This is a genomic window from Phocaeicola sp. ICN-14070 (assembly GCF_037892625.1).
Taxonomy (GTDB): Bacteria; Bacteroidota; Bacteroidia; order Bacteroidales; family Bacteroidaceae; genus Phocaeicola; species Phocaeicola plebeius.
Genome location: NZ_JBBKBF010000005.1, coordinates 1 through 57671, shown reverse-complemented (window position 1 = coordinate 57671; position 57671 = coordinate 1). Strand labels below are relative to the sequence as shown.

52 protein-coding genes and 1 pseudogene (1 of these 53 running past the window's edge) are annotated in these 57671 nt (G+C 44.2%); 27 read left to right on the top strand and 26 right to left on the bottom strand.

Translation table 11 applies throughout. The annotated features are described in order from the left end of the window. Together WKT20_RS02705 and WKT20_RS02700 are read right to left on the bottom strand one after the other, a co-directional pair. On the bottom strand, window positions 1–653 hold the 5' end (the start) of the coding sequence (locus tag WKT20_RS02705) for an alpha-L-arabinofuranosidase C-terminal domain-containing protein (protein ID WP_340416788.1). It extends 1858 nt beyond the left edge of the window; only the first 653 of its 2511 coding nucleotides appear in the window; the start codon lies at window positions 651–653; its stop codon lies off the left edge, out of view. A 26-nt stretch (window positions 654–679) separates the two neighbouring features. Then, window positions 680–2602, bottom strand: coding sequence for a family 43 glycosylhydrolase (locus WKT20_RS02700; protein WP_340416787.1), 1923 nt, complete (start codon window positions 2600–2602; stop codon window positions 680–682). A 229-nt stretch (window positions 2603–2831) separates the two neighbouring features. Here WKT20_RS02700 and WKT20_RS02695 point away from each other — a divergent pair, with 229 nt between their 5' ends. The 3 genes from WKT20_RS02695 to WKT20_RS02685 are packed head-to-tail and all read left to right on the top strand — an operon-like array spanning window position 2832 to window position 5157. Beyond that, on the top strand, window positions 2832–3779 hold the full coding sequence (locus tag WKT20_RS02695) for a lipocalin family protein (RefSeq protein WP_340416786.1): 948 nt from the start codon (window positions 2832–2834) through the stop codon (window positions 3777–3779). Between the two features lie 18 nt (window positions 3780–3797). Then, complete coding sequence (locus WKT20_RS02690) at window positions 3798–4757, top strand: calcium/sodium antiporter (RefSeq protein WP_181976360.1); 960 nt, start codon at window positions 3798–3800, stop codon at window positions 4755–4757. Between the two features lie 46 nt (window positions 4758–4803). Beyond that, window positions 4804–5157 (top strand): hypothetical protein, encoded by a 354-nt coding sequence (locus tag WKT20_RS02685; protein WP_131200972.1) that lies wholly within the window; start codon window positions 4804–4806, stop codon window positions 5155–5157. Between the two features lie 307 nt (window positions 5158–5464). Here WKT20_RS02685 and WKT20_RS02680 read toward each other — a convergent pair whose 3' ends face one another. The 4 genes from WKT20_RS02680 to WKT20_RS02665 all read right to left on the bottom strand — a co-directional run bounded on the left by WKT20_RS02680 (window position 5465) and on the right by WKT20_RS02665 (window position 10858). Then, complete coding sequence (locus tag WKT20_RS02680) at window positions 5465–6355, bottom strand: GIN domain-containing protein (RefSeq protein ID WP_340416785.1); 891 nt, start codon at window positions 6353–6355, stop codon at window positions 5465–5467. Between the two features lie 51 nt (window positions 6356–6406). Then, window positions 6407–8782, bottom strand: coding sequence for an ABC transporter permease (locus WKT20_RS02675; RefSeq protein WP_340416784.1), 2376 nt, complete (start codon window positions 8780–8782; stop codon window positions 6407–6409). 12 nt (window positions 8783–8794) lie between these two features. Beyond that, window positions 8795–9472: an ABC transporter ATP-binding protein gene (locus tag WKT20_RS02670; RefSeq protein WP_007564268.1), complete on the bottom strand. Its 678-nt coding sequence runs from the start codon at window positions 9470–9472 to the stop codon at window positions 8795–8797. Window positions 9473–9658: 186 nt separating this feature from the next. After that, window positions 9659–10858 (bottom strand): THUMP-like domain-containing protein, encoded by a 1200-nt coding sequence (locus WKT20_RS02665; protein ID WP_118164979.1) that lies wholly within the window; start codon window positions 10856–10858, stop codon window positions 9659–9661. A 404-nt stretch (window positions 10859–11262) separates the two neighbouring features. On the opposite strand from WKT20_RS02665, the gene WKT20_RS02660 reads away from it, so the two are divergent. Genes WKT20_RS02660 through WKT20_RS02635 form a run of 6 tightly spaced genes read left to right on the top strand, consistent with a single transcriptional unit; the run spans window position 11263 to window position 16250 of the window. After that, the gene (locus WKT20_RS02660) at window positions 11263–11913 is read left to right on the top strand and encodes a PASTA domain-containing protein (RefSeq protein ID WP_117702771.1); all 651 of its coding nucleotides are present in this window, start codon (window positions 11263–11265) and stop codon (window positions 11911–11913) included. A gap of 20 nt (window positions 11914–11933) precedes the next feature. After that, entirely contained in the window at window positions 11934–13004 is a 1071-nt protein-coding gene (locus tag WKT20_RS02655; RefSeq protein ID WP_007564257.1) for an RluA family pseudouridine synthase, read from the top strand. Window positions 13005–13009: 5 nt separating this feature from the next. Next, the gene (locus WKT20_RS02650; RefSeq protein WP_007564255.1) at window positions 13010–13987 is read left to right on the top strand and encodes a D-alanine--D-alanine ligase; all 978 of its coding nucleotides are present in this window, start codon (window positions 13010–13012) and stop codon (window positions 13985–13987) included. Window positions 13988–14024: 37 nt separating this feature from the next. Next, a complete protein-coding gene (locus WKT20_RS02645) occupies window positions 14025–15179 on the top strand; it encodes an acyltransferase (RefSeq protein WP_340416804.1) in 1155 nt (384 codons plus the stop codon). After that, a complete protein-coding gene (locus tag WKT20_RS02640; RefSeq protein ID WP_118211221.1) occupies window positions 15176–15841 on the top strand; it encodes a NigD1/NigD2 family lipoprotein in 666 nt (221 codons plus the stop codon). Before WKT20_RS02645 ends, WKT20_RS02640 begins: the two co-directional genes overlap by 4 nt. Before the next feature lie 10 nt (window positions 15842–15851). Then, the gene (locus WKT20_RS02635) at window positions 15852–16250 is read left to right on the top strand and encodes a rhodanese-like domain-containing protein (protein WP_117702775.1); all 399 of its coding nucleotides are present in this window, start codon (window positions 15852–15854) and stop codon (window positions 16248–16250) included. An 83-nt stretch (window positions 16251–16333) separates the two neighbouring features. Here the strand turns inward: WKT20_RS02635 and WKT20_RS02630 are convergent, their stop codons facing one another. Beyond that, window positions 16334–17296: an acetylornithine carbamoyltransferase gene (locus WKT20_RS02630; protein WP_007564249.1), complete on the bottom strand. Its 963-nt coding sequence runs from the start codon at window positions 17294–17296 to the stop codon at window positions 16334–16336. A gap of 72 nt (window positions 17297–17368) precedes the next feature. Continuing rightward, window positions 17369–18619, bottom strand: a complete 1251-nt coding sequence (locus WKT20_RS02625) for a glutamate-5-semialdehyde dehydrogenase (protein WP_340416783.1) — start codon at window positions 18617–18619, stop codon at window positions 17369–17371. A 200-nt stretch (window positions 18620–18819) separates the two neighbouring features. Here WKT20_RS02625 and WKT20_RS02620 point away from each other — a divergent pair, with 200 nt between their 5' ends. From WKT20_RS02620 to WKT20_RS02605, 4 genes are all read left to right on the top strand, one after another. After that, window positions 18820–19047: a DUF2007-related protein gene (locus tag WKT20_RS02620; protein WP_117702871.1), complete on the top strand. Its 228-nt coding sequence runs from the start codon at window positions 18820–18822 to the stop codon at window positions 19045–19047. Then, window positions 19044–19511 carry a hypothetical protein gene (locus WKT20_RS02615; RefSeq protein ID WP_007564246.1) on the top strand — a complete coding sequence of 156 codons (468 nt, stop codon included), beginning with the start codon at window positions 19044–19046 and terminating at the stop codon, window positions 19509–19511. Before WKT20_RS02620 ends, WKT20_RS02615 begins: the two co-directional genes overlap by 4 nt. Before the next feature lie 292 nt (window positions 19512–19803). Next, complete coding sequence (locus tag WKT20_RS02610) at window positions 19804–20778, top strand: lytic transglycosylase domain-containing protein (RefSeq protein ID WP_182423976.1); 975 nt, start codon at window positions 19804–19806, stop codon at window positions 20776–20778. Window positions 20779–20817: 39 nt separating this feature from the next. Then, window positions 20818–23931 (top strand): glycoside hydrolase family 2 TIM barrel-domain containing protein, encoded by a 3114-nt coding sequence (locus WKT20_RS02605; protein WP_118164968.1) that lies wholly within the window; start codon window positions 20818–20820, stop codon window positions 23929–23931. Between the two features lie 315 nt (window positions 23932–24246). On the opposite strand, the pseudogene WKT20_RS02600 reads toward WKT20_RS02605, so the two are convergent. The 4 genes and pseudogenes from WKT20_RS02600 to WKT20_RS02585 form a co-directional block, all read right to left on the bottom strand. Then, window positions 24247–25208: pseudogene (locus WKT20_RS02600) on the bottom strand (hypothetical protein). A 144-nt stretch (window positions 25209–25352) separates the two neighbouring features. Next, on the bottom strand, window positions 25353–26531 hold the full coding sequence (gene uxuA, locus WKT20_RS02595) for a mannonate dehydratase (RefSeq protein WP_117702874.1): 1179 nt from the start codon (window positions 26529–26531) through the stop codon (window positions 25353–25355). 30 nt (window positions 26532–26561) lie between these two features. Continuing rightward, the gene (locus tag WKT20_RS02590; protein WP_007564241.1) at window positions 26562–27377 is read right to left on the bottom strand and encodes an SDR family oxidoreductase; all 816 of its coding nucleotides are present in this window, start codon (window positions 27375–27377) and stop codon (window positions 26562–26564) included. Window positions 27378–27382: 5 nt separating this feature from the next. Continuing rightward, complete coding sequence (locus WKT20_RS02585) at window positions 27383–28468, bottom strand: LacI family DNA-binding transcriptional regulator (protein WP_117748151.1); 1086 nt, start codon at window positions 28466–28468, stop codon at window positions 27383–27385. A 212-nt stretch (window positions 28469–28680) separates the two neighbouring features. On the opposite strand from WKT20_RS02585, the gene WKT20_RS02580 reads away from it, so the two are divergent. After that, window positions 28681–30477, top strand: a complete 1797-nt coding sequence (locus WKT20_RS02580; RefSeq protein WP_340416782.1) for a MutS family DNA mismatch repair protein — start codon at window positions 28681–28683, stop codon at window positions 30475–30477. 71 nt (window positions 30478–30548) lie between these two features. Here the strand turns inward: WKT20_RS02580 and rd are convergent, their stop codons facing one another. Together rd and WKT20_RS02570 are read right to left on the bottom strand one after the other, a co-directional pair. Continuing rightward, a complete protein-coding gene (rd, locus tag WKT20_RS02575) occupies window positions 30549–30713 on the bottom strand; it encodes a rubredoxin (RefSeq protein ID WP_022054538.1) in 165 nt (54 codons plus the stop codon). Window positions 30714–30789: 76 nt separating this feature from the next. Then, entirely contained in the window at window positions 30790–31497 is a 708-nt protein-coding gene (locus WKT20_RS02570; protein WP_117673716.1) for an SIR2 family NAD-dependent protein deacylase, read from the bottom strand. 147 nt (window positions 31498–31644) lie between these two features. On the opposite strand from WKT20_RS02570, the gene WKT20_RS02565 reads away from it, so the two are divergent. From WKT20_RS02565 to WKT20_RS02555, 3 genes are all read left to right on the top strand, one after another. Continuing rightward, window positions 31645–32229 carry an FKBP-type peptidyl-prolyl cis-trans isomerase gene (locus WKT20_RS02565; protein ID WP_007564234.1) on the top strand — a complete coding sequence of 195 codons (585 nt, stop codon included), beginning with the start codon at window positions 31645–31647 and terminating at the stop codon, window positions 32227–32229. Between the two features lie 12 nt (window positions 32230–32241). Next, complete coding sequence (locus WKT20_RS02560) at window positions 32242–33096, top strand: FKBP-type peptidyl-prolyl cis-trans isomerase (RefSeq protein WP_117702877.1); 855 nt, start codon at window positions 32242–32244, stop codon at window positions 33094–33096. Window positions 33097–33271: 175 nt separating this feature from the next. Beyond that, complete coding sequence (locus WKT20_RS02555; protein WP_340416781.1) at window positions 33272–35050, top strand: alpha-1,3-galactosidase-related protein; 1779 nt, start codon at window positions 33272–33274, stop codon at window positions 35048–35050. A gap of 112 nt (window positions 35051–35162) precedes the next feature. Here WKT20_RS02555 and WKT20_RS02550 read toward each other — a convergent pair whose 3' ends face one another. Beyond that, entirely contained in the window at window positions 35163–36857 is a 1695-nt protein-coding gene (locus tag WKT20_RS02550) for a Na/Pi cotransporter family protein (protein WP_278454637.1), read from the bottom strand. An 81-nt stretch (window positions 36858–36938) separates the two neighbouring features. On the opposite strand from WKT20_RS02550, the gene WKT20_RS02545 reads away from it, so the two are divergent. From WKT20_RS02545 to WKT20_RS02520, 6 genes are all read left to right on the top strand, one after another. Continuing rightward, window positions 36939–38612 carry a nucleoside kinase gene (locus WKT20_RS02545; RefSeq protein WP_278454942.1) on the top strand — a complete coding sequence of 558 codons (1674 nt, stop codon included), beginning with the start codon at window positions 36939–36941 and terminating at the stop codon, window positions 38610–38612. 74 nt (window positions 38613–38686) lie between these two features. Further along, the gene (rpoN, locus tag WKT20_RS02540; RefSeq protein WP_340416780.1) at window positions 38687–40168 is read left to right on the top strand and encodes an RNA polymerase factor sigma-54; all 1482 of its coding nucleotides are present in this window, start codon (window positions 38687–38689) and stop codon (window positions 40166–40168) included. A 93-nt stretch (window positions 40169–40261) separates the two neighbouring features. Beyond that, on the top strand, window positions 40262–40858 hold the full coding sequence (locus WKT20_RS02535) for a hypothetical protein (RefSeq protein WP_050792127.1): 597 nt from the start codon (window positions 40262–40264) through the stop codon (window positions 40856–40858). Window positions 40859–40892: 34 nt separating this feature from the next. After that, window positions 40893–41273 carry a glycine cleavage system protein GcvH gene (gcvH, locus tag WKT20_RS02530; protein ID WP_007564194.1) on the top strand — a complete coding sequence of 127 codons (381 nt, stop codon included), beginning with the start codon at window positions 40893–40895 and terminating at the stop codon, window positions 41271–41273. An 18-nt stretch (window positions 41274–41291) separates the two neighbouring features. Then, a complete protein-coding gene (purE, locus tag WKT20_RS02525; protein ID WP_117673708.1) occupies window positions 41292–41801 on the top strand; it encodes a 5-(carboxyamino)imidazole ribonucleotide mutase in 510 nt (169 codons plus the stop codon). Between the two features lie 4 nt (window positions 41802–41805). After that, window positions 41806–43647, top strand: a complete 1842-nt coding sequence (locus WKT20_RS02520) for a 4-hydroxy-3-methylbut-2-en-1-yl diphosphate synthase (RefSeq protein WP_340416779.1) — start codon at window positions 41806–41808, stop codon at window positions 43645–43647. 123 nt (window positions 43648–43770) lie between these two features. Here WKT20_RS02520 and WKT20_RS02515 read toward each other — a convergent pair whose 3' ends face one another. Further along, the gene (locus WKT20_RS02515; RefSeq protein ID WP_340416778.1) at window positions 43771–46590 is read right to left on the bottom strand and encodes a M16 family metallopeptidase; all 2820 of its coding nucleotides are present in this window, start codon (window positions 46588–46590) and stop codon (window positions 43771–43773) included. Window positions 46591–47345: 755 nt separating this feature from the next. Between WKT20_RS02515 and WKT20_RS02510 the strand changes: the two genes are divergently transcribed. Continuing rightward, window positions 47346–48068: a sensor histidine kinase gene (locus tag WKT20_RS02510; protein ID WP_340416777.1), complete on the top strand. Its 723-nt coding sequence runs from the start codon at window positions 47346–47348 to the stop codon at window positions 48066–48068. Window positions 48069–48198: 130 nt separating this feature from the next. Here the strand turns inward: WKT20_RS02510 and WKT20_RS02505 are convergent, their stop codons facing one another. Both WKT20_RS02505 and WKT20_RS02500 read right to left on the bottom strand, forming a co-directional pair. After that, window positions 48199–48519, bottom strand: coding sequence for a hypothetical protein (locus WKT20_RS02505; RefSeq protein ID WP_072541499.1), 321 nt, complete (start codon window positions 48517–48519; stop codon window positions 48199–48201). Window positions 48520–48589: 70 nt separating this feature from the next. Further along, window positions 48590–48850 (bottom strand): DUF3836 domain-containing protein, encoded by a 261-nt coding sequence (locus WKT20_RS02500; protein ID WP_072541498.1) that lies wholly within the window; start codon window positions 48848–48850, stop codon window positions 48590–48592. A gap of 135 nt (window positions 48851–48985) precedes the next feature. Here WKT20_RS02500 and WKT20_RS02495 point away from each other — a divergent pair, with 135 nt between their 5' ends. Continuing rightward, a complete protein-coding gene (locus WKT20_RS02495; protein WP_340416776.1) occupies window positions 48986–50326 on the top strand; it encodes a sensor histidine kinase in 1341 nt (446 codons plus the stop codon). Here the strand turns inward: WKT20_RS02495 and WKT20_RS02490 are convergent. From WKT20_RS02490 to WKT20_RS02480, 3 genes are all read right to left on the bottom strand, one after another. Further along, on the bottom strand, window positions 50284–50637 hold the full coding sequence (locus WKT20_RS02490) for a hypothetical protein (RefSeq protein ID WP_340416775.1): 354 nt from the start codon (window positions 50635–50637) through the stop codon (window positions 50284–50286). The two genes, WKT20_RS02495 and WKT20_RS02490, sit on opposite strands and share 43 nt — an antisense overlap. Before the next feature lie 197 nt (window positions 50638–50834). Then, complete coding sequence (locus WKT20_RS02485; protein ID WP_262639805.1) at window positions 50835–51053, bottom strand: helix-turn-helix domain-containing protein; 219 nt, start codon at window positions 51051–51053, stop codon at window positions 50835–50837. 108 nt (window positions 51054–51161) lie between these two features. Beyond that, window positions 51162–52415 (bottom strand): hypothetical protein, encoded by a 1254-nt coding sequence (locus WKT20_RS02480; RefSeq protein WP_340416774.1) that lies wholly within the window; start codon window positions 52413–52415, stop codon window positions 51162–51164. Between the two features lie 758 nt (window positions 52416–53173). Here WKT20_RS02480 and WKT20_RS02475 point away from each other — a divergent pair. Continuing rightward, window positions 53174–53896, top strand: coding sequence for a sensor histidine kinase (locus tag WKT20_RS02475; protein WP_340416773.1), 723 nt, complete (start codon window positions 53174–53176; stop codon window positions 53894–53896). Here the strand turns inward: WKT20_RS02475 and WKT20_RS02470 are convergent. Genes WKT20_RS02470 through WKT20_RS02450 form a run of 5 tightly spaced genes read right to left on the bottom strand, consistent with a single transcriptional unit; the run spans window position 53854 to window position 56492 of the window. Next, window positions 53854–54207 carry a hypothetical protein gene (locus WKT20_RS02470; protein WP_340416772.1) on the bottom strand — a complete coding sequence of 118 codons (354 nt, stop codon included), beginning with the start codon at window positions 54205–54207 and terminating at the stop codon, window positions 53854–53856. The two genes, WKT20_RS02475 and WKT20_RS02470, sit on opposite strands and share 43 nt — an antisense overlap. 42 nt (window positions 54208–54249) lie before the next feature. Then, entirely contained in the window at window positions 54250–55074 is an 825-nt protein-coding gene (locus WKT20_RS02465) for a S41 family peptidase (protein ID WP_340416771.1), read from the bottom strand. After that, window positions 55035–55658, bottom strand: a complete 624-nt coding sequence (locus WKT20_RS02460; protein ID WP_340416770.1) for a hypothetical protein — start codon at window positions 55656–55658, stop codon at window positions 55035–55037. Before WKT20_RS02460 ends, WKT20_RS02465 begins: the two co-directional genes overlap by 40 nt. 14 nt (window positions 55659–55672) lie before the next feature. After that, complete coding sequence (locus WKT20_RS02455; protein ID WP_340416769.1) at window positions 55673–55858, bottom strand: hypothetical protein; 186 nt, start codon at window positions 55856–55858, stop codon at window positions 55673–55675. A gap of 34 nt (window positions 55859–55892) precedes the next feature. Continuing rightward, complete coding sequence (locus WKT20_RS02450; protein ID WP_340416768.1) at window positions 55893–56492, bottom strand: hypothetical protein; 600 nt, start codon at window positions 56490–56492, stop codon at window positions 55893–55895. Between the two features lie 219 nt (window positions 56493–56711). On the opposite strand from WKT20_RS02450, the gene WKT20_RS02445 reads away from it, so the two are divergent. Continuing rightward, complete coding sequence (locus WKT20_RS02445; RefSeq protein ID WP_340416767.1) at window positions 56712–57413, top strand: response regulator transcription factor; 702 nt, start codon at window positions 56712–56714, stop codon at window positions 57411–57413. Window positions 57414–57671 lie beyond the last annotated feature (258 nt).

Here is a 57671-nt window from a genome sequence, read left to right as displayed (position 1 = left end):
TCGCTGATAGGCTTAGCCTCTTCCGGACGCACCGTCAATTGTAAGGAAACAGGAGCCAGCCCGGCAAAACGCTGAGCATCCTGCTCCGTACGTTCATTGTGCAACTGGTCTCTGCAAGCCCGGTAGTCCGCAAATTTCAACAGACGATCTACGTCCTCCCAGGCCACTTTCTGCATATATCCTTGTTCCAACACACCTTCCACCACCGCTTTCTTGCGCGTCTCACTTCCTCGTTTAACGGCCGGTACCTGTTCACCTTCCCGAGCCGGCTGCATATAGTAAGTCTGCGGATTCCACTTCATCAAATCCGGCGAAGTGGCATGCCCCCATTCTTTTCCGCTCTCGTTCAGCTGCCAGAAGCAGTGCCATACTCCTTTTTCATCCCGCACCAGATGAGGATTAAACATGCGTTTCTCGGCTCCCCAGGCGCCGTAATCACATTTCACATATCCATATCCGTTGCCGATGCTGAACCAGCGCGCCTCATCTGTACTCCAAGCCAGCTTCAGCCCACTACGGCCCGCATCGTTCACAGTGGCATACGAAAACAGATATACCGAATCCGGTTCATTCATCACTTCCTGTACATGAGCCGATACAGGAAAACTGGTAAGGCAAGCACATAAGGCAGCCAAATGTGTCAGGTGTTTCATAGGTAAGAAGATTGTGTTTAGGATTATTATTTGGAAACTTTTACACGCTGAATCGTACCGTCCGCATTGAATTCCATCCGGTCGATACAAACTTCGCGGTGTACACCGGGGCCTTTATCTTTGTCCAGGTAATTTTTATTGATACGATGGTACACGATATACCACTCATCCGTACCCGGTTTACGAACTACGGAATTATGTGCCGTACCATAAATTTCTTTCGACGGATCTTGTATCATCACAATCGGGTCCTTAGCTACCTTAATCGAACCTAGAGGAGAATCCGATGTGCCGTATGCCACATGATAGTTCGCTGAACCCGTATCATCTACCGACCACAGGAAGTAATATAATCCCTGACGATAGAACACGTATGGCGCTTCACGATACGCATAATCTTTCAATGTACCTCCTTTCGGAGTCATCACCTTCAATGTTTCCTTCTTGATAGACACCATGTCATCGTTCAGTTCAGCTCCGGCCATATAGCCATTACCCCAATACAAATAAGACTTACCGGAAACCGGATCGGTAAACACATCCACGTCAATCTGCTGTCCGTGTCCCACCGGAGAATCTGTAATGATAGGTTTGCCCATATCTTTGAAAGGCCCTACAGGAGAGTCAGCTACAGCCACTCCGATTTTCTTGCCTGAATCATCGTTCGGATTGCCACTGTAATAGAAGAAATATTTATATTTCCCATCAATCAGTTTTTCTTCAATAGCCGGTGCCCAGGCATTTCCATTCGCCCAAGGTACCTGCGGAGAACGCAAATCCAGCATCACACCTTCGTAAGTCCAGTCCTTCATGTCAGCCGAAGAGAATACGGTAAAATACCATCCTCCCCATCCCGGCTGTCCGTCTGTAGTAGAATAAATATAATAACGTTGAGTTTGCTGTGAATAAAGCACTTCAGGGTCTGCATGGAATCCTGGCAATACCGGATTTACCGGCAGTTCACCCAGTTCAGCTGGTTTACCCCATTTGTCTGTAATTCGTTTCAGTTCTGCACGGGTAATAGGAATGATGGTACCATGACGAGGATGGAAATTCATCTTTACTGCATGATCTATCACCTTGAAGTTTTTCAAGTCGGTTGTTTCCGTGAACTGATAAGCTCCCTTCATATACACATCATACATCAAGATGTACTTGTCCTGTCCAATCAGCTTGAACGTACCGGCTCCTTCCACCGCTTCCTTTGTCTGCTGTTTGTAATCCGGTTGTTCCTCCCATTCTCCGGAAGTCAGCAAACGAGTGGTTGCCACTTTAATACCGTTACCGTGTCCTTCCGTTTTATAGAAAAGATGATATACCCCATCTTTATACACGATATCACCGTCTATACAAGATTTCTTGTCCTTCGGAATAAAAAGAGGTTTCGGTTCCCCTTCCAGGTCCGTAAAATCTTCATTGGCATACGCATAATAAATCACGTCTACCCCACCGGCATACTGCATGGACCAGTATACCATATACTTTCCTACTTCCTTATTATAAATAGTCTGAGGAGCCCATACACGTTTCAGTTTTTCCTGTCCCGGATAACGTTTCTGCATATTAATGACAGAATGCGACCAGTTTACCAAGTCTGTAGATTTCAGCAGTACCATCGCACGGTTAGAATCCCAACCATTGTCCGACACCATATCGGTCACTACCATATAAAAAGTCTGACCGTCTTCTCCTCTCAGGATATGAGGGTCGCGCACGCCACCGGTAGAACTGATTACTTTTGAATCGAGCACCGGTTTGTTATTATTCAGGGCATAATAGGTATATCCATCCATACTGACCCCATAACATACAGCTTCTTCACTGATATGATTCCCCGTAAAATAAGTAAACAAATAAGCTACATAATCTTTTTCTTCCACCAATGCGGCAGACACTGATTCCGAAATAAACGGAAGTAAGAATAACAAAGACAGGATTCTGTTTCTCATATACTTTATATGTTAACGTTTGATGCAAAGATAGGGAATTAGTGTATCACATACAACTATTAATCATGCAAAAAAGGAGGAGAATCGTGCATTTTTATAACCTATAAACCGTTATTACCTTGGAAACTTAAAGTAATTTGTATATTTGCACTTATTGTAACCATAAAAAGAGTTGTGATACATGCAGTATAAGCCTATATCACTGCATTATAAACAAAAACATATCACCATGAAAAAACAAATGAAACAAATCGCCTTACCTCTCTTTCTGGGAGGTTTGATAGCATGCAGTCCGAAAACTGCTGTAAATGAAACAGACTTGTTGGGTAACTGGACAGAAATACTTCCTCCTTCATCCAACTTCGTACAAGGAATGACACTGGCCAAGGAAGGAAAAGCCTCCTCCATCGGTATGGCCACTCTGCAATATGAAAGCTGGCAGCTTCTGTCGGACGGACAGCTTGTACTGAGCGGAAAAAGTATCGGTAACGGACAGACAATCTCATTCTCAGATACACTGGCCATTCTGTCTTTGCAACAAGACACTCTCACCCTCCGCAAAGGAGCCGATTATCAAATAAAGTATGTACGCCAGCCGGAATCAGCGCCTTTAGTCGGAACAGACAAGGCTTCTACAGGATACACCTGGTCGGACGTATTACAAAAAGACATCCGGATTTTTGAGACAGGACAAAAAGTACTCTCTTCCACCGACAGCCAGGCAACCCAAGCCGGCTTCTTAGTGTTTGCAACTGATTCTTCAAAGGTAGAAGTGTTCTTACCTGATACCAAAGTCATACTCGACCGCCGTGTACGCCCTGACGGCATTGCAGTCTGGAACGTAGAAGACGACGACACCTATCAGGTGCAAACCTGTGCAGACTCCTGGATTGTATCCAAAAGAGGACGTCTGCTTTATAGCACGTACGGAACCGATAAAAAAATAGAAACCTCCTTCCTCACCGAGGAAAAGACAGAAATCCCTGTGACATTCTATCCGCATGAAGCCCTCGCTGAAGTCTGTCTGGACGGACAATACATGTTGCTCTCTCAGTACCGCACAGCCTCAGGTTACGGTTACAAGAATACCATTCTCGATTTGCGTGGCAAAGGAAAAGAAGCTACACTGACACGTAGTACAGACGGAAAAACGTTCCAGCTAACAGAAAAAAACTAAAAACAGTATCGTATGTGGATGAATCTACTTTTATTAATCGGCGGATTAGCTTTAATTTTAATAGGAGCCAACGGACTGACCGACGGAGCAGCCTCTGTAGCCAAACGTTTTCGTATCTCCGACCTGGTTATCGGATTAACCATCGTAGCCTTCGGGACCTCTGCTCCTGAATTGGTTATCAGTGTACTCTCCTCGTTACAGGGAAGTGCTGAAATGGCTATCGGTAACGTGGTGGGAAGTAATATCTTCAATGTATTGATGATTATCGGATGCACCGCTCTGGTTCTCCCCATACAAGTGGGACAGGGCACTATGAGCAAGGAAATTCCGCTGGTCATTCTTTCTGCGCTGGTACTCACCTGCTTTGCCAACGACTGCATACTCGACGGAGGAAGCCGGGACATCATCAGCCGGATAGACGGACTGGTTCTATTAGGTTTCTTCCTTATTTTTATGCGTTATACTTTTGCCATCGCCCGCAACGGGAACGAAGAAGGTGGCGAAGAACAGAAGGTGAAGGAACTGCCGGCATGGAAATCAGCCCTATATATTATAGGAGGACTGGCCGGATTAATTTTTGGCGGACAGTTTTTCGTGGACGGTGCCAGCGGTATTGCCCGTGCATTAGGTGTCAGCGACTCCATCATCGGACTTACACTGGTGGCCGGAGGTACCTCCTTGCCAGAACTGGCAACTTCCGTCACGGCGGCCTTGAAAAAGAATCCGGGCATTGCCATTGGAAATGTCATCGGCAGCAACCTGTTCAATGTATTCTTTGTACTAGGATGTAGTGCAAGCCTGTCTCCTCTCCCTATGGGAAATATCAACAACATCGACATGGCTGTTCTGGTAGGCTCTTCCATTCTGTTCTGGCTGGTGGGCTGGTTCTTTAAGAAACGGACCATCACCCGTATAGAAGGAGGGCTGTTAGTAGCATGTTACATTGCTTATACTGCCTTCCTTATTTCACAACAATAAAGAACCTTGTTATAAATATTAACCATGAAAAAAAATCCTTATTCCCTTGACTGGTCTTTGCCTATTGACAGCCTGCAACCCGTCTTCTAACCAACAGACTGAAAAATCCGTTACACAAACAGTAAATACCGACTCCATTCAGGTACTCCACGGACAACTTATCATGGGACACGAAGCCTACAGCTTCACTCCCGACACAGACACTACAGCCTATTGGGTTGTTGACAAGTCGGATGAACTGAAGAAACGCTATGAAACAGCTCTTCCTTCCGATGCAAAACCCTATACAGCCATACCAGCCAAACTGAAAGTCCGTATCCAGGGCCCTTCTTCCGAGGGTTTTGCAGCTGAGTATGCAGGCGTAATGGAAGTAATGGGAATTGAGGAAGTGGGAGAATAAATCATCTTCTGAACAAAAGTCAAGAACGTGCCTACAAAGAGAGTTACATATACTTTTCTTTTTTATGTTTCCCTTACGTGAAACGTATGTTTCTCTCGGCAGAACCGTACGTTTCGCGTAAGGGAAACATACGGTTCTGCAAGGAGAAACCTAAAACATACAAAAACGTTTTTCAGTTCCTCCCCTTGTGTTTTTTCAAATAAAGCCTACACATGTATAAATCAGGTAAATCATTCTGATTTACCTTACACAAAAAGGGTGAAAAGACTTCACAGCCTTTTCACCCTGCCTATTAAAAAGAGAGATTTTATTTTTTATAGATGTGTTTTCCTTCGGTTACTACCTGAGAGGGGCTACCGGTATAGCTAATACTTCCGCTGCCATACGTTTTCGCCGTAATGGAACGAGAGGCACGGCAAGACAAATCGCCCGAACCATATACAGCCGCATCGACTTTAACGGCTTTCAGGTTATCTGCCGACAAATCACCGGAGGCATTGTCACGAAGTACGGCTTCCTGGCAGCTGCCTTTTATAACCATATCGCCACTGGCATTGACCGTAGCCTTCATGATGTCCTGACATTGCAGATTAGGCATCACCAAATCACCGGATGCATTGATGGTCAAAGACGCATGCTGGCACACAGCTTTGTGAACTGTCATATCTCCGCTGGCATTGATACTGGCCTGTAACTTCTGACAGTTGACCTGCTGTACATCAATGTCGCCACTGGCATTGATTTCAGCCTGAAAGCTACTGCACTGCACCGTAGGGCATTCAATATCACCGCTGGCATTCGTCTGGAAACGTATGTCTCCCTGTGTTTTCAATCCTTTGGGAATAGATATATCACCGGAAGCCATCGTGGTAAAGCGACTGACAGAGGGCGCATATACATCTACCCGGCAACGGTTCTCACCCTGGATGCTGGTACCGTCCTGATAATAAACCCTCAGTTCACCTTTTGACTCTTTCAGTACCACATAGGGCATGACATTGTCTGAAGCATAGATTTCTGCATACGGACTGCCGGAGGTCTGGTGATACACCACATCAATGGAAGAAAGTGTAGACACTTCCCGTATATCTCCCAGGAAACGTTTTTCCGTCTGGTAGTTTTTACTTGGCTGAATAGTATGAGCAGTTCCTATACAGCTGAAACAGGTCAAGGCACAAGCCAATGTGAGTATGTTCATTCTGGTTTTCATTATTCTATCTCCTTTATTTTTTATAGTTATACATTCTATTTATTCTGTTTTCAGATTTTCAGTCGGATTAGCCCGTGCTGCTTTCCATACCATCCCGAAGGCTACCAACCACACTACCAGACATACGATAAGGATACATCCGGCAAACAGGTACCACGTGAGGTCTATCTTGACAGCAAACAATTGCAAAAGCTGTTCACCTACCTTCCAGGCGCACAAAGCACCTATCACTACAGCCGGAAGAGCTATCTTCAGCAAATCAAGCAGGAAGATTTTCTGCACGTCGGCCATGGAAGCTCCGTGAATAAGGCGAATAGCAATTTCCGAACGGCGGCGTGAGACTTCATCGCGCACATATGCCACAAGTCCCGTCAGAGCAATAATCAGAATACACAAGCCCGCAAAAAGTACACTGTTACGCACGTGCAATACCCCATTGTACAAGTTTCCCATCTCCAGCGACAGGCTGTACACCTTCAACTGCTGAGAAGCAACCGTTCGGTCGATTACTTGCTGTACTTCTTTCATCGCTTCAGGCGACATCCGATTCAAGGCTACGTATAAATTGCTCGAAGGTTTACTCCTATAGAACATCACTGTAGGACGCTCGTCATGCTCTTCCATCACTTGAGAGCCTAAGTGAATATCTTCATACACCCCACGAACAATAGCAATGGTTCCGTAATCCGCGTGTTCGGTAATATATACCGTCTTCCCGATGGGAGAGCCTGTCCATCCGGCCAGTGTTTTCATACGCTCCACGAACCGACGACTCACCATCATCTGCTGCGACAAGGAATCTGTCAGCGTAGGGGTAAACACATTTCCTTCGATAACCGGAATCTGGAAAGCCTTGTGATAATCGGGACCTACATAATACATGTCGGCAATATTCATGTATTCTTCTCCAGTTTCGGGATTGTACACATTGTTTCCACTGCAATGATCCGACAGGAGCTGGTAACCCCAGGTAACCGCCTTTACCTCCGGCAGTTTTTTCAACTCCTGCACACAGCGTTCCCGCTCCACCATCTCGGTGCCCGACAAGTTAGTATACAACGTATTCCGGTATTCAAATCCGGGGTTGAAATTCATCAACGTATTATACTCCAAGCCTATGACCGTCAGCAGGCAGACAAAGAATGTGGTCAACGCAAACTGCAAGCACAGCAGTCCCAGCTTCCACCTCCGCTTGTTTTCCGTATAACGACGATACGCATAAGTCACCGGAATACGGGTGTAAAGATAACCCGGCATCACTCCGCAAAGCAGAATTACTCCGGCCGTCACTGCCAGACAAACCCATACAGTAGACAAGGGGAAAAGCGACTCCAGACTATGTCCTATCTGTTCCTGCAAGAAATCCTGCAAGCCGAAAATAATCAATACAGCAAGCGCCAGACTAATCAGTCCGTGCAACAAAGATTCCGAAAGAATCATCCGGTAAATGTCGCCACTTCCTGCCCCATAGCAACGGTAAGTGGCAATTCCCTTGGCACGGCTCACCATGGACGAAACAACCAGCAGGATATAGTTCAACACAGCCACCAGCAACATGATAATCGCAAAACTCAGAAAGACGATGTTCATGATGCGGTTATAATCAGACGAGGTAAATATTTCGGCTACCGGACGGAGAGAGAGTTCAAAACCCGTACCAGACTGAGCCATCTCTTCCGTCACATGATTCACTTCCAGCATACGCTCCATGCCTTCCTTCAAGTCATCCGGAGTACTTCCTTTCCGCAGGCGGACATAGGTCTTGTAGCGGTCATTTCCGAACCAGTTGTTCGTTCCATCATAAGCCACCTGCCCGATGGTCGGCAGGGCAATGAGCACATCCATCTGTGGCAGATGGGTATTCTCGGGAAAAGCCTCAAACACCCCGACTACGGTCACATGAAACTCGGGATATTGTTTCCACGACAATGTTTTCCCGATAATCTGTTCGCCTGCCACCTCTAGCAGTTTGGAAGAGATATAGGCATTGTTGGCCTTTTCCAACCCCGTATAAGGCTCCTCGCCCATCAGCAATTTCCGCGGAAAGATCCGAAAGAAAGTACTGTCGCAAAACCAAGCCTGCCCCTCCAGGTCTTTATGGTCTTCCGTGGTCAGTGTCATCGATCCAATTCCCGTGAAACGGGTGGCCACTTCCACCGCCGGACAATAGCGCTGTAACCCCGGTCCGATGGCACCGGGAGTCTGCGCATACTCCCTCCAGTCGGTTCCTTTCTGTTTGTAGCGTTCTTCCACCCGGTAAGTATCTTTCAATCCCGGCAAGAAGTTGTCATACGACCGTTCGAAAATGACTTCTGCCAGCATAACCAGGCCGATGGCCAGTCCCACGCTCAGACAGATAATCTTGACCACATTGGCCTCGCCTTTCCGAAATAATCCTTTCCATGCACGTTTCATAAGGTACTATTTTTACATTTCTGCAATAGAAGCCACAATCTGTCCGTCGAACAGGTTAATCACACGACTGGCAAAACCGGCATCACGCTGACTGTGTGTCACCATCACAATAGTTGTTCCTTCCTTGTTGAGTTCAGTCAGCAATTCCATCACTTCCTGTCCGTTCTTGGAATCCAGGTTACCAGTCGGCTCGTCGGCCAGAATAATCTTCGGTCCGGAAACCACGGCACGTGCAATGGCCACACGTTGCTGCTGACCACCCGACAACTGCTGCGGATAATGTTTTGCACGATGGCTGATATTCATTCGCTGCATAATTTCATTCACCCGACGCTTCCGTTCGTCTGCCGGAATCTTTAAATAAGTCAACGGGAGTTCAATGTTCTCAAACACGTTCAACTCGTCAATCAAGTTGAAACTTTGGAACACGAAACCGATGTTTCCCTTGCGCACATTCGTACGGTCTTTTTCTTTCAGACTGCCTACTTCCTTTCCATCCAGAAAGTAACTGCCGGAAGTCGGATTATCCAACAGCCCCATAATATTTAATAAGGTAGACTTTCCACAACCGGAAGGTCCCATAATTGCCACAAATTCCTTGTCTCTTACCTCCAAGCTTACTTTATTCAGTGCCAGTGTCTCTACTTCCGTGGTGCGAAAAGTTTTTGTCAGGTTTTCAATCTTAATCATAATCGTATTGTTTTATAGAGTTTGTATTTTACATTTCGGATTTTCATTTCCATCAATTTCTATACAAAGTCCATGCCAATACTTTAAACATCTGATTATCAATATAAATCAGATTTGCATAAAAAAGCAGGTGTCTAATTTTTAGACACCTGCTGTATGATTTTTTGACAATATTCCGATAAAAATCTATGCCTTGACACACTTTATCAGCACATGCCGGTCGCCTTCCAGTGTCGTGGCAAACAAATACACGTCTCCTCCTTCTTTCAGTTTCCACTTCTTTCGGAGTTCTGCCACCGAAGCCGGGAAGTTACGTACCGTGAGATTGGCCTTATCTACCCCCTGCAACAACTGTTTCAGTTCTTTCTTCCCGAAACCTGACACTTCCAGTACCCGGAAACGACGCCCCGGAAAATCAACTAATGCATCGGAAGTATAAAGATGACTGTTTGCATGTAATTTTTTGACACCGAATCGTGCACCCAACAACCGGTAAGGCCCCGCCTTCAGCAAGGAAGCGCCCGGTTCATAAAGATAATTTTCTACCTCGTCAGTCAACGGACATTGTGCTTCTTTCTCCTGTGAATAAGTGAAGACAAACGGTTCTGCCAAAAAGTTATTAACAGCCTGTTCACAACTTATCCACACCTCTCCAGAGCCTTCTGAAGGGGATTTCGTCTCTTTTTGTAGCACAACCAACAATTCTTTGCACTCGTTATTCACAGCTACTACATGAATCTGCCGGATGTATTTCAACTCCCGTAAGGAAGAAAAAATATCCAGCATGGGCGAAAGCTTCACCACTACCGTCCGGCCTTTTTCTACTAACAACGGCTCCAGTTTCTGCACATCGGGTTCGCAGTCGGCAATGGCCACCGTCTTTCCTCCCCGACTGTCGCGACGGGCCGGATCCAAGAACAGGCAATCCACCGGTTCCATCTTTTGCAGGTATTCCACTCCGTCGGCACAATGCACCGTTACCTGCGGCAAGCCAAGCAACGGGAAATTATGGCGGGCCAGTTCACAGAGCACTTCCTGCCGCTCCACATAATCCACTTTCCGGAAGTTTCGTGCCAGGAAAGAACAGTCCACCCCCAAACCTCCCGTCAAATCGGTCATCGTATCACCTTGCAGCCACGATGCCTTGTAGCGGGCCGTGATTTCGGAAGAACACTGCTCCATGGACAGGTGAGCCGGATATTGCACTCCTTCCGTCTGTGCCCAAAGAGGAACCTTCTTCTCGGCAATCTGCCAGCCGGCAATCTGCACTACAGCCGCTGCCATATCTACCTGCGGATACTTACGGGCCTGCAAAGCTAATGCACGTACATCTTCCGTACGATGTGCACAGATAAACTGCCATGTGTCAGGTGAAAGTATTGCCATTTCTCTATTCTTTATTATCTGTAAACAAGGGGTTGTTTTTCTTTTGCTCAGATAAAGGCATAAAAAAAGGAGTTCCGCTGAACTCCAACCTTTGTTAACCTTAAATCTAATACTATGAAAAACACGATGCAAAGGTACGGACTTTCTGGAATTATGCAAGTTTTGTGTACGTTTACATGTGTTTTATAACATAGATTAAGAAGTACATATCTGGTTTTAAAGGGCATTAAGAAAATACGATTAATATACCCGCATTCCGAAAAAAAAAGGAATGTGGGCTTTTCGCATGACAAAGCATTTTCCAATCACAGACTTCATGTTAAAAAGACATAGGAATCCCCCACAACTCCCCAGTATTCCAACAAAATATTGTATCTTTGCTCCGATTATATACTTGACACAACATGATAACTTTAAAAGAATTCTTTTCATTTAAAAAGAACCGCTTTTTCTGGCTGAATCTCATAGCCATAATTGTCGTAATAATTGGTGTATGCTGGGGCACTTTGCTCTGGCTGGACAGTTATACACACCATGGGGAAGCTTACATGGTGCCAAATGTGAAGAACAAAACATTGAACGAAGCTCAGCAGGCTCTCAGTAACCAGAAACTGAAAGGGCTGGTTATCGACTCCAGCTATGTGAAAGGTGTGCCCGACGGCATGGTACTGGATCAAAATCCGGCAGGAGGAGCACGCGTGAAGGAGGGAAGGACAATCTACCTAACAGTTACCACGTCTAAGGTTCCTTTGGTAAAATTACCGGACTTGATAGACAACAGTTCTTTGCGTCAGGCAGAAGCCAAATTAAAGGCGATGGGCTTCAAACTGACAGAACCGGAATACGTTTCGGGAGAGCAGGATTGGATATACGGTATCAAATACCGTGGAAGAAGTCTGGCTAGCGGAGATAAAGTTCCCCACGAAGCCATGCTGACTCTCTGCGTAGGCAACACGGCGATTCGTGACTCTCTTGCCATAGATTCTACACTGATTAATATGGATATGAATTCGTCTGCCGACAGTGAAGCTGAGGTAGATGACTCTTGGTTCTAAATCTAACCCCCTAAACAAAGATGGCAGAGGATTTGATTGATTACGAACTGGACGGAGAAGCGCCAGACGATATCGAGCCGATTCAGGGTGAGCCTGAATTGTATGAGCATTTCCGTACGGTGGTAGATAAAGGACAGGCTCCTGTCCGCATCGACAAGTATTTATTTGAGCGAATTGTCAACGCATCGCGCAACCGGATTCAGATGGCTGCCGACAACGGCTTTGTCATGGCCAATGGGAAACCGGTGAAAAGTAGCTACAAGGTCAAGCCGCTGGATGTGCTGACCGTTATGATGGACCGCCCGCGCTATGAGAATGACATTATTCCGGAAGATATTCCACTAAATATTGTATATGAGGACGATGACCTGATGGTCATCAACAAGCCTGCGGGGTTGGTAGTACATCCGGGATGTGGAAATTACCACGGTACCCTGGTCAACGCCATCGCATGGCATCTGCGTGACGTCCCGACCTACAACCCGAATGACCCGCAAGTGGGATTGGTGCACCGCATTGACAAGGATACCTCAGGACTATTGGTGGTGGCTAAAACCCCCGATGCGAAAACCAGTCTGGGACTTCAGTTTTACAACAAGACAACCAAGCGTGAATACAACGCGTTGGTCTGGGGGATTGTAGAACAAGATGAAGGCACCATCACCGGCAACATCGGACGCAATCCGCGCGACCGGATGCAGATGGCTGTCATGTCCGATCCGGAACAAGGAAAACACGCCGTGACACATTATCAGGTACTAGAACGATTGGGGTATGTCACACTGGTAAAGTGCGTACTCGAAACCGGGCGTACCCATCAGATTCGTGTACACATGAAACACATCGGGCATACCTTGTTTAATGATGAACGTTACGGTGGTCACGAAATCTTAAAAGGAACTCATTTCAGCAAATACAAACAATTTGTAAACAACTGTTTCGAAATCTGTCCCCGTCAGGCACTACATGCCAAGACATTGGGCTTTGTACACCCTCGTACAGGAGAGGAAATGTTCTTCACTTCCGAACTGCCCGAGGATATGACCTGCCTGCTGGAACGATGGAGAACGTATATCAGTAACAGAGAATAACAACTATGAAACGTACAATTGCGATTGTAGCAGGAGGAGACTCATCTGAACATGGAGTCTCCATGAAAAGTGCAGAGGGTATCTACTCTTTTATCGATCAGGACAAATATACCCTCTATATCGTGGAACTGACTAAAGCACGCTGGGAAGCGATTCTTTCCGACGGCAGCCGTGCACAAGTGGATAAGAATGACTTCAGTTTCATGGATCATGGACAAAAAATCATACCCGACTTTGCCTATATCACCATCCACGGAACTCCGGGAGAGAACGGTATCCTGCAGGGATACTTTGAACTGTTAGGTATTCCTTATTCTACCTGCGACGTGCTGGTTTCCGCACTGACTTTCAGCAAATTCACCTTAAACCAGTACCTGAAGGGCTTCGGTGTACGGGTAGCTGAATCCATGCTGGTAAACAAACGTCACGGCATCAGCGATGAGGATGTCATCGCAAAAATCGGCTTGCCTTGTTTCATCAAGCCCAATGCCAGCGGTTCCAGCTTCGGTGTGACAAAGGTAAAAACAAAGGAACAGATTCAGCCGGCTTTGGAAGCTGCTTTCAAAGAGTCGGATGATGTGATGATTGAAGCTTTCATGGACGGTATCGAACTGGCCAACGGATGCTACAAAACAAAGAAAAATGAAGTGGTATTCCCTATCACGGAAGTGGTCAGCCAGAATGAATTCTTCGATTACAACGCCAAATACAAAGGTGAAGTAACAGAAATCACACCGGCTCGTCTCAGTCCGGAATTGACCAGCCGCGTACAGCAACTGACATCTGCCATCTACGACATACTGGGATGCAAGGGTATTGTGCGCGTGGATTACATCATCACAGAAGGTGAAAAAATCAATATGCTCGAAATCAATACCACTCCGGGAATGACGGCCACCAGCTTCATTCCGCAACAGGTACGGGCTGCCGGTCTGGATATCAAGGACGTTATGACCGATATTATTGAAGACCATTTCAATTAATTTTGTATCTTTGGAAAGAACAAAGTCACTCAACATCATGAACATACCTGCAGAATTTGACGACATTCGTCCGTATACCCCCGAAGAACTTCCACAGATATTCGAGGAATTACTTTCTGACAAAAACTTTCAGGCTGTCATCCAATCGGTGATGCCAAATGTTCCTTTGGAAATGCTTGCCGCACAATTGCGCCACTGCAAGACTAACCTGGACGTACAGAAAGCGTTTTTCCACAAGCTGTTGCACGATATCATGCAACAGCACAGTGACGGTTTCGACATGGATGCTTCTTCGCTTCCAGACAAGAACCAGAGCTATACGTTTATTTCCAATCACCGTGACATTGTACTCGACCCGGGATTTCTTTCAGTAGGCTTGCTGGACAACGGTTTCCCTACCACCGTAGAAATCGCCATCGGAGATAACCTGCTTATTTATCCGTGGATAAAGAAACTGGTGCGAGTGAACAAGTCGTTCATCGTACAGCGTGCTCTGAGCATGCGACAAATGCTGGAATCATCTGCACGCATGTCACGGTACATTCATTTTGCCGTAACACAAAAGCAAGAGAATGTGTGGATTGCACAACGTGAAGGCCGTGCGAAAGACTCCAACGACCGTACACAGGACAGCGTGTTGAAAATGCTGGCTATGGGAGGAGAAGGTGACATCATCGACCGTCTGAAGGAACTGCACATCGTACCGGTTGCCTTGTCGTACGAATACGACCCGTGTGATTTCCTGAAAGCCAAGGAAATGCAGCAGAAGAGAGACTCGGAAACATTCAAGAAGAGCCAGGCAGACGACCTGACCAATATGCAAACAGGTATCTTCGGTTACAAGGGACGAGTACACTTCCAGACAGGACCTTGCATAAACGAAGAACTGGAAGAGCTAAGAGGATTGCCTAAGACGGAAGTTTTCACTCAGGTATCTACACTGATTGACAAGCATATCCACCGTAACTACCGACTTTATCCGGGCAATTATGTAGCTTGCGACCTGCTGAATGGCACAGAAACATTTGCCGGGAAGTATACTCCGGAAGAAAAGAAGCGCTTTGAAGCTTACCTGCAAAAGAAGCTGGACTTGATTCAGCTTCCGAACAAGGACGAAGACTTCCTGCGCCAGCGAATCCTGACCATGTACGCCAATCCGGCTATCAATCACTTGAAGGCCATCGCACAATGAAGAAATTCGGCGTCATCTTATACAGTCTTCTTTGCATACTCCTTTTAGGGGCATGCAAAGAAGATGAATATGTCTATCCCAATGTAATCACCACTTTTATTGATGCGGCCACAGATGAAAGCGGTACACTACAGAAACTGATTACAGACAAAGGAGAGAGCCTGCAAATTCTCAACCGGGAAGGGCTGGACGGACTGACTCCAGACTCTATCTACAGAAGTGTATCCATCTATGAACCGAAAGAATCAGCAGATGAGGGACAAGCGACTGCCCTGCTCTATTCCTGCCAGCTTATTATTGCCGTGAAACCGGTTACAGTGGACAAGCTGCCGGAAGCGACCGCCAAGACTGACCCGCTGGATATTCAGAGTGTATGGAAATCGGGGAACTATATCAACCTGATTCTGTTGCCTATGGCTAAAGAGAAAAGCCACATTTTCCACTTCATCGACGAAGGTATCTCGGATAACGGCGACGGAAGCCGGACACTCCATCTGACACTCTACCACAACCAAAACGGAGATTATGAGGCATTCACCCGCAAGAGTTATCTTTCCATTCCTCTGTGGGCCTACGAAGGACAACTGACTCAGGGCGACAAAGTTGTGCTTCGCATCAACACCTACGAAAAAGGCTTTGTAAGCTATGAATTTACTTACTAAAACTACATTTATGATCAAGACTATTTACTTCATGTTCTTTATATGCATGTTTGCCGTAGCCATGGTGGCATGCAAAGGGAAATCAAACGACGACTTCAAGAACGTATCTGCCGATGAATTCGAAGGCTTTATCGGAAATGAACAGATACAGATTGTAGACGTAAGAACCGTAGCGGAATACAGCGAAGGACATATTCCCGGAAGCCTCAACATCAACGTACTGAATGAAAGTTTTTCAGCCAATGCCGATGAGTTGCTGAACCCGGAACAAACCATTGCCGTATATTGCAAAAGCGGCCGTCGAAGCCGGAATGCCGCAAAGATACTGGTCAAAAAAGGATTTAAGGTGTACAACCTGGACAAAGGTTTCGACAACTGGAAAGAGTTGGGTAAAGAAATTGAACAATAACCCCCTTATTTACAACAAGAATACCGTGATATAAAAGAGTCTTGCTCTCTATATCACGGCATTTTTATGTAAACTCTATCTGATTACAAACTTTGCAGCATACGTTTCAATACCACCGTAGCAGAAATTTCACGGTTGGCCGCTTCCGGAATCACCAGTGAAGTCGGAGCTTCAATCACATCATCCGTTACAATCATGTTACGACGTACCGGCAGGCAGTGCATAAAGAACGCATTGTTGGTCCACGACATGTGTTCGGTATCTACTGTCCAGCTCATGTCCTTGCTCAGAATCTTTCCATAATCTTCCGGACAAGTCACACCCGGACAAGCCCAGTTTTTCGCATAAATAAAGTCCGCACCTTCAAAAGCTTTCTTCTGATCGTACTCAACCTTTGCTCCACGCACGAATTTCGGATCGAGTTCATAGCCCTGCGGATGAGTAATCACAAAGTCCACATCTGCCTCATTCATGAAATCAGCAAACGAGTTGGGTACTGCCTGCGGAAGCGCACGCGGATGAGGTGCCCACGTCAAAACCACTTTCGGACGTTCGGTACGCTTGTATTCTTCAATCGTAATCAAATCAGCAAATGCCTGCAAAGGATGTCCTGTAGCCGCCTCCATAGAGAAAACCGGTTTACCGGAATACTGAATAAACTGATTCAGAATCTTCTCTGTATAATCATCTTCCCGACTTTCAAATCGCGCGAAAGAGCGTACACCAATCACATCACAATAAGAAGCCATTACCGGAATAGCCTCCAGCAGATGCTCACTCTTGTCACCATCCATAATCACGCCACGCTCAGTTTCCAGTTTCCAGGCACCCTGATTCACATCCAGCACGATGACATCCATACCCAAATTACGGGCAGCCTTCTGCGTGCTCAGACGCGTACGTAAACTATTATTAAAGAAAATAAGCAGACAAGTCTTATGCTTGCCCAACGCTTCATATTTATAACGGTCGTTCTTGATTTCAAACGCTTCTGCCAAGGCGGTTTTCAAATCGCCCAAATCGAATACATTGGTATAAGTTCTCATACGCAAAATTGTATATTAATTTATTTTTCCTCGCAAATATACTATAAAAATACAACACACCGCTTATTTTATTCATTTTTTTCGTACCTGTCCGTCACCTTCCACAATCCACTTGTAGGTAGTCATCTCCCTTAATCCCATCGGACCACGAGCATGCAGTTTCTGGGTACTGATACCAATTTCTGCTCCCAAACCAAACTGAGCCCCATCGGTAAACGAAGTCGGCGCATTGACATAGACACAGGCGGCATCCACGGCCCGGGTAAAGAAAGCAGCCGCCTCTTTATCCTCTGTCACGATACACTCACTATGCCCGGAACCGTATGTATAAATATGCGTTACAGCTTCTACTACATCATCCACCGTTTTGATGGCCATCTTATAGTCTAAGAACTCGGTGCCGTAACTTTCCAAAGTAACAGGCTGCAACAATTCTGCCGGATAGTTTCCTTCCAAAGCCTGATAAGCCGGTTCATCTGCATAAAGAATTACTCTACTCTTCATCAAGGGAGCACACAATGCCGGCAGATCGGCCAAACGTGCCCGATGCAACAGCAGACAGTCCATGGCATTGCAGACACTTACCCTGCGCGTCTTGGCATTATTGACAATGGCGGCTCCTTTAGTTAAATCACCCGCCTTGTCGAAATACGTATGACAGATTCCGGCTCCTGTCTCAATGACCGGTACGGTTGCTTCATGACGCACATATTGAATCAGGTTGCTGCTCCCACGAGGAATAATTAAATCCACCCAACCTTCTGCATGCAGAAGCGCTTCTGTCGCCTCACGGGTAGAAGGCAACAGTTCCACAACGTGCGAATCGATACCAAATTCATTCAACACCTCATGAATCAGCTGCACAATGGCACGGTTGGAGGCATCGGCATCACTTCCTCCCTTCAGAATAGACGCATTTCCGCTCTTCAGGCACAAGGAAAACACATCAAAACTGACATTCGGACGTGCCTCATAGATTACCCCTATCACCCCAAACGGCACGCTCACCTTCTGTAAACGAAGTCCGCTAGGCACCGTATAAGCTTCCCTCACTATCCCTAATGGTGAAGGTAACGAAGCCACCTGGCGCATATCGGCAGCTATTCCTTCCAGACGTTCCTGCGTCAGCTTCAAGCGATCGTATTTCGGATTGGACGTCTCCATTCGCTGCAAGTCCTCCTGATTGGCTTTCAGCAATACATCCGTTTTTTCTTCTATCTTATCGGCCACGGCACATAATACCGTATTAATAGTCTGCGCATCCAGCATCGCCAACTTACGAGATGCAGTCCGAACCGCCTTAAAAGTTTCATTCAAATTCATAATTGTTTTATTCAGATTGCAAATTATCGCAAAAATACGATTTCGAACAAAGTTTCAAAGCACAAACGCCAAAATAATCTGCCATTTCATAAGAAATATATCCCCAAACTGAATATTTATTCCCGAAAGTTTCTTATCTTTGAAATAAATAAGAGAGAGAGAGAAAACTTCTGATTTATTAACCCTTAAAACATGTGACTATGGAAGCGAAAAATTACGATTCATTGACTGAAGTTTTCAGAGGAGATCTCTGGGAAGCTGAATTGATAAAGGGCTTATTAAAGTCTGCCGGTGTGGATGCCATGCTAAAAGATGAAACGCCATTGTCTGCCGTAACTTCTTCCTATGGAGGAGGTTCCGTATGCGTGCTGGTTAATAAGGAAGAAGAAGTATATGCACGAAAAGTAGTAGCCGAACGAAAAGTATGAAACATTTATTCTTAACCCTGATTGCATTTTTTTCAGTAGTCCTTCCCGCGTTTGCACAAAACCTGAAAACCACCACATGGAGTTCGTATGGAGTTTCTTTCCAGGCTCCGGCCGACTTAGTAGTAGAAGATGATTCTTCCGAAGGATACATTGCCGGGAACGATACCTATTACCTCACTATCCAACTACTGGAAGGAGAAGGTCTGAAAAAAGAAGAATTAGGACAGGAATTAAAGGCTATTGCCACAGACGATGAAGTGACATCGCAAAGCAGCGTACAACCTTTTGAGCTGCCCCAGTTCCATGGCGTGCAGCTCAAAGGAAACTGTGAAGAAGAGAAATGCGTCTACAGTTACCTGCTGGCAAAAGACGGAAGCTGCGGCTTCTATATATCCATTGTATACCGTCAGGAAAATGATAAAACACCTGAAACTATCCTGAAAAGTTTTCGCATGGAAGAATAATCTTTGAGCGGAATGTGATTTTGTGAAATAAATTAAAAAGGTAGCGTTTCCCAAAAGTTTATTTCGTATTTTAGAGCGATTTTTAAACAAAAAGCTGTTGATTTTTTGTGCCTTAAAGGCTCAGAACGGAAAAGGCATGCACATAACCAAACGGGGAATTAAGTAAATTCAAAGCTATTTTGAACGATTTTTACTTGACTTTTGCCTAATTTGTGCTCCTATCTTATATGAATAAGTCCTTATTTTTGCCACAGATTCACAAGAAACCGACAGTTACAAGAAGACCTTGAATATGAAATTGACAAAACGCTTATATACCTTATCATTAACAACCGCTCTATTTGTAACCGGTTTCTTACTACCCGGGTTTTCCACCTCCTGCACTGCGCAGACCGAAACAACCCCGTCTTCTTCCCCTGCTTACAGCTGTATCGAAGTCCCTAAAAGTATCAATTTTTGCGGCACGGAAATAGACCTGACGCGCTATGACCGACGCGAACGGATGGACCGGGAGCTGATGGCATTTACTTACATGCACAGCACTTCCCTGCAAATCATCAAAAGAGCCAACCGCTATTTCCCCATCATTGAATCAATCTTAAAGGAGCAAGGCGTACCTGATGACTTCAAGTACCTGATGGCCATTGAAAGTAATGTGAACCCACTGGCACGGTCGGGAGCGGGAGCCGCCGGATTATGGCAGTTCATGAGTGGTACCGCCCGTGAATTCGGTCTGGAAGTCAATCATCATGTAGACGAACGCTATCATGTAGAGAAATCTACCGTGGCTGCCTGCAAGTACCTGAAACAAGCTTACCGCAAATTCGGCAACTGGGAAACAGTAGCCGCTTCCTACAATGCCGGACAAGGAAGAATCAGCCAGCAACAGGAGAAACAATATACAGACAATGCACTCGACCTTTATTTAGTGGAGGAAACTTCCCGTTACGTATACCGTATACTGGCAGTCAAGCTTCTGCTTACTGACCCAGCCCGTTTCGGTTTTCACCTGAGAACCAGCGACCTGTATCCGCCTATTCCTTATCGCACCATAATAGTGACAGAAGACATCGACGATCTGGCACGATTTGCCAAAGGTCAGGGCATCAATTTCAGCTTACTGAAAAGTATGAACCCCTGGCTTCGAGGAAGTTCTCTTCCCAACCATGGAGGAAAAGAATACCAGATCCGCATCCCCGATTCTACGGAGATGTATTACAACCCGAGGGTGACACACCCTCATAACCCCGCGTGGGTGAGTGAATAAAGACACATAGTTATCATTTTTTATTATAATCATTAATCCATGAAAAAACAATTAGTGTTAGGACTCTTAGGTGCCTGTGTGCTTTCGGGCAATGCACAGACATTTAAAGAATGGCAAGACCCGGAAATAAATGCCATCAACCGGGCACCGATGCACGCAAACTTCTTTGCGTACGAAAATGCAGAAATGGCTGCCAAGGCAGTCAAGGAAGACTCCAAGAACTTTATGAGCCTGAATGGAACCTGGAAATTCTTCTGGGTGCGGAATGCGGATGCACGTCCCACGGATTTCTGGAAAACCGGCTTCAACGATAAAGGTTGGGACAACCTTCAGGTGCCGGGAGTATGGGAAACTCACGGATACGGCGACCCTATCTACATCAACGTAGGCTACGGATGGCGCAGCCGTTTCGAAAACAATCCTCCTTACGTACCGACTGAAGAAAACCACGTAGGTTCTTACCGTCGTGAAATCATGGTGCCGGCCGACTGGAAAGGCAAAGACATCATCGCTCATTTTGGAGCAGTCAGCTCGAACATGTACCTGTGGGTAAACGGTAAGTTCGTTGGCTACAGCGAAGACAGCAAGCTGGAAGCTGAATTCAATCTTACTCCGTACCTGAAACCGGGACAGAAAAACCTGATTGCTTTCCAGGTGTTCCGCTGGTGTGACGGTTCATACCTGGAAGACCAGGACTTCTTCCGCTATACCGGAGTAGCACGCGACTGCTATCTTTATACCCGCAACAAAAAACGCATCGATGACATCCGCGTAACTCCCGACCTGGACAGCGAATATAAGAACGGTTCACTGGCCATCAACCTGAACCTGAAAGGAAGCGGCAATGTCAGCCTGGAACTGCTGGATGCCCAAAACCAGACCGTAGCTTCTACCGAAGTAAAAGGTTCAGGCAATGTTTCTACTACACTTCAGGTAGAAAATCCGAAAAAATGGAGCGCAGAAACTCCTTACTTATACACACTGCGTGCTACACTGAAAGACGGTAGCCAGGCTAGCGAAGTCGTACCAGTGAAAGTAGGTTTCCGCAAGATTGAACTCAAAAACGCACAGATTCTGGTCAACGGCCAACCGGTACTCTTCAAAGGTGCCGACCGTCATGAACTGGATCCGGACGGCGGATACGTAGTTTCACGCGACCGCATGATTCAGGACATTCAGATTATGAAGCAGTTCAACATCAACGCTGTAAGAACCTGTCACTATCCGGACGACAACTTCTGGTACGAACTCTGCGACAAATACGGTATTTATGTAGTGGCTGAAGCCAACATTGAATCTCACGGAATGGGATACGGCGACAAGACACTGGCCAAGGAACCGACTTATAAAAAGGCACACATGGAACGCAACCAGCGCAACGTACAGCGTGGTTTCAACCATCCGAGCATCATCTTCTGGTCATTGGGTAACGAAGCCGGATACGGCCCGAACTTCGAAGCTGCTTACGACTGGATCAAGGCAGAAGACCCCAGCCGCGCCGTACAGTACGAACAGGCCCGCATCGAAGGCAAGACTGATATCTACTGCCCGATGTATGCCAACTACAAATGGTGCGAAGAATACAGCAAGAACGACAAATACCAGAAACCACTAATTCAGTGTGAATATGCACACGCCATGGGTAATTCACAAGGTGGATTCAAGGAATACTGGGACCTGATTCGTAAGTATCCGAAATATCAGGGTGGATTCATCTGGGACTTCGTAGACCAGTCTATCCGCTGGACAGGCAAGAACGGCAAGATGATTTATGCTTATGCCGGCGACTTCAACCGCATGGATGATTCTGGCGACAAGAACTTCTGTAACAACGGACTTATCAGCCCTGACCGTAAACCGAATCCGCATGCATACGAAGTACAGTACTTCTACCAGAACATCTGGACTACTCCGGGCGATTTGGCAAAGGGAGAAATCAAGGTATACAACGAAAACTTCTTCCGTGACCTGTCTGCATACGCACTGGAATGGGAAGTACTGAAAGATGGTAAGGCTATCCGCAGCGGACGCGTTGAAAACCTGAACGTGGCACCTCATCAGACTGCCAGCGTGAAACTTGATCTGGGCAAGACTTGCCAGTGCGGTGAATGGCTGCTCAACGTGAAATACATCCAGAAGAACCGTGAAGGTTTGATTCCGGCCGGTTTCGTAGTAGCTAAAGACCAGCTTGTGCTGAATCCATACAAAGCACCGGCTATGGAACTGAAGAACGTAGCTGAAACCAACCAGCAGGTAGTTGAACCGCAAATCAACCCGAACTATCCGGACTACATCACTGTAGAAGGCGACGGATTCTATTTGGAATTCAGCAAGCGCAACGGTTATCTTGACAGATACGATGTAAACGGAGTAAGCATGTTGAAAGAAGGCGAAGCACTGACACCGAACTTCTGGCGTGCTCCGACCGACAACGACTTCGGTGCTGGTCTGCAGAACAAATATGCTGCATGGAAAAACCCGGGCATCAAACTGACTGACTTCAACTACAAGGTAGAAAACGGACAGGCTATCGTAAACTCTACTTACGACCTCAAGGAAGTATCTGCCAAGTTGTATCTCACTTACCAGATCAACAACCAAGGAGCAGTGAAAGTGACACAGAAAATGGTAGCCGACAAGAATGCCAAGGTATCACCGATGTTCCGTTTCGGTATGCAGATGGTAATGCCGAAGTCATTTGAAAAGATTTCTTACTACGGACGCGGTCCGATAGAAAACTACAGCGACCGTAACCATTGCACTGACCTGGGAATCTACAACCAGAATGTAAGCGACCAGTTCTATCCGTACATCCGTCCGCAGGAAAACGGCAACAAGACTGACATCCGCTGGTGGAAACAGGTAAACATGGCTGGAAACGGACTGATGTTCGTAGCTGAAGCACCGTTCTCTGCTTCTGCTCTCCACTACACCATCGCTTCACTGGACGACGGTACTGAAAAGAAACAGAACCACTCATTCGAAGTAGAAGAAGCCGACCTGACCAACCTGTTGATTGACAAGGCACAGATGGGCTTAGGTTGTGTCAACAGCTGGGGTGCCCTGCCGGAAGACAAGTACATGCTTCCTTACGGAGATTATGAATTTACGTTCATCATGACTCCGGTGAAAGGCTATATCGCACACGAATAAATCAGTATAACATATCTGACTCACTGTAACGCCTCGGTTTCCAAAGCCGGGGCGTTCTTTTTATCCCCTTACGTTACCATCGTCTCTTATCACACGAATAGCTTTCCATCAAGAGAGAAACGCCTCAGAAAAGAGATCACAGTCTATTCCCACTTTCTATGTTTCCCATGCCGGAGCCTTACGTTTCCGCCTGCGGAAACATACGGTTCTGCCCCCAGAAACCTACGTTTTCGCCTTGGAAAACATAAAAAACGGGCTGAAGTTTATCTCAAAACTCCAGCCCTTATCGTAAAATAGAAAATGTATGCAGAATTATTATCCCTCCTTGTCCGCACCTTCCTTTGGAGGTATGGTAGATGCATTTCCATCGCGTACAGCCATGTAATGCGGTGACATAATTTCCACGCCCTCTTCGTTGAAGCGATCCTGAATGTTCTGATGCAATGCCGAATAAATATCAGCCAGCCGGTCTGCATCCTTGATATACGCATTCACCTGATACACCGGATACCAGTCGCTGAGCGAGGTGGAAAGTACAAACGGACGCGGATCGTCCACCACTCCGGGAGTATTCAAGGCAGCTTCAATCAGAAGTTTGTTGACCACCCGCCACGGCACGTCATAACCGATGCTTACCTCCGAATGGATAATCAGTCCATGTTCCTCCTTCATCACTTTCAATTTTTCGATAATGACCAACCGATTCTTCGCAGCCAGCTGGTCGCGTGTACAGCTTTCCCACAAGCCGTCCTGGTCTGTAAAGGAAACAAGAACTTTATTATCATACATCACATCCGTCACGATGTCACTGGTCTCAATGTATACAGAATCAGGCTTCAGGTTAAAGCGTTTGCCCAAGGCCGTAATATCATTCGCCACGTTCTCTGCACGCTGCTGGGGAGTATGTCTCCTCCTCGCTTGGCATAAAAATAAAACAGCGTATCCCCATCTACCACAACCGGAACACCCCGTGTTTCATGACGCAAGGAGTCAATACGCCGTCTCTGACTGGCCAGTTTCACCGAATCGGCCGTATATGCAGCCAGTTTCATCTGTTCAATCTCCATCCGGAGGTTGGCTTCATTCAACCGGGCAGCCGCCAGTTCCTTTTTCACGGTCGACAAGTGAACCGAATCAGAATCTGCCGTTACAGCCACTTTTGAATTGGACAAACTGTCTGCTCCGAAAATATCAAGTACCTTTTCTACTACCTGAGCCGATGCTCCCCACACAGAGAGACAAAGCAGACACAGACAGAATAAACAAAATCTTTTCATGATGCTATAAATTGTTATTTCCGGCGATAAAAATACGAATAAAAGACACAAAATAAAATAGTCCATGAACAGAAAAAACTTCCTTCATGAACCATTTCTTCACTTCGACAATTTCAGCTTATCGAATATGCACTATACACTTCCTTAATTTTGCTCTTCCATAGACTTGGCAATACCCATTTCTAGTCCTCTCAGCTCAGCCAACCCTCTCAGACGGCCCAGACAGGAATAGCCTGGATTGGTCTTCTTCTTCAAGTCGTCAATCATCTGATGACCGTGGTCCGGACGCATCGGAATAGACACCTTGCGGCGCTGCTGCATAAGCAGGAAATTCTTCATTACATGATACATGTCTACGTCACCCTCCAGGTGATTCGCTTCATGGAAGTTGCCTTCTGCATCACGCTGTGTGCTGCGCAGGTGTACGAAGTTGATGCGGTCGCCCCAGCGCTCCATCATACCAGCCAGGTCATTCTTGGCACTGACACCCAGTGAACCAGTGCAAAGACACAAACCGTTGGATTCATTAGGCACGGCTTCTACCAGCTTGCGGAAATCTTCTTCCGTACTCATGATACGCGGCAAGCCCAAAATTGACTGAGGCGGATCGTCCGGATGAATCACCAGTTTGACACCCACTTCATCGGCTACCGGGCAGATTTCTTTCAGGAAGAAAATCAAGTTGGCACGCAACTGCTCTGCGTCAATATCCTTGTAACGGTCCAGTTCATGCTGGAACTGTTCCAATGTAAAGCTTTCTTCCGAACCCGGCAATCCGGCAATCATGTTACGGGTCAGGCGATGAATTTCTTCTTCGTCCATCTGCTCGTAACGTGCCTTTGCCTTGGCCTTTTCTTCTTCCGAATAGTCCTTTTCGGCTCCCGGACGTTTCAGGATAAACAAGTCGAAAGCCACAAACGCCGCACGTTCAAAGCGCAGAGCTTTGGAACCGTCGGGCATAGTATAAGCCAAGTCCGTACGTGTCCAGTCGAGTACCGGCATAAAGTTGTAAGTCACAATGTAAATGCCACATTTAGCCAGGTTACGCAGACTTTCCTTATAATTCTTGATATACTTCATGAAATCGCCGGTCTGCGTCTTGATATGTTCATGCACCGGCACACTCTCGACCACGCTCCATGTCAAGCCCACTTCTTCAATCATCTGCTTGCGTTTCATGATTTCTTCTACCGTCCAGACTTCGCCGTTCGGAATATGGTGCAGCGCATTGACGATACCCGTAGCACCTGCCTGCTTGATGTCCCACAAAGACACCGGATCGTTCGGGCCGTACCAGCGCCAGGTTTGTTCACATAAATACATAACGTTTCTTTTTAAAGGTTCATACTTCAATTAAATAGAGAAGGCATCAAATCCACCGTCGATGACAGCTACCGTACCTGTCACAAAGTTAGAAGCGTCACTGATCAGGTAGTGAATGGTGCCATACAAATCTTCCGGTTCGCCGAAACGGCCGAACGGAGTGTGAGCCAGAATCGTTCTGGAACGGTCGGTCAGTGAGCCGTCTGGATTAGTCAGCAACGTACGGTTCTGCTCGGTCAAGAAGAAACCCGGAGCAATGGCATTCACACGCAAGCCATCACCAAACTTGATAGCCAATTCGCCTGCCATGTATTTTGTAAAGTTGGCAATGGCTGCTTTTGCTGCACCGTAACCTACTACACGTGTCAACGGACGTAAAGCAGATTCAGAGCAGAAGTTTACGATAGAACCTTTTTTCTGTTTCACCATTACATCGGCAAAGACCATCGTAGGCAATACAGTTCCGAAAAGATTCAAATCGACTACTTTTTTAAAAGCATCTACCTGCAAGTCGAAGAAAGTCTTGTCCGGTGCAATGGTTGCACCAGCCATATTTCCACCAGCAGCATTCAACAAGACGTCAATGCGTCCGTACTTTTCCAGAATGTCTTTCTTGTTCTGTTCCAGCACTTCCTTGTTCATTACGTCTGTATAGAGGAAGGTAGCTTCATGCCCCTGAGCTACAATCTCATCTACCAGTGCTTTACCAGCTTCTTCACTGCGGTCGAGTACGACCATTTTTGCACCTTGTGCAGCCAAATACTTGGAAATACCTTTTCCCAACACACCGGCTCCCCCAGTCATTACAACTACCTTGCCGGCCACGTTAAATAATTCGTTTGCCATAATAATCAGATTTGCAATAAATTGGATACTCTATTATAAAATTGATAATTCTCTTTCAACAGAATGTCTATCGGCAGCAGATTCACCACCTGCGGTTTTTCATCGAACAGCAACAGCCGGCTCAAAGCCTTCACTCCGTTATAGCCCTGGAGTTCCGGACGCTGTGCAATCAGTGCCTGCACATATCCCTCGTTCAGTAACCGCACATTCGGGTCAATCAAATCATAGCCTACCAGCCGAATCTCGTGCTTCTGCCGCTTTTCCAGATAATCCCCCAAAATATAGCAGGAAGAATTGAACGTAACCGCTCCACGAATGCCCGGATGATTTCGGAAAGTCTCATCCAGCACCTGCTCGTTGTGAGCCTCATCGCCTATCCATAATTCTACCTCCACCAGATTCACCTCATAGCCCTGTTGTTTCAGGTATTGCAGGAAACCGGAATAGCGTTTCTGCCCTTGGGTGGACATACTGCCTTTGTCATGCTGAATATGAGCGACCAGAATATCTCCCTGAAAGGCCATGGAAGCCAATAGCATACGGGCTCCAATCTCTCCCCCGGCCACAGAATCCGTGCCATAATAAGCCAGACGGCCTTGCTCTTCTATATCCGAGTCGACATACACATAAGGAATCTCACGCGCATCCAGATGTTCGGAAAGCTGGATGACAGCCTCCTTGAAAAGCGTACCGACAATGACTCCGTCCACCGTTTCAGTCATCTCCTGCAAACGTGAAACAGCCTGCTCAAAGCTGACCTTGCTGTACTGGTCAAAAGTCAGTACGGAAACCTTCACTCCATAGCTTTCCCACTCCTCTTCTGCCCGACGAATGCCATATTCCATCGCACTCCAGTAATCTCCCGGACGGAAATCCGGAATCAGTGCCACCAGATGACACGGCTTCTTCACCGCCAACGAACGCGCTATCAGGTTAGGCCTATACCCTACCTGCTCCATGATTTCCTTCACGCGCCGGATGTTTTCTTCCGATACGCGTCCACGGTTATGAATCACTCTGTCCACCGTACCAACCGACACATTCGCCAAGCGGGCAATGTCAGTAAGACGTATGTTTTTATTTTTCTGCATACCACTTCGAAAGAACATGTGTGTGCGGACACGCATTTACTGAAAAAGAAAACGCGTTACCGCGCACACTTCAATAAGAAATATTCTTGATTTCATTGCAAAGAAGGGATTTATTCATGAATTATACAAATGGATTTCTTCTTTTAACAGTTTTTTCAATCATGTATCTAGAGTTTTTCGTTCCTTTGCGCAACTAACACAAACACAATAACATGAACCCAGAAAATCACTACACAGAAAGACTGTCCCTCACTGAAGGACAATTGCAACAGGTAAAGAAGCAAATCTTCCGCATCAGCATGCTACGCCTTGCTTTGTTCATAGCAGGAATAGCAGGACTTTACTTTTTCTTTAATCAAACCCCTCTGCTAATTATCTGTATCTGTCTTACCTTCCTTCCGCTCTTTATTTTGGTAAAAATACACAACCGTTTTTTTATCCGCAAAGAATGGCTAGAAACACAGGCACGTATTATACAAGAAGAGCTGCAAGCCCTTTCCGGTGATTACAGTTCTTTTGAGGACGGGAAAGAATACGTCAACCCAGAGCATCCTTATTCATTCGACCTGGATATATTCGGACGACGCTCCCTGTTCCAATCAATCAACCGTACTTGTACTTTTTTCGGAAAAAACCGTCTGGCAAAATGGCTGCAAAACCATCTGCACGAAAAAACTTCCATCGAAAAACGGCAGGAAATGGTACGGGAAATAAGCGAACATACCTTGTTCCGCGAACAGTTCCGCGTGGCAGGACTGGTACACCACGGTCAGTCATCCGATGGCGAAAAAATACAGGCATGGAGTCAGAGTCCTGCACAATACCTGCACGCCGGATGGGTGAAAGCCTTTATCTGGGGAGTACCAGTTATTAACAGTCTCCTGTTGATAACTTCACTGGCAGGATGGACTTCATTTTCCTGGTTGGGACTTTCATTCGGTATCTTCCTGGTTCTTAGCTTTGGAATTATCAAACGGGCCACCTATATACAGGAAACCTACGGAAAACAATTGAAAAGCCTGAACGGATATGCCCGACTCATCGCTCTGGCAAAAGCAGAAAACTGGAAGTCAGCTGGCATGCAGGAACTGATGGAACGGTTCAACCTGAACGGCCAGTCACCTATACAGGCTTTGCAACAATTATCCAAAGAACTTGACCGGCTGGATTTACGCAACAACCAGTTTCTTTATGTGTTATTGGAAGGAAGCATCTTTTTCCAGCTTCAGGAAATCGTCCGCATAGAACGATGGAAAGTACGCTACGGACAGCATATCAGCGAATGGCTGGAAACTGTGGGCGAACTGGATGCCCTATGTTCACTGGGTACCTTTGCCTACAATCATCCGCAATACACCTACCCGGAACTGACAGAAAAGCCTTTCTGCTTTCTGGCCACACAAATGGGGCATCCCCTTATGCCAGCTTCACAATGCGTGAAAAACGATGCCACCATTCCGTCGCGTCCGTTTTTCCTGATTATTACCGGAGCCAATATGGCCGGAAAAAGCACTTACCTGAGAACTATCGGCGTGAATTACCTGCTGGCCTGTATTGGAGCCCCCGTATGCTGCGAAAGGCTCAAGCTTTACCCGAATCAGCTCATTACCAGCCTGCGCACCTCTGACTCACTTTCCGATAATGAATCATACTTCTTTGCCGAACTGAAACGGTTGAAACGCATTATCGACCTGCTAAATCAAGGACAGCAGCTATTTATTATTCTGGATGAAATATTAAAAGGGACCAACTCCATGGACAAACAAAAAGGATCTTTTGATTTGATCCGTCAGTTTATGCAGCTGAAGGCCAACGGCATTATAGCCACACACGACCTTCTGTTAGGAAGCCTCATCAAACAGTTCCCTGAAGAAATACGGAATTACTGTTTCGAAGCCGATATAAAGGAGAATGAACTGACCTTCTCCTATAAACTGCGCGAAGGAGTGGCTCAAAACATGAACGCCTGTTTCCTGATGAAAAAAATGGGAATTATTCTACAAGAATAAAGATACGAAAACGGCCTTCTAAAAGTATATGGCATACTTTTTAGAAGGCCGTCCTTATCAAGAAAAGTTTATTAATCTTCTACTACCTGGAAATCTTCTTTTCCAACTCCGCAAACCGGGCAAACCCAGTCTTCAGGAATATCTTCAAAAGCTGTACCCGGAGCAATTCCACCTTCTGGATCCCCTACTTCCGGATCGTAAACCCAATCACATACTGTGCAAATGTACTTTTTCATAATCAGTCAGTTTATTAAAACAATAATTAGTATCTATTCTCAGTTTAAAATGATAACAAATATAGAAAGAATTTGTTTAATCTCGTATTTCCAATAACATTTTTTTTAATTCTTCCATTCCTTCGGAAGCCCCTTTCTGAATCACATGTACCGCGCGTCCGGAAGCAATACGTACTTCCTTAGGGTCTATCAGATAGACTGGTACCCCGGAATGTACATAGTTCAGCAAACCGGCAGCGGGATAGACATTCAGCGAAGTACCAATTATCACAAAAATATCTGCTTTATCCACATAATCAATAGCAGTTTCAATCATCGGCACAGCCTCTCCAAACCAGACAATAAAAGGCCGGAACTGCGAGCCATCGGGTGCCTTGTCTCCCATCCGCACCTCATATTCCTCCGGTTTAAGCTCTTTTATAAAACGAGGATTATTGGGTTGAAAGCTGGAAGTCACTTTCGTAAGTTCCCCATGCAGATGAATTACCTCTGTACTCCCTGCACGTTCGTGCAGATTATCCACATTTTGGGTAATCACGGTCACATGAAAATATTTCTCCAGCTCTGCTAAAAGTTCATGCCCCCTGTTCGGCTTCACCTCAAGCAGTTGCTTTCTGCGTTCATTGTAAAAATTAATCACTAACTTCGGATTGGCAGCATATCCTTCAGGGGTAGCCACCTGCTCCACCGGATACTGGTCCCAAAGCCCTCCTGCATCACGAAACGTGCTGATTCCACTTTCCGCACTCATGCCGGCTCCTGTCAATACTACCAGATTTTTCATCTTCTTATCCTCCTGATTTTAGATACATTATCATTAAAAAGTTTCATCGCCCAAAAATAAGAAATTTTATCAATCAAAATTCCTCACATTCACAGAAAAAAGATACCTTTGCTCTCCGTTAATCATTTATTAATACAAAATCTGTTTATGGACAAATTTAGCTACGCCATTGGTCTGGGGATTGGCCAAAATCTATTGAGCATGGGTGCTCGTTCAATTGATGTAAATGACTTTGCACAGGCTATCAAAGACGTATTGGAAGGAAACCAAACTGCAATTTCTCACAATGAAGCACGTGAAATCGTCAACAAATATTTCACAGAATTAGAAGAGAAAATAAACGCAGAAAATATAGAAAAGGGAAAGGCTTTCTTAGAAGAAAACAAGAAAAACCCGCATATCGTAACTTTGCCAAGTGGATTGCAGTACGAAGTAATCACTGAAGGAAACGGTAAAAAACCGAAAGCAACTGACCGTGTACGTTGCCATTATGAAGGAACATTGATTGACGGCACATTGTTCGACAGTTCTATCAAACGTGGTGAACCGGCTGTATTCGGCGTGAACCAGGTAATCAAAGGATGGGTGGAAGCACTGCAACTGATGTCAGAAGGTGCTAAATGGAAACTCTACATTCCATCCGACCTGGCATACGGTGCACAGGGTGCAGGCGAAATGATTCCGCCGCACAGTACATTGATTTTCGAAGTAGAATTAATTGAAGTATTATAAAAAATAAAGCAAATGAAAAAAGGTACATTCTTTATGATGCTTGCCGCTGCAGCCAGCCTGGCATCATGTACAGCACAGGGACCGAAAGCAAACCTGAAAAGTGATGTAGACTCTTTGTCTTATATGATGGGTGTTACAAACACTCAGGGATTGATGGAATATGTACAGGGTCGTCTGGGAGTAGATTCAGCATATGTAGCAGACTTCATCAAAGGTCTGGAACAAGGTTGCAAGGAAACTGACGCTAAGCAGAAAGCTTATTTGGCAGGTATGCAGATTGGCCAGCAGGTAAGCGGTGACATGTTCGACTATAACAACCGTCAGATTTTTGGACAGGACTCTGTTCAGTCACTGAACAAAGATAACTTCTTGGCTGGCTTCATCGCAGCTGTAAAGAAACAGAGCATCGTAACTACAGACTCTGCAAGTGCTTATGTACGTTTGAAAGCAGAACTGATTAAATCAAAAGCATTGGAAGCTAAATATGCAGACTACAAGAAACAGAATGAAGAATTCTTGGCTAACAACAAGAGCAAAGAAGGTATTCAGACAACTGCCAGCGGTTTGCAGTACAAAATTATCACTAAGGGTACAGGAGCTTTGCCTGCTGATACTTCACGTGTAAAAGTAAACTACAAAGGTACAATGATTGACGGTACTGAATTCGACTCTTCTAAAGAGCCTATTACATTGGCCGTTAACCGCGTAATTCCGGGATGGACTGAAGCACTGAAGATGATGCCGATAGGTTCTAAATGGGAATTGTATATTCCTCAGGAACTGGGATACGGTGCACAGGAAGCTGGTAAAATCAAACCTTTCTCTACTTTGATCTTTGAAGTAGAATTGGTAGATATTGAAAAATAATTTCACTGTATAACTGAAACAGGATCCCCGCTTTGTTCAACAAGCAAGGCGGGGATTTTTATTTCTGACAGGTTTTTGATCTCCATACCAAAAAGAGAGGCAACTCTCCACAAGATAAAAGAAAAATCACTTATTTTGCCCTACGAATCACTTTTACACTTATAAATGTAACACTATGAAAATAAGACTGAAATTCATGGCATTGTTTACCGTATTCTGCCTCCCTCTATACGCACAACATGTGTATGACATGGCACGCTTCGGTATTCAACCGGGAAAGAAGAGCAATATGTCTGCCCGCATGGAGAAGGCACTTGCAAAAATTAAGAATGAAGTAAAGGACGGAGAAACGGTAACCTTATGCTTTCAAAACGGGACCTATCATTTCTATCCTGAAGGAGCTGCAGAACGCACTTACTACATTTCCAACCACGACCAGAATAATCCTAAAAAAGTAGGTCTGGCACTAGAGGATATGAAATCGCTGACAATAGAAGGAAACGGAGCAGAGTTTATCTTCCATGGACAAATGATTCCGATATCTCTGCTTAGAAGTACGGACTGTACCTTGCAAAATTTCAGCATTGATTTTGCCAATCCACACATAGCTCAAGTGGAAATTATAAAAAATGAAGGAGAAAAAGGAATTACCTTTCAACCTGCTCCATGGGTAGAATACCACCTGACAAAAGACTCTGTTTTCGAAACAAAGGGAGAAGGTTGGAAACTTCGCCCGATGTCGGGTATAGCTTTTGAGAAGGCCAGCCGACATATTGTATACAACACCAGCGACATCAGCTGCCCGACCAAAGGTTGTTCCCTGGTAGGAAAGAATTTGATACATGCCCCTAAATGGAAAGACAAACGACTTCCGGCAGGGACTATTGTCGCCATGCGCTCATGGGACCGTCCGACTCCCGGTATTTTCTTGTCACACAACACCCGAACCACAATAAAGAATGTCAAGGTACACTATGCACAAGGCATGGGACTGTTAGCCCAGCTATGTGATGACATCACGATGGATGGTTTTGGTGTATGTTTGAAAGGAGAAAACGACTCCCGCTATTTCACTACTCAGGCCGATGCAACCCATTTTTCTCAGTGTAAAGGAAAAATCACCTCTGTCAACGGATTGTATGAAGGTATGATGGATGATGCCATCAATGTGCACGGAACCTACTTGAAAGTGATCCAACAAATTGACACTCATACTCTCAAAGCCCGCTATATGCATGACCAAGCTTGGGGATTTGACTGGGGATTCCCAGGCGACAGCGTACAGTTCATCCGTTCAAAAACCATGGAACTGTTGGATGGAAAGAATTGTATAGAACGCATTACAGCCTCAGACAAACCGACAGCAGACGGTGCCCGTGAGTTTATCATCCGTTTCACTCAGCCACTTCCTGGAACTTTAGCCGAACAGACTGATTTCGGGATTGAAAACCTGACATGGACACCTGAGGTTTATTTTGCCGGTAATACCATCCGCAACAACCGCGCCAGAGGTTCTCTGTTCAGCACACCTAAAAAAACAATCGTAGAAAACAACCTGTTTGACCATACCTCAGGAACAGCGATTTTGTTGTGTGGTGACTGCAACGGCTGGTATGAAACCGGTGCCTGCCGGGAAGTAATCATCCGTCACAACCGGTTCATCAATGCACTGACCAATATGTTCCAGTTTACCAACGCCGTAATTTCCATTTATCCGGAAATCCCCGATTTGGAGCATCAGGTAAAATATTTCCACGGAGGAAAACCGGGTGCCATCCAGATTACAGACAATGAATTTGACACATTTGATGCACCTATTCTATACGCCAAGTCTGTAGACGGACTAATCTTTAAACAAAACAAGATTACAACAAATAACGCCTACCTACCTTTTCACTGGAACCAAAACCGATTCTTACTGGAGAAAGTAAACCGAGTAGAAATCACTGAGTGACATTGCTTCAAGGACTACTCAAAGCCCTTTGCACTCAACTTATACCATACAAATAAAGCTGTTCAAATCTTATTTTGAACAGCTTTATTTGTATGGTGATATCCACTTATTTTCAAGCTTTCTTTTCCTTCACATCCCGATGAGCCTCTACCACATTCACCGCATAATCGCCTAATTTTTCACACTCGGCAATGATATCCATGTAGTGTACACCCATCTGATAATCATATTTCTTTTCGTTGACGTCAATCACATTCTGGTTCTTCAACTGGTTACGATAGTTGTTGATTTCCGTTTCAATGTTAAACGACTTGTTGACATCCACCTGCTGATGCACATCTTTCACCAGAGCAATCATCTGTGTCAGAGCATCGTCTGTCAGCTGGAACATTTGTGCGATGTGTTCATATTGTGCACTCGTGAAGTCCTCATTTCCACGACGCTTCCGGTTGATGGTACGAGCCAGATTATAGCAACTGTCACCAATGCTTTCTATCTCTGTGACTTCGCGGAGCATACCTCGAATCTGTACCTTACTTTCAGAACTTAATCTGCCTTCCGATACCAATGTCAGGTAGTTGGCAATCTCCACTTCCATGTTGTCGCTGATATTCTCATACTTCTCAATCCGGCTGAACAATTTGTTGAAATCATTTTCATTCTCCGTATGCAAAAGGTCACGTACCATGCGGAACATACGCTGTATACGTTCTGCAAACAGATTGATTTCTTTCCGTGCCTGAAGGATAGACAATTCGGCCGTAGAAAGCATACCGCCCGTAATAAACTGCAAACGGTATTCTTCTTCCTGCTCCTTCTGAGGAATAATCTTGCAAACCGTTTTCTCGATAAAATGTACAAACCATATCAGAATCAGCACATTACACACATTGAAGCAAGTATGGAAAGCTGACAATTTGAAAGATACAGCTACTCCGTCTGCCTCGCTCACGTTCATAAAGTCAGAAATAATCCAGTCTACCATCGACAGGAAAGGCTTAAATAAAATCAGTACCCAAAGCACACCGAAAACATTAAACATAAGATGAGCTAAAGCTGCACGGCGTGCCTGCGTATTAGCAGTCAACGCAGCCAGATTAGCCGTAATGGTAGTTCCGATATTCTCACCTAATACCAAAGCAGCTCCCAGTTCAAAACTAATCCATCCATTGGCACACATAATCAATGTAATAGCCATAGTAGCTGCCGAGGCCTGCACAATCATGGTCAGCACAGTACCAATCAGCACAAAAAGCAGAACAGAGAAAAAGCCCATGTCCGTATAATTCTGAACAAAGGCCAGCATATCAGGGTTTTGACTCAAGTCAGGTGCATTGCTTTTCAATAGATTTAATCCCATGAACAGAAAAGCAAATCCGAAAATGAACTCACCGACAGATTTACGTGTACTTTTTTGAGAGAAAAGCAGTGGAATACCAATCGCCAGAAGCGGCAGAGAAAATGCAGATATATCTACTTTAAAACCGAGAGCTGAAATAATCCACGCCGTCACCGTGGTTCCGATATTCGCTCCCATAATCACCCCGATAGACTGAGAAAGTGTCAGCAAGCCGGCGTTTACAAAGCTGACCACCATTACGGTTGTAGCCGAAGAGGACTGAATCAGAGCGGTAATCAACATACCTGTCAGCACTCCCGTCACACGGTTTGTGGTCATTGCGGTTAAAATACTACGAAGGCGGTCGCCCGCAAACTTCTGAAGTCCCTCACTCATGATTTTCATTCCATAAAGGAACAGCGCCAGTGATCCAAGAAGCGCTAAAAAATCATAAAAAGAATATTCCATTTGTAATTAGTTAAGTTGGAAAGAGGCTTTTAATTGTTTAATGAGTAAATTAACTGCCTATTCACAAGGTTAGTAACACATATTACATTTATGCTACAAATATATTGCAAAAATAATAATTCGACAAGAGAATTCCCGGAGGGAAGCTCACTTTTGGATATTTATAACGGTTTTAATCTGGCCATGCCCTACGGTCCGGTCAGTGCCAAAGTCAACAATAAGGTAGAGAGTCTCGACTTCCGGGTGTACTACAATAAAGATATTGAATTTCTTGACATTGCCAATTCTTCCGGCATGCGAACTTATGTCCGTTCGCTCTTTTTCATCCTGGTCAAAGCGGTAGAAGAACTCTATCCGCAAGGTAGTATTTCGCTGGAACATCCCATCTCAAAGGGATATTTCTGCAAACTGCATATTGACCGTACCATCGGACTGGATGATGTGCAGCGCATCAAACAGAAAATGCAGGAAATCATTGCAGCCGATATTCCCTACACACGCACTGAAAGTCACACGGAGGAAGTGGTTCGTCTGTTCGAAAAACGAGGGATGATGGATAAGGCACGACTGTTGGACACTTACGGTCAGCTTTATTCTTACTACTATCAATTGGGCGACACGGTGGACTGTTATTATAGCAGCCTGGTACCCAGTACAGGCTACATCCGCCTGTTCGACATTGTGAAATACTACGACGGACTATTGCTGCGTATCCCCAGCCGGGAAAACCCGACCAAACTGGAAGAGGTGGTGAAACAGGAAAAAATGCTGGAAGTGTTTCAGGAATATCACCGCTGGAACCAGATTCTGGGCATCAGTACGGTGGGCGATTTGAATGTGGCCTGCAACCACGGACATGCCACCGACCTGATTAACGTCTCGGAAGCCTTGCAGGAAAAGAAAATTGCCCAGATAGCGGATGAAATTACCCACCGTAATCAAGACGGGAAACGGGTAAAGCTCGTGCTTATCTCCGGTCCGTCCTCCTCTGGAAAAACCACTTTCAGCAAGCGACTGAGTATCCAGCTCATGACCAACGGCCTGAAGCCCTATCCCATTTCACTGGATGACTATTTCGTCAACCGGAACGATACCCCGCTGGACGAGAACGGCAAACATGACTTCGAATCCTTGTATGCCGTAGACCTCCCCTTCTTCGAAGAACAGTTGACTACCTTGCTCAACGGAGGAGAGGTGGAACTGCCACGCTATAACTTTACCACCGGAAAAAGAGAAATGAGCGGTAAGAAACTCCGGATAGATGAACACATGATACTGATTATTGAAGGTATCCATGCACTGAATCCGGCACTGACTCCGCACATACCCAACGAAAACAAATACAAAGTGTATGTGTCGGCACTGACTACCATCCTGCTGGACAACCACAACTACATCCCGACGACCGACAACCGTCTGTTGCGACGCATCATCCGCGATTACAAGTACCGCAGCTACTCGGCCGAGGAAACCATCGCACGCTGGCCAAGTGTCCGCGCCGGAGAAGAAAAATGGATTTTCCCCTATCAGGAAAATGCCGATGCCATGTTCAACTCGGCCCTGCTGTTCGAACTGGCTGTATTAAAAGACTACGTGGAACCCGTTTTGCGCAAGGTGCCCAACCGTTGTCCGGAATACTCCGAAGCACACCGTCTGCTCCGCTTTCTGAACTATTTTGTTTCCGTACAAGATAAGGAATTGCCCCCTACTTCCCTGCTACGAGAGTTCTTAGGAGGCAGCAGTTTCCAATATTAAAAATTTTGCCTTTTTCTTTGAAGTTCATTTTAATTATTATTTTTGCACGCTGTTAACTCAAGACAACAATAAAAATGGTACAAGGTTCACGTCAGGTACAGACACAGGCACAACAACAAGTACAGACCCTGTCTCCTCAACAGATACTGGCTGTCAAGTTGCTGGAACTTCCGACTCTGGAGTTGGAAGAACGGATTCACGCTGAATTGCTGGATAATCCGGCACTCGAAGAAGGAAAAGAAACTTCCGACGCTTCTGATGCCCTCAACGATGAGTACAATACGACTGACCAAGACGGAGAACCGAATACCGATTCAGGTGAAGACATCGAACTGGGCGATTACCGCACGGAAGACGATATTCCGGATTACAAATTGCAGGAGAACAACCGCTCCAAAGAAGACCGGGCGGAAGACATTCCTTTTTCGGACAACGTATCTTTCTACGAAACACTGAAAGAACAGCTCGACATGCAACACCTCACTCCCGAACAGAAGCAATTAGGTGAATACCTTATCGGCTCACTTGATGACGACGGACTGCTGCGTAAATCCACTGAAACGATCCTCGATGAACTGGCTATTTACCAGGGAGTCTACACTTCCGCAGAAGAGCTAGAGCATGTGCTTTCAGTGATTCAGGACTTTGACCCCGCCGGCATCGGTGCCAGAAGTCTGCAAGAGTGTCTGCTCATCCAGATTCGCCGGAAAGAAGATTCTCCGCTCAGGCAGATTGAGCTGGACATCATCGGAAAGTGCTGTGAGGACTTCACCCGCAAAAATAAAGACAAGATTATTCAGAAACTGAATATTACAGAAGAACAATATAATGCGGCTGCCGCCGAACTGACTAAGCTGAATCCGCGACCGGGAAGTTCCATGGGAGAAGCCATCGGGAAAAACCTGCAACAGATTATCCCTGACTTCCTGGTAGAGACGGAAGACGACGGCACGATTAACCTCAGCCTCAACAACCGGAACGTACCGGAACTGCGACTGAGCCGGGAATTTACCGAACTGCTGGACGAACACACCCGCAACAAGCAAAACCAGAGCAAAGAATCAAAAGATGCCCTGATGTTCCTCAAGCAGAAGGTAGATGCGGCACAAGGATTCATCAATGCCGTGAAACAACGCCAGCAGACGTTACTCAGCACCATGCAGGCCATCATCGACTTACAACGCCCGTTCTTCGAAGAAGGAGATGAGTCGCTGCTCCGTCCGATGATTCTGAAAGACGTGGCTGAACGTACCAAGTTGGACATTTCCACTATCTCTCGTGTGAGCAACAGCAAATATGTACAGACCAACTACGGCATTTATCCGTTGAAATTCTTCTTCAGCGACGGCTACACCACCGAAAACGGTGAAGAACTGTCCGTCCGTGAAATCAAGCGCATCCTGAAAGAATGCGTGGCCAGTGAAAAAAAGGAAAAGCCTTACACTGACGATGAGCTAGCCGATATGCTGAAGGAAAAAGGATACCCCATTGCCCGCCGCACTGTGGCCAAGTACCGCCAGCAACTGAATATCCCCGTAGCAAGATTAAGAAGATAACATATTGATATGGAAGAAACCAGTATCCCCGATGAACTGACGTATCATGAACCGGCTCCCCGCCATGCTGGGGAACCCCGCGATGCCCTGTTTATGACTGCCCGCATCGTATCGCTCATCTTTACGCCGTTCATGGTACCGTTTGTGGCATTCTGCCTGCTTTTTTTCTTTACTTATCTGAACATCATGCCCCTGCAGTACAAACTGACAGTCTTAGGGCTGGTGTATTGCTTCACCATCCTGCTACCGATGCTGGGCATCTATCTGTTTCAGAAAATCAACGGCTGGACACTCCACGAACTGGGACACCGCGAAAAGCGCTTTATCCCTTACGGAATGACCATACTGAGCTACATGGCTTGCCTGCTGACGATGTATCGCATACACCTGCCACGCTATATGAGCGGCATCATCGTAGCGACCCTGATTTGCATGGTCATCTGCACAGCCATCAATACACGCTGGAAAATCAGCACCCACATGGCCAGCAGCGGCATGATGGTGGGCGGACTGCTGTCCTACAGCTTCATCTTCCAGTTCAATCCGGTGGAATGGCTCTGCTTCTTCATCCTGCTTGCCGGCATGTTAGGTTCAGCCCGCATCATCGTCAAGCAACATACTTTAAATGAAGTGACAGGCGGGTTTTTCGTCGGTTTATTTTGTGGTATCACGGGAATTTTGTTTATTTGAAAACTGATTATCTTAAACTTTAAATTTATTCAATATGGAATTCCCAACTAACATTAAGTACACCAACGAACACGAATGGATTCGTTTGGAAGGCGACACTGCCTATGTAGGTATCACAGACTATGCACAGCAACAGCTGGGTGACATCGTTTTCATCGATGTAACCACGGAAGGTGAAACACTGGATAAAGGCGAAGTATTCGGTACCATCGAGGTAGTGAAAACAGTTTCAGACCTGTTCCTCCCCATCGGAGGCGAGATTCTGGAAGTCAACCCGCAACTGGAAGAACATCCGGAACTGGTAAACCAGGATCCTTACGGCGAAGGCTGGATTATCAAACTGAAACCTACGGATGCCAGCGAACTGGACGATCTGCTGGACGCTGCAGGCTACAAAGAGATTATTAACGAATAACTAAAATAAAAACAACGAATGAAGCCAATTGTAAGTATCATTATGGGCAGTACTTCTGACCTTCCGGTAATGGAAAAGGCCGCCAAGCTGCTCGATGAAATGCAAGTCCCGTTTGAAATGAATGCCCTGTCGGCTCACCGCACTCCTGCTGAAGTAGAGAAGTTTGCGAAAGAAGCTGCCGGACGTGGCATCAAGGTAATCATCGCGGCTGCCGGAATGGCTGCTGCACTGCCGGGAGTAATTGCAGCCAACACCACCCTTCCGGTTATTGGAGTGCCTGTAAAAGGTTCTGTACTCGACGGTGTAGACGCACTCTACTCTATCATCCAGATGCCTCCCGGAATACCTGTGGCTACAGTAGCCATCAACGGTGCCATGAATGCTGCGATCCTGGCCGTACAGATGCTGGCCCTGAGCGATGCAGAACTGGCTCAAAAGTTTGCAGCTTACAAGGAAGGTTTGAAAAACAAAATCGTAAAAGCCAACGAAGAGTTGAAAGAAGTCAAATACGCTTATAAGACAAACTAACTGAATGAATTACTTCAACTATTCTCGCCGACAGGCGAACGAGGTATATGTAGGCGCCACTCCTATGGGTGGCGCTTATCCTATCCGTATACAGAGTATGACGAATACCGTCACCATGGATACAGAAGCTTGTGTGGAACAGGCCAAGCGTATCATTGAGGCGGGAGGAGAATACGTACGTCTCACCACACAAGGAGTACGTGAAGCAGAGAACCTGCAACATATCAATGCATCTCTGCGTGCCCAGGGATACCAGACTCCTTTAGTGGCCGATGTACATTTCAATCCGAAAGTAGCCGAGGTAGCGGCCTTGTACGCTGAGAAGGTACGTATCAACCCAGGCAACTATGTAGATGCTGCCCGCACCTTCAAGCAACTGGAGTATACGGATGAAGAGTATGCAAAAGAAATCCAGAAGATACGCGACCGTTTCATCCCCTTCCTGAACATCTGTAAGGAAAATCACACAGCCATCCGCATCGGAGTGAACCACGGTTCGCTGTCCGACCGCATCATGTCGCGCTACGGAGATACTCCGGAAGGCATGGTAGAATCGTGCATGGAGTTCCTGCGCATCTGTGTGGAACAGAATTTCATGAACGTGGTCATCTCTATCAAGGCTTCCAATACGGTCATCATGGTACGCACCGTCCGCCTGCTGGTAGAACAGATGGAAAAAGAAAATATGGCCTTCCCGCTCCACTTAGGAGTGACAGAAGCCGGTGACGGAGAAGACGGCCGTATCAAATCAGCCTTGGGTATCGGTGCCCTGCTGTGCGACGGACTGGGTGACACCATCCGCGTATCACTGAGTGAAGCGCCCGAAGCAGAAATTCCCGTAGCCCGCAAACTGGTAGATTATGTATTGAAACGCGAAGGGCATCCCTATATTCCAGCTACCGAAGCTCCGGAATTCAACTACACGCACCCCAGCCGAAGAGAAACCGTAGCCGTAGGTAACATCGGAGGCGACCAGCTTCCGGTAGTCATCTCAGCCCGTCTGAACAACGACCTGGAAGTAAGCGAACAGTTCAAGCCCGACTACCTGTACTGTGGCCAACGCTTACCCGAAAACCGCAGAACGGACATCGGTTACATCGTGGATGCCTGCGCATGGGACGGCAGCGAGCACACCTATCCGGCTTTCAACTACCAGCAGTTGATTGAGCTGCATCACCATCCGGCAAAAATGAAATTCCTCTTTACTTCTTATTTAGGACTGAATGAAGAGGTAATGGCTTGCCTGCGTCTGCATCCGGAAGTGGTCATCGTGGCTCAAAGCAACCACTACAACCGCTTAGGTGAGTTCCGTGCATTGGCACATCAGCTGATGAACCAGGGACTGAAAAACCCGTTGGTATTCTTCCAGCTTTATCAGGAAACCGAAACAGAGGACTTGCAAATCAAGTCGGCTGCCGACATGGGTGCCCTGATTATCGACGGTCTGTGCGACGGTATCCTGCTCTACAACCACGGCAACCAAATCAGCAACCTGAAAGTGGACGAAACCGCCTTCGGTATTCTGCAAGCAGGACGTATCCGCACCTCTAAGACTGAATACATCTCTTGTCCGGGTTGCGGACGTACATTGTACGACTTAGAATCAACCATCGCCCGCATCAAGGCGGCTACGGCTCACCTCAAGGGACTGAAAATCGGTATCATGGGCTGTATCGTCAACGGCCCGGGTGAAATGGCCGATGCCGACTATGGCTATGTAGGTGCCGGAAGAGGTAAAATCAGTCTGTACAAGAAGAAGGAATGCATTGAAAAGAACATTCCGGAAGAACAGGCCGTAGAAAAACTGATTGAACTGATTAAGGCAAACGGAGATTATAGAGACTGATTCTCCCTAGCCGACACATAACAAAACCGTCTGCATGCATCGTGAAGATTTTCTTCAAGACATGCAGACGGTTTTATTTTAGGCAGAATAAAAATAGAATATGTGCTTCCTTTGAAAAATATCCTACTTACTCTCAGGCATCATTACCAGAACTCTATAGTTATTCTGCTTCATTACTTCATTCACATAGCCGGAGATTTCTTTCGGGGTGATGGACTGGATGACCTGTTCCGCCTTCACACAGACTTCAGAAGGCAGAAGCTCGTTGCCGGCCATCATGGAGCACCAGTAGCTGTTGGTTTGTTCGTCTCCAGTAATTTGCTTCACCATAAACTCCTTCACCTTGTCAAGTTCTTCCACGGGCGTTTCCTTTGCCAGTTTCTCAAACTCGCTGCGGATGATCTCAAGCGCACGGTCTTTCTTTTCAGGCTTCACCTGGAATATGGTCTGATAGACAACAGACACTTCAGACAACCGGTCCTGAGAGCCCTGCGTATATATACTGTAAACAGCTCCCTCTTTCTCACGGACTTCACTCAAAAGACGGGCAGAGATAATCTGTGCCGACATGGAAGCCATCAGCCTGTTCTTGAACGAGTAAGGCACCTTTCCGCTAATGATAACCGCCGCACTACCCTGAGGCACTTCCATCTTCAGGGAAAATTCCTTTTCCTCGTTGCCCGACTTGATTTCAACCGCAGGGCTATGCTTCAATTCCTGTTTCTTTCCCTTCACCGACGGCAAGGTGGCGATGTACTGCTCAACCAGTGCCTTTAATTCCGCTTCATCAAAGTTTCCACTGAATACGAAGGTAAACTCGGCTGCGTTGGCAAGCTGCTCACGGATGATGGAAAGGATATCCTCACGGTTTGCCTTCTCAATGTCACTCACACCAAACACCTGCTTGTTGGGCGAAGAATAAAGGTATTCCTGCACCTTCTTCTGGAAAACGAAGTTAGGGTTCTGTGCCTGATTCTGAATCAGTCCTTTATAGAGATTCTGCATGGCGGTAAATTCATCCGGTGTTACTGTCAGTCCGGTGAAAGTCATGTAAATCATCTCCATGTAAGTCTTCAGGTCCTTAGGAGTCGTATTTCCCGACAATCTGCGTACATAATCATCCAGACTTACTTTGAGCGAAACCTGCTTGCCGGCCATCAGCTTGGTCAGCTCCGAATTGGTGAAACTGCCCAGACCGTGCTGTTCCAGTACAGCAGGCATAAACATCAAGTCCGCAGCCTTGTCGTTCCCATAAACCGAAGTACCGCCTTTTGCCACGGCCATCATATTGATTTCATCCGCCTTGAAGTCGGTCTTCTTCAATATCACCTTGGCACCGTTTGAAAGAATCCATTCCTTGGCCCCGAAATCAGAAAGCACGTTTTCCTTCACCACCTTTCCGGCTGCCGGCAACTCGCTTACCAGAGGTTCATCCTTCACATTGTCCACGTAAGGAGCAATGTTTTCGGCTTCCACCTGAGAAAGCAATGCAAGGATATCTTCATCCTTGGGACAGACCTCACCTTCGCGTGCAGGCATCATACCGAGAACCACCAGATTCTTGTCCGAAACAATCTGCGAAAACACCTGATTGACAGCTTCCACAGGAATCTGGTTCACAATCATGCTCATCATCTGATATTCCGTCTCGATACCCGGTATCGGCTTCTTGTCGATGAAATTACGCACATACGATTCTGCCAGCGTCTTGTTCTCCTGCTGGTTTCGGTTATTGTATGCCTTTTCAAGCTGAGACAGGTATTCCGTGCGGCAACGCGCATATTCAGTGGTGGTAAATCCTCCCCTTTTGGCACGGAGAGCCTCACGATAGACCGCTTTCAGTCCTTCGTCGAAACTGTTACCTTTTGGAAGCATAGCAAATTGGAAAGCCTGTTTCGTCTTTGCCATAATAAACTCACCGTAAAATGCAGAAGCCGCCGCAAACGGAGCATCCGCCTTCTGTCCCTGTTCGTTCAGTCTTACCTGAAGCATCATCTGGGCCATATCGAGCAGATAAGCGGTTGTGACATCCGCCATTGTGCCCTTCAATGAATCGGGCAGGGCATCATACTTGAACATAATCTGAGCCACATATTTATCCTGCTCCTTATCCGAGCCGAAAGCGACAATAGGCTTTTCATTGTCGGCCACCGGGAAATAAACCCTCTCTGCCGGATTTACAGGCTTCTCAATCTTTGAGAACATTTCCTTGATCTTGCCTTCTATGCGGTCCACATCAATGTCACCTACCACAACTATACCCTGCAGGTCAGGACGGTACCATGTTTCATAATAGTCTCGAAGAGCCTGATGAGGGAAATTATCCACCACTTCCATAGTTCCTATAGGAAGTCGGTGTCCGTATCTGCTGTCAGGATATATCTCCGGAAGCAGTTTCTCCATTATTCTCATATTTGGAGGCAGCTGGCTTCTCCATTCCTCATGTATAACGGAACGTTCCTCGTCTATCTCCTTTCCTTCCAGCAAAAGGCCGTCAGCCCAGTCGGACAGAATCATCAGACATGAATCCTGCACCCCGATACGTTCTGTAGGTACACTGGAGATACGATATACTGTCTCATCTACACTGGTATAGGCATTCAGGTTATAACCGAACTTCACACCCACAGACTCCAGCCATTTGATCATAGAGCTGCCCGGGAAGTTCCTTGTTCCGTTGAAACACATGTGTTCAAGGAAATGCGCCAATCCGCGTTGGTTGTCTTCTTCAAGGATGCTACCCACTTTCTGGGCGATATAGAAATCCACCTGGTTCTTCGGATATTCATTGTGACGGATATAGTATGTAAGTCCGTTATCCAGTTTACCGATTCTCACTTCCTTATCCACCGGTACCGGAGGCATCTGCTGTGACCTGACAGCTACCGGTAAGCAGGCAAATCCTGCAATGGCCATAAAAGCCAGTTTCATTATTCTTCTCATAATTGAAATGTTTTATGTTATTTCGTTATTCTTATGCTGCAAAGGTATGCGCATAGAACAAGAGTTTATGTTATCGCTACGTTATCTTTAGGTTAAGAAGTTTTCAGCAGGAACTTTGGTTATATATCTGCATAATGTTATTAACTTTGCAATAAAACAGCTAAATGAAAACATATTATATCAGATTTATTACAATATTAGGTCTATCAATTGTATTATTAGTTCAACTTGTATGGTTAGTTAATTCTTATAATTTTGTTAAGGATGAACTGAAGATTAAATCTACAAATATGCTGGAACAGGCCATTATGGAAGAAACATTCTCCAGATTACAAAATTTACCAGTTGGAACTAAGGTTCAAAGTAGAACAGAGGAAGATAAAAATAGGAATCTTCCAGAGTTTGTTTATATGCAAGAATCTTTAGAACAACTAAAAAGTCCAATAATCCTTGACTCTATTAACCATATATACAAACAGTTATTATTGAAGAATAACTATCCAAGCGAATGTATGATATCTATTTCAAAAAATGATACAATCATACAACATATTGGGAATAAACCTTACTCATTATTTTCTTTACAAACAGGCAAAGTACCTCTAAGAAAAGATTATTCCATAGTTATACAGGCTCAATTCGTAAATCCCAACAACCTTTTTTTCGGAAAGATGGGACTACTTCTTATATCGACAACAATACTTCTCATTTTTGTAGTATTCTGCATAATCTACCAAGTAAGAATAATATCAAAAATGAATACGATCTCCCAAATCCGTGAAGACTTCTCATACGCTATGGTGCATGACATGAAAACACCTCTAAGCACTATTATGATGATACAGGATATGCTGGAAAGCGGAAGGCTTGATAACAGACCGGAGATAAAGAACAAATATATGAGTATAGCAAAAAGCGAAACAGACCACTTGTTTGCTCTCACCAACAAGATACTTACAATTTCCAAACTGGAGAACCATAAACTGGAGATGAACAAGACAGAAGTTGAGCTTACACCAATAATAGAGAAACTGACTGAGAAATTCAAGGCCAAAGCACAGAAACCTGTAAACTTTATCATCGGCTTACAGGCCAAAACAGCTTATGCCGACAAAGATTATCTAGGTGAAGTATTAAGCAATCTGATTGATAATGCCATCAAATACTCAAAGGAGAGTGTGGAAATACACATCACGACGGAAGAAAGCGAACGCTACACCATCCTGAAAGTGCGTGACAATGGGCTGGGCATATCCGAAGCCGACCAGAAAGTCATTTTCCAGAAGTATGAACGTGCTACGGCAGCAAAGCGCAGCCGCCGAAACGGAGCTTCAGGCTTCGGACTGGGCCTGAACTTTGTTGACCAGGTGATAAAGGCACATGAGGGAAGAATATTCGTCAACAGCACAGAAGGAGAGTTTACGGAATTTACCATCTATCTGCCGCTTGAAACTCCAAACAACAGACATAATCAGTAAAACACAAAAATATTTAAGTGTAATTGCTGCTTTCCAGATAAGCCGTGTGTCAATGTAACGAGAACGATTGACACACGGCTTACCTTATTCTGAATTCATCAGACTTACTCTAATTTTAACAACAAATACTCTATCGAACCTTTCTAATATGTTTAAGTAAAAAAATCACTATCAATGAAATAAATGAACCTGCTGAAATCCAAGCGATAGCAGCTAACGCTTTTTCCGGGTTAAAGAAATACCATAGGAAGGAATATAAAACAGCAAAAATTGTTGAAATCAACCATCCCCTGTAAATATTTCGTTTTTCAAAAATCATTCCTAGTAATAAAATAACAGGAACGAAAACAATATAACTTATATTAGATATATTGATATTCTTTAATAGGATTCCAATAACTATCAACATAAAAATTGATGCAATTATTTTCCAGATTTTAGTCTTATCCATTGTATAACTTATATTTTTAGGTATATTGATAGAACATGCGAAACTTTTATAAGAGAGAAGTTGAAGGATTTTATTTGGAAAACTTCTCAGTATCCTTCAATATATAACCGGAATTTCTTTCATCCCACTGATAAGTATTCTTATTTGTAACCTCACCCTCTGCATTATAAATAAAGTTTATCTTATACAGACGCTTAAGATATTTACCTTCACTTACCGAATAGGCCTCAATATTTGTCACTTTCTTATCATCTGAGGATACATTATAAACGACCTTTGGTGTTGACAAAGACACTGATGCTACTGCTGAAACGATTAATTCTGCTATCATAATAATTTAATTTTCGAATTATACTTGATTTGTTATTTCTTATGCTGCAAAGGTAGGCGCAAAGCACAAGAGTTTATGTTATCGCTACGTTATCTTTAGGTTAAGAAGCTTTCTACAAAAGCTTTAGTGACATATATGCTTAATCTTATTAACTTTGCAATAAAAATGTCTAAGCAAAAATACATTCACTTAATCACAATTATAGGGTTAATTTCCATCTTCTCACTGCAAAGCTTATGGCTTTGCAATACATATCTTTTTATAAAAGAAGAAATTAAAAAAGAATGTACAGATTTATTTGACCAAGCATTGTATAAAGAGGCTAATATAATATCGAAGAGTGTCCCAGATGGAACTGTCATAGGCGGAGGAGCACCAAACGATTCTATCTCAATAACTACTTATATATATGACGGAATCAGTAAATTAGGCTATAAATATTCTTTATCTGAAATAGATTCCCTTACCAATTTGCAACTAAGTAAAAAAAATATTAAGTCTGAATTTATTGTCTGCATTGTTGATTCTAATAAAGTTATACAAACGAGTAAAAGAATAACAATCCCTCAAATAGGAATCATCAAGACTGAAGTTATTCCCATAAAATTAGATAAATCCATTGGCATGCAGTTAGTTTTGACAAATCCATATTGGAATATATTTAATAAAATGTGGATTATATTCATAACAACAATCATAATGACTTCTCTAACAATAGTTTGCACTGTCTATCAAATTAAACTTATCTTCAAATTAAATAAGATCTCCCAAATCCGTGAAGACTTCTCATACGCTATGATACACGATATGAAAACACCCCTCAGCACAATTATGATGGTACAAGATATGCTGGAAAGCGGAAGGATTGATTCTAAGCCGGAGATAAAGAAAAAATTCATGAACATAGCAAAAAGCGAAACTGACCATCTGTTAACACTCACCAACAAGATACTGACCATCTCCAAACTGGAAAACCATAAACTGGAGATGAACAAGACAGAAGTCGAGCTTACTCCTATAATAGAGACATTGACTGATAAATTCAAAGCCAAGGCTCAGAAGCCTGTAAACTTTACCATCAGCTTACAGGCCAAAACAGCTTATGCCGACAAAGATTATCTGGATGAAGTATTAAGCAATCTGATTGACAATGCCATCAAATACTCAAAGGAGAGTGTGGAAATACACATCACGACGGAAGAAAGCGAACGCTACACCATCCTGAAAGTACGCGACAATGGGCTGGGCATATCCGAAGCCGACCAGAAAGTCATTTTCCAGAAGTATGAACGCGCTGCGGCAGCAAAGCGCAGCCGCCGAAACGGAGCTTCAGGTTTCGGACTGGGCCTGAACTTTGTTGATCAGGTAATAAAAGCGCATGAGGGAAGAATATTCGTCAACAGCACAGAAGGAGAGTTTACGGAATTTACCATCTATCTGCCGCTTGAAACTCCAAATAACAAGCATATCCGATAAAACACAAGGCTGCTTATTATTATGGCAATAATATCATATACATCGAAGGTGCCATGTATATGAAAAAGACCGAGAAACTCGTATGCAATATAGACTACTGCAGCCCCAATTGTGTATTGCTTTATCGAATATCTGTTCTCAATGCCATAGACGCATAATACCGCAGCCGGTACGCAAACGATACTGCCTATCACATCTGCCAGATGATAATCATTGATATGGTTCTCATATACATACGGACGATATGTGTGCGACAGTACCAGTCCGATAGCGACAATCAGAATGCCTGAAATTATAAACTTCATTTTCATAACCATCGTGAATCTTTATAATGATGTATTATAGCATATAAGGAAATACGACATTATAAGTATTCCAATTACAGCACCCACCACTAATCCATAATAAAATATACGACCATATTTATAAGAACTTTTCTTCATAGGCTATAAATATTACATTATACTTATGCTGCAAAGGTATGCGCAAAGTGAAAGAGTTTATGTTATCAATACGTTATCTTTACTTCATATACTAAAATATCACAAGGTTGGCAGTCTAAAACCTTACATAATTTTTCAAGTGTAGAAAATCTGATAGAGGCTATACGATTATTCTTTATATTGGAAAGATTAGAGATAGTTAGCCCTGTTTTCTCCGAAAGTTCTGTTAATGTGATATTCCTAATCTTCATTATTGTATTTAATTTTATTCTTATCAAATACATATTATGACATTTATTTTCTTTTATAATTATCAAATTAAGTAACTTTCCACTTCTATAGAATATTGTGTATACCATCCTTTCTTGGTAACTTTGCTGAAACAAGATGTATTAAATATTCATATAAACGGTTTTATTATTTCTCTTTATTTTTAACTCTAACTCATTACAGTTATTGATGTGTAATGTAACTTTTCCGAGTTTTATGGAATCTGCACTCAGACAGACAGCGCCATGATTTATTTCCAGCACCTTGTCACCTATTTTCAAACCTTTACGACTTGCTTCCCCATTTATTTCTAAAAATGATACGACTGCTCCATCCTCTGAATATTCCACGTCAAAGCCCTTTGATGGACAATACACAAAATCATTGGATTTTGATGCGGTTCTTCGTAGTTGTAAATAAAGATCTTCCTTCGCTACTATTTTTTTATTACCCTTCTGATAACCAAGCATGAAGTTGAATCTTTCAATGAATCCGACTCCCAATAAGTTTGTGTCAAATCCGGGACGATAAGTCACCTTACAATCTGGAATCCACAAATCATTGATTCGTATCGGTACGTTAGTCAGCATGAACGTGGTGTCCACAAGGTTTTCATTCCTCTTGACCAAGTATTCCTTCTGAGGATATTTTTTTTTCAATTTTTCATACAATTCCTTATTAATGCTGATATACCCCTCATAACCTAAATCGAAGTGGTATTTATATGATTCTTTCACCGACTCAAACAGCAACGGTATTCCCTCATCCAAACCATTCTCAATTTTCGTGTAATTACAGGCTTCTTCACGAAGCATATCGGCATCTGAATTTGAAAACAAAATCAGTTCATCATGATCCAAAGAAAATTTCCACACAAAATGTTGCAATATGTCTTTTCCCAATAAATCTTTCTCCAACAAATCATATAATGCATTGGTTTGAGTTATACCACTGAATAACGGCTTATACAATGGCAGTCCGTCTGCTATAACTACATTATCCAATGTATATAAAGCGTACTTTTCCTGCTGTCCATATAAGTTTTTCACGGCTCTAGGGTAAGTTCCCCAATGACTTGCATGCAGTGACTGAAGATACTCAATCCTTGCCATACTTCTAGCCTGCGTATCCAGGATAAAATCTCTTTTATGTGTCCCTACTTTACCAGTTATGTAAAACCAACCTTTTGTATCCCTTTTAAGCGGTAGTATTTCTTTGAATTTGTTTGGCAGCTCTTTCCCAATAGCATTTTGCCATGTGTTTATTTTATACATCTGTGCCACACCGTAGATAAAATAGGAAAGACCTCCTACAATTCCAATGACAATGACAGACAAAAGCATCATTTTTACCTTCTTTCTCACTATTCTTTTCATAGAAATATAAACTTTAATTGAATTACTTATTTTGTTTTATTGTCACAAAGATAAATTGTCTCCATTCGGATTTTAGTTATCGCTACGTTATCTTTAGGTTAAGAAGCTTTCTGCAAAAGCTTTAGTGACATATATGCTTAATCTTATTAACTTTGCAATAAAACTGCCAAATGAGAAAATATATAAAAATAATAACGATATTAGGTCTTTTTATTTTGGTCCTAATACAAATTATCTGGCTACATAGTTCATATCAATTTAACAAAAATGAAATAGTATTTAAAACAAGTCATCTGTTAGAGAATGCTATTAATGCTGAAACATTTTCCAGATTGGGTTCTTTACCACAAGGAACAATGGTTAAAAGCAGACCCCAAAGTGATAGTGGAAAAGATATACCGGAATTTGCTTATATGCAAGAATCATTAGATGAACTTGGGAAACCTATTTCATTGGATACAATAGCAAAATATTATAAACAAATTCTGGGAGAAGCAAATATTAATAATGGCTTTTGCCTATATCTATTAAAAGGGGATAGTATTATACAAAATAAAGGAAAAGCACATTATTCATTTTTTTATATTGAAACACAGAAAATCCCTATAAGGAGTGACTTCTCATATACAATTAAAGCCCAAATTATTAATCCCAATAACTTCTTTTTTCAAAAGATGGGACTACTTCTTATATCGACAACAATACTTCTCATTTTTGTAGTATTCTGCATAATCTACCAAGTAAGAATAATATCAAAAATGAATACGATCTCCCAAATCCGTGAGGACTTCTCATACGCTATGATTCACGATATGAAAACACCTCTCAGTACTATTATGATGGTGCAGGATATGTTGAAAAGCGGAAGACTTGATTCCAAACCGGAGATAAAGAACAAATACATGAGTATAGCAGAAAGCGAAACTGACCATCTGTTAACACTCACCAACAAGATACTGACCATCTCTAAACTGGAGAACCATAAACTGGAGATGAACAAGACAGAAGTTGAGCTTACTCCAATAATAGAGAAACTGACCGAGAAATTCAAGGCTAAAGCACAGAAGCCTGTAAACTTTATCATCAGCTTACAGGCTAAAACAGCTTATGCCGACAAAGATTATCTGGGTGAAGTCTTAAGCAATCTGATTGACAATGCCATCAAATACTCAAAGGAGAGTGTGGAAATACACATCACGACGGAAGAAAGCGAACGCTACACCATCCTGAAAGTACGCGACAATGGGCTGGGCATATCCGAAGCCGACCAGAAAGTCATTTTCCAGAAGTATGAACGCGCTGCGGCAGCAAAGCGCAGCCGCCGAAACGGAGCTTCAGGCTTCGGACTGGGCCTGAACTTTGTTGACCAGGTGATAAAGGCACATGAGGGAAGAATATTCGTCAACAGCACAGAAGGAGAGTTCACGGAATTTACCATCTATCTGCCGCTTGAAACTCCAAATAACAAGCATATCCGATAAAACACAAGGCTGCTTATTATTATGGCAATAATATCATATACATCGAAGGTGCCATGTATATGAAAAAGACCGAGAAACTCGTATGCAATATAGACTACTGCAGCCCCAATTGTGTATTGCTTTATCGAATATCTGTTATCAATGCCATAGACGCATAATACCGCAGCCGGTACGCAAACGATACTGCCTATCACATCTGCCAGATGATAATCATTGATATGGTTCTCATATACATACGGACGATATGTGTGCGACAGTACCAGTCCGATAGCGGCAATCAGAATGCCTGAAATTATAAACTTCATTTTCATAACCATCGTGAATCTTTATAATAAACTATTTACAGCAATATATTACACAATTATCGACTCATCAGACAAATTCATTTCAACCCATTCCCAGCATTTATCAATACCCTTCAACCTTTCATTCATAGACACAGGTATATGAAAATCAGGATATAAACAATCTTCCTCATTGAGACTTACATCCGGTCTTTCAAAGAAAGAGTGACTTATGTATCCCTTTGTACCTGTAAATGGCAATTCAACAGGCAATACATCACCAAAGCAAGTAGGCTTCTGCGAAGTCGGAGTACCTATAATTGTGAAAAGGTGATTATCCTTTATAGTTGTAAGCAAATAATTTGCACTGCTGAAAGTGTTCTGGCCTTGTATGAATATTACCTTCCCTTCAAAATGGTTCTTTATTTTGGGAAGGAATAGCAAGTTTTCAAAATCTTCCATTAAAACAAGTTCTCCAGATTTGCTTTTGCTGGAAATGTAGAAATCAGGCATACACTTGAAAAGAAAATCTGATTTTCTGACAAATGTCTTATATTTTGATATACCGTCCGTATCAACCCCAAGATATTGAAGAAGCTGGTCGCCAAGCATACTGTTTCCTCCACCATTATAACGCATATCCACCACCAGCTTTTGTATATGATGTTGCTTTAAATCGGCATTCATCTTATCTATAAAATCAGAAAATGACGGCAGAAAGTTCAGATAATTATCCTCGGTCTTGGTACCCGTAACCTGACATAATTGCAAATACGACTGCAAATCATACATCACGTTAAATTGCAGATAGCATTTATCTTCAATTATCTGATAGGAGAACAAATCATCACGCTTCACGGTAAAGGATGAGGAGGGAACTTCACTTGATACCATCCGGAACGGTTATCTGTTTCGGGTTCAAAAAGCAGGCTACTTCCATCATGAAAGCCAAGACAAACACCTTTTACAGTATCTACTCCTATCTGATGCAGAAATGCTTTGCGATTCAGATAAAAACTCCATAGCCCTGCCTTTACTTCATTCTCCGAAGGCATTGCCTTACGCATAGCCAACCTGATATTTTTAACGGATATGCCATTTATGGAAACAATCTCTTTTCCCGTAAAATCAGGATATTCTGAATCTATAGCATACAGATAAAAACAGCCTTCATAATATCTTATCTCGTATGGATAAATTAATCCATCTTCAGGCATGAAATAAGTATGTGCGTCTTCAAGTATGGCTAACAGAGAATTCAAGGCAAACTGGAAGTGCTGCAAGTCTATCACACCTTTCATTTCATGGCAGATTTTCTCTGCCTGTCTTTCAAATCTGTTGACTCTTTCAGGATTAACTATACTGACAGGATGAAATAACCTGATAAAATGCAACAGATTCATTACCTCATTCTGATATTTATTATAGCTTTCCTCAAAGAAAGTTACCGATATTTTATGAAAAGTATTATTTTCCATCAGACAGTATGATTTTAAGAATTTTCTTTATTCTCATCATTTGAGTTTTTATCTGAGTTGGCAGAAAATAAGTAATACATGGTACCGAACATATTACCTAATGCAATACCCATAGCCAACTTATCTATCGCAACACCCAAAACTATTCCCCATAGCATCCCCCACAATAAACAAGTTGCAAAACTTAACTTCTTATTCATACAATCAATATAATATTATATAATCAACCGTATACTATCCCATATTTTCATCTCCCTTATATCTGCACAAAGCCTGCCCGCTGTAACGACGCAGTCTCCATACAAGGCTGGTCTCATCAAAGAAGAACATCATTGATAGAAGGCCAAAGTAACAAACAGAAACGTCCCCTATGATAAAACCTGACAGTAAAGGGATATATCCACAGATACAGTGAGCAAGTATATTCGCTATACGGAAATGAATGACCTTCAAATTTCCTTCACAAAAGAAGCGTAAGGTATTATAATGTTTGAAGAATCTTGTCGCAAATTTTCTATCTGACTTAGGACTGACAATAACATAAACGACAGCCTGTATTAACCAGTTCAACAAGACACCACAAAGCACACTGGAGAGTATTACATACCTGCCTTTACTGAAATAGTTCGCCGAAGTGACATTCAGGCTGTCAACTCCATAAATGGCAGAAAATAGCCACATCATCACTGGCAGGATAATAACGAAGGCCACAATGGTTTTTACATTTATCCGTTTAGGTTCCGTGATGTTTATCATCACTTCTTCCCCTTCGGGCCCTCTTCCGTATGAAATCAATGCCTTTTGCCGATTCGTTTTCCTTGTAAATATTTTCATTGTTACATACTTTTTAATTTGACTATTGCAAAGGTAAGGTGGAATCTTTAGCCTTTAGGTTATCCTTACGTTATCTTTATGTTAATACTTCGGCGTTTCAATTTAGGTTGGTAATCCCAATATTATATTTGCAAAGACTGACGATATACACAAAATCTGTTTCTGAGATGCCGTATATTCCACATATTTCCATACATTTGTTTCATAATTGCAAAAACAATGATAAAACTGTTATTGGTAGAAGACGACAAGAATCTGTCATACATCGTACAGTCCGGCCTCCAGGACATCATCGGAGGATATGAGGTGATTACCGCTTGTAATGGGGAAGAGGGAGTGGAAGCCTGGAAGGCACATCGCCCCGACATCATCATCTCCGACATTGATATGCCGGTGATGGATGGCTTTGAAATGGTGCGTCGCATACGGGCAACCGACGTGGATACCCCCATTCTTTTTGCTTCCGCACTTACCTCTCCCAAGGATGTCAGGAAAGGATATGATATCGGCGTCAATAATTACGTGAAGAAACCGTTCATCCCCGATGAACTGGATGCACATCTGCACGCCATCCTGAAAATGAAGGAAGGAAGTAAGACCCGCAACGAAGAAGGATTGTGCAAGTTCGGCCATTATACGCTGGATGCCGAACATGCCACACTCTATAATCACGAATCGGGCGATAAAACGGATCTTACCGTAAGAGAAGCTCAGATTTTACAGTTGCTCGCGCAAAATAAAGGTGATGTGGTAACAAGAGAGACCATTCTGGGCCGTTTCTGGAATACTGACAAGGATTATTTTGCCTCACGCAGCCTCGATGTGTTCATCACCAAATTAAGAAAGCTGTTTGCGGAAGACCCTCATATAGAGATTGTCACCAAAAGAGGTACAGGGCTTATACTTATGGTCAATAACTGAGTTTATATCCTTTTCAGAGATTACCGTTCACTGGGAAATTGGCTAACTCTACTTATAAACTGAAAGAGATAAAATTGTCTTGTAACCATAAAAAAAGGACTACCCTATAGGGCAGTCCCTTATCAGTTCCTTTTATAGTGCAGTATGAAAGCCTATAGCTGACAAGTGCACTTTATCTGGGACAAAGATAAAAAGAATTTCTTTTGCCACCAAAAATTAACTTATAAATCATTTGGCCTGAATCCAGAGTTGTTATAT

Coding starts and splice junctions, on each gene's coding strand:
- WKT20_RS02700 (WP_340416787.1), bottom strand. CDS start 2,602: ATGAGAAACAGAATCCTGTCTTTGTTATTCTTACTTCCGTTTATTTCG.
- WKT20_RS02695 (WP_340416786.1), top strand. CDS start 2,832: ATGAAAAAACAAATGAAACAAATCGCCTTACCTCTCTTTCTGGGAGGT.
- WKT20_RS02690 (WP_181976360.1), top strand. CDS start 3,798: ATGAATCTACTTTTATTAATCGGCGGATTAGCTTTAATTTTAATAGGA.
- WKT20_RS02680 (WP_340416785.1), bottom strand. CDS start 6,355: ATGAACATACTCACATTGGCTTGTGCCTTGACCTGTTTCAGCTGTATA.
- WKT20_RS02675 (WP_340416784.1), bottom strand. CDS start 8,782: ATGAAACGTGCATGGAAAGGATTATTTCGGAAAGGCGAGGCCAATGTG.
- WKT20_RS02670 (WP_007564268.1), bottom strand. CDS start 9,472: ATGATTAAGATTGAAAACCTGACAAAAACTTTTCGCACCACGGAAGTA.
- WKT20_RS02665 (WP_118164979.1), bottom strand. CDS start 10,858: ATGGCAATACTTTCACCTGACACATGGCAGTTTATCTGTGCACATCGT.
- WKT20_RS02660 (WP_117702771.1), top strand. CDS start 11,263: ATGATAACTTTAAAAGAATTCTTTTCATTTAAAAAGAACCGCTTTTTC.
- WKT20_RS02655 (WP_007564257.1), top strand. CDS start 11,934: ATGGCAGAGGATTTGATTGATTACGAACTGGACGGAGAAGCGCCAGAC.
- WKT20_RS02650 (WP_007564255.1), top strand. CDS start 13,010: ATGAAACGTACAATTGCGATTGTAGCAGGAGGAGACTCATCTGAACAT.
- WKT20_RS02645 (WP_340416804.1), top strand. CDS start 14,025: ATGAACATACCTGCAGAATTTGACGACATTCGTCCGTATACCCCCGAA.
- WKT20_RS02640 (WP_118211221.1), top strand. CDS start 15,176: ATGAAGAAATTCGGCGTCATCTTATACAGTCTTCTTTGCATACTCCTT.
- WKT20_RS02635 (WP_117702775.1), top strand. CDS start 15,852: ATGATCAAGACTATTTACTTCATGTTCTTTATATGCATGTTTGCCGTA.
- WKT20_RS02630 (WP_007564249.1), bottom strand. CDS start 17,296: ATGAGAACTTATACCAATGTATTCGATTTGGGCGATTTGAAAACCGCC.
- WKT20_RS02625 (WP_340416783.1), bottom strand. CDS start 18,619: ATGAATTTGAATGAAACTTTTAAGGCGGTTCGGACTGCATCTCGTAAG.
- WKT20_RS02620 (WP_117702871.1), top strand. CDS start 18,820: ATGGAAGCGAAAAATTACGATTCATTGACTGAAGTTTTCAGAGGAGAT.
- WKT20_RS02615 (WP_007564246.1), top strand. CDS start 19,044: ATGAAACATTTATTCTTAACCCTGATTGCATTTTTTTCAGTAGTCCTT.
- WKT20_RS02610 (WP_182423976.1), top strand. CDS start 19,804: ATGAAATTGACAAAACGCTTATATACCTTATCATTAACAACCGCTCTA.
- WKT20_RS02605 (WP_118164968.1), top strand. CDS start 20,818: ATGAAAAAACAATTAGTGTTAGGACTCTTAGGTGCCTGTGTGCTTTCG.
- uxuA (WP_117702874.1), bottom strand. CDS start 26,531: ATGTATTTATGTGAACAAACCTGGCGCTGGTACGGCCCGAACGATCCG.
- WKT20_RS02590 (WP_007564241.1), bottom strand. CDS start 27,377: ATGGCAAACGAATTATTTAACGTGGCCGGCAAGGTAGTTGTAATGACT.
- WKT20_RS02585 (WP_117748151.1), bottom strand. CDS start 28,468: ATGCAGAAAAATAAAAACATACGTCTTACTGACATTGCCCGCTTGGCG.
- WKT20_RS02580 (WP_340416782.1), top strand. CDS start 28,681: ATGAACCCAGAAAATCACTACACAGAAAGACTGTCCCTCACTGAAGGA.
- rd (WP_022054538.1), bottom strand. CDS start 30,713: ATGAAAAAGTACATTTGCACAGTATGTGATTGGGTTTACGATCCGGAA.
- WKT20_RS02570 (WP_117673716.1), bottom strand. CDS start 31,497: ATGAAAAATCTGGTAGTATTGACAGGAGCCGGCATGAGTGCGGAAAGT.
- WKT20_RS02565 (WP_007564234.1), top strand. CDS start 31,645: ATGGACAAATTTAGCTACGCCATTGGTCTGGGGATTGGCCAAAATCTA.
- WKT20_RS02560 (WP_117702877.1), top strand. CDS start 32,242: ATGAAAAAAGGTACATTCTTTATGATGCTTGCCGCTGCAGCCAGCCTG.
- WKT20_RS02555 (WP_340416781.1), top strand. CDS start 33,272: ATGAAAATAAGACTGAAATTCATGGCATTGTTTACCGTATTCTGCCTC.
- WKT20_RS02550 (WP_278454637.1), bottom strand. CDS start 36,857: ATGGAATATTCTTTTTATGATTTTTTAGCGCTTCTTGGATCACTGGCG.
- rpoN (WP_340416780.1), top strand. CDS start 38,687: ATGGTACAAGGTTCACGTCAGGTACAGACACAGGCACAACAACAAGTA.
- WKT20_RS02535 (WP_050792127.1), top strand. CDS start 40,262: ATGACTGCCCGCATCGTATCGCTCATCTTTACGCCGTTCATGGTACCG.
- gcvH (WP_007564194.1), top strand. CDS start 40,893: ATGGAATTCCCAACTAACATTAAGTACACCAACGAACACGAATGGATT.
- purE (WP_117673708.1), top strand. CDS start 41,292: ATGAAGCCAATTGTAAGTATCATTATGGGCAGTACTTCTGACCTTCCG.
- WKT20_RS02520 (WP_340416779.1), top strand. CDS start 41,806: ATGAATTACTTCAACTATTCTCGCCGACAGGCGAACGAGGTATATGTA.
- WKT20_RS02515 (WP_340416778.1), bottom strand. CDS start 46,590: ATGAGAAGAATAATGAAACTGGCTTTTATGGCCATTGCAGGATTTGCC.
- WKT20_RS02510 (WP_340416777.1), top strand. CDS start 47,346: ATGAATACGATCTCCCAAATCCGTGAAGACTTCTCATACGCTATGGTG.
- WKT20_RS02505 (WP_072541499.1), bottom strand. CDS start 48,519: ATGGATAAGACTAAAATCTGGAAAATAATTGCATCAATTTTTATGTTG.
- WKT20_RS02500 (WP_072541498.1), bottom strand. CDS start 48,850: ATGATAGCAGAATTAATCGTTTCAGCAGTAGCATCAGTGTCTTTGTCA.
- WKT20_RS02495 (WP_340416776.1), top strand. CDS start 48,986: ATGCTTAATCTTATTAACTTTGCAATAAAAATGTCTAAGCAAAAATAC.
- WKT20_RS02490 (WP_340416775.1), bottom strand. CDS start 50,637: ATGAAAATGAAGTTTATAATTTCAGGCATTCTGATTGTCGCTATCGGA.
- WKT20_RS02485 (WP_262639805.1), bottom strand. CDS start 51,053: ATGTATTTGATAAGAATAAAATTAAATACAATAATGAAGATTAGGAAT.
- WKT20_RS02480 (WP_340416774.1), bottom strand. CDS start 52,415: ATGAAAAGAATAGTGAGAAAGAAGGTAAAAATGATGCTTTTGTCTGTC.
- WKT20_RS02475 (WP_340416773.1), top strand. CDS start 53,174: ATGAATACGATCTCCCAAATCCGTGAGGACTTCTCATACGCTATGATT.
- WKT20_RS02470 (WP_340416772.1), bottom strand. CDS start 54,207: ATGAAAATGAAGTTTATAATTTCAGGCATTCTGATTGCCGCTATCGGA.
- WKT20_RS02465 (WP_340416771.1), bottom strand. CDS start 55,074: ATGGTATCAAGTGAAGTTCCCTCCTCATCCTTTACCGTGAAGCGTGAT.
- WKT20_RS02460 (WP_340416770.1), bottom strand. CDS start 55,658: ATGGAAAATAATACTTTTCATAAAATATCGGTAACTTTCTTTGAGGAA.
- WKT20_RS02455 (WP_340416769.1), bottom strand. CDS start 55,858: ATGAATAAGAAGTTAAGTTTTGCAACTTGTTTATTGTGGGGGATGCTA.
- WKT20_RS02450 (WP_340416768.1), bottom strand. CDS start 56,492: ATGAAAATATTTACAAGGAAAACGAATCGGCAAAAGGCATTGATTTCA.
- WKT20_RS02445 (WP_340416767.1), top strand. CDS start 56,712: ATGATAAAACTGTTATTGGTAGAAGACGACAAGAATCTGTCATACATC.